The 56040-nt window shown below is 62.7% G+C and carries 52 protein-coding genes and 1 pseudogene (1 of these 53 only partly in view); 23 read left to right on the forward strand and 30 right to left on the reverse strand.

The window, feature by feature from the left end:
* Positions 1 to 333 (reverse strand): annotated as a pseudogene (locus tag Q363_RS09640) (transposase); the annotation flags it as partial.
* A gap of 259 nt (positions 334 to 592) precedes the next feature.
* On the opposite strand from Q363_RS09640, the gene Q363_RS09645 reads away from it, so the two are divergent.
* Positions 593 to 1111: a hypothetical protein gene (locus Q363_RS09645; RefSeq protein ID WP_051978603.1), complete on the forward strand. Its 519-nt coding sequence runs from the start codon at positions 593 to 595 to the stop codon at positions 1109 to 1111.
* Between the two features lie 234 nt (positions 1112 to 1345).
* On the opposite strand, the gene Q363_RS09650 is transcribed toward Q363_RS09645, so the two are convergent.
* The gene (locus tag Q363_RS09650) at positions 1346 to 1651 is read right to left on the reverse strand and encodes a PRC-barrel domain-containing protein (protein ID WP_035349609.1); all 306 of its coding nucleotides are present in this window, start codon (positions 1649 to 1651) and stop codon (positions 1346 to 1348) included.
* Between the two features lie 340 nt (positions 1652 to 1991).
* Positions 1992 to 2849 carry a hypothetical protein gene (locus Q363_RS09655; RefSeq protein ID WP_157466702.1) on the reverse strand — a complete coding sequence of 286 codons (858 nt, stop codon included), beginning with the start codon at positions 2847 to 2849 and terminating at the stop codon, positions 1992 to 1994.
* Between the two features lie 467 nt (positions 2850 to 3316).
* Here Q363_RS09655 and Q363_RS09660 point away from each other — a divergent pair, with 467 nt between their 5' ends.
* Entirely contained in the window at positions 3317 to 3760 is a 444-nt protein-coding gene (locus tag Q363_RS09660; protein WP_035349611.1) for a hypothetical protein, read from the forward strand.
* Positions 3761 to 3939: 179 nt separating this feature from the next.
* Here the strand turns inward: Q363_RS09660 and Q363_RS09665 are convergent, their stop codons facing one another.
* Positions 3940 to 4773 carry a porin family protein gene (locus Q363_RS09665; protein WP_157466704.1) on the reverse strand — a complete coding sequence of 278 codons (834 nt, stop codon included), beginning with the start codon at positions 4771 to 4773 and terminating at the stop codon, positions 3940 to 3942.
* A gap of 230 nt (positions 4774 to 5003) precedes the next feature.
* Positions 5004 to 5606: a hypothetical protein gene (locus Q363_RS09670; RefSeq protein ID WP_211256155.1), complete on the reverse strand. Its 603-nt coding sequence runs from the start codon at positions 5604 to 5606 to the stop codon at positions 5004 to 5006.
* A 172-nt stretch (positions 5607 to 5778) separates the two neighbouring features.
* Between Q363_RS09670 and Q363_RS09675 the strand changes: the two genes are divergently transcribed.
* The 4 genes from Q363_RS09675 to Q363_RS43920 all read left to right on the forward strand — a co-directional run bounded on the left by Q363_RS09675 (position 5779) and on the right by Q363_RS43920 (position 8558).
* A complete protein-coding gene (locus Q363_RS09675) occupies positions 5779 to 6534 on the forward strand; it encodes a polysaccharide deacetylase family protein (protein WP_051978604.1) in 756 nt (251 codons plus the stop codon).
* A gap of 93 nt (positions 6535 to 6627) precedes the next feature.
* Entirely contained in the window at positions 6628 to 6990 is a 363-nt protein-coding gene (locus tag Q363_RS09680; RefSeq protein WP_245632139.1) for a hypothetical protein, read from the forward strand.
* A gap of 172 nt (positions 6991 to 7162) precedes the next feature.
* A complete protein-coding gene (locus Q363_RS09685) occupies positions 7163 to 7642 on the forward strand; it encodes a hypothetical protein (RefSeq protein ID WP_035349689.1) in 480 nt (159 codons plus the stop codon).
* Positions 7643 to 7883: 241 nt separating this feature from the next.
* Positions 7884 to 8558: a PEP-CTERM sorting domain-containing protein gene (locus tag Q363_RS43920; RefSeq protein ID WP_035349614.1), complete on the forward strand. Its 675-nt coding sequence runs from the start codon at positions 7884 to 7886 to the stop codon at positions 8556 to 8558.
* Between the two features lie 63 nt (positions 8559 to 8621).
* Here Q363_RS43920 and Q363_RS09695 read toward each other — a convergent pair whose 3' ends face one another.
* The gene (locus Q363_RS09695; RefSeq protein WP_169746953.1) at positions 8622 to 10808 is read right to left on the reverse strand and encodes a beta-glucosidase; all 2187 of its coding nucleotides are present in this window, start codon (positions 10806 to 10808) and stop codon (positions 8622 to 8624) included.
* A gap of 367 nt (positions 10809 to 11175) precedes the next feature.
* Between Q363_RS09695 and Q363_RS09700 the strand changes: the two genes are divergently transcribed.
* Positions 11176 to 13659, forward strand: coding sequence for an ABC transporter permease (locus Q363_RS09700; RefSeq protein ID WP_035349616.1), 2484 nt, complete (start codon positions 11176 to 11178; stop codon positions 13657 to 13659).
* A gap of 3 nt (positions 13660 to 13662) precedes the next feature.
* Here Q363_RS09700 and hemL read toward each other — a convergent pair whose 3' ends face one another.
* Complete coding sequence (gene hemL / locus Q363_RS09705) at positions 13663 to 14952, reverse strand: glutamate-1-semialdehyde 2,1-aminomutase (protein ID WP_035349617.1); 1290 nt, start codon at positions 14950 to 14952, stop codon at positions 13663 to 13665.
* A gap of 133 nt (positions 14953 to 15085) precedes the next feature.
* Here hemL and Q363_RS09710 point away from each other — a divergent pair, with 133 nt between their 5' ends.
* The 6 genes from Q363_RS09710 (at position 15086) to purN (ending at position 21681) form a co-directional block, all read left to right on the forward strand.
* Entirely contained in the window at positions 15086 to 15535 is a 450-nt protein-coding gene (locus Q363_RS09710) for a thiol-disulfide oxidoreductase DCC family protein (RefSeq protein ID WP_051978606.1), read from the forward strand.
* A 157-nt stretch (positions 15536 to 15692) separates the two neighbouring features.
* A complete protein-coding gene (purM, locus tag Q363_RS09715) occupies positions 15693 to 16775 on the forward strand; it encodes a phosphoribosylformylglycinamidine cyclo-ligase (protein ID WP_035349691.1) in 1083 nt (360 codons plus the stop codon).
* A gap of 281 nt (positions 16776 to 17056) precedes the next feature.
* A complete protein-coding gene (locus Q363_RS09720; RefSeq protein WP_035349618.1) occupies positions 17057 to 17674 on the forward strand; it encodes a RidA family protein in 618 nt (205 codons plus the stop codon).
* Positions 17675 to 17705: 31 nt separating this feature from the next.
* Positions 17706 to 19079 (forward strand): aminotransferase class V-fold PLP-dependent enzyme, encoded by a 1374-nt coding sequence (locus tag Q363_RS09725; protein WP_035349619.1) that lies wholly within the window; start codon positions 17706 to 17708, stop codon positions 19077 to 19079.
* A gap of 242 nt (positions 19080 to 19321) precedes the next feature.
* Positions 19322 to 21031: an HAD family hydrolase gene (locus Q363_RS09730; protein WP_035349620.1), complete on the forward strand. Its 1710-nt coding sequence runs from the start codon at positions 19322 to 19324 to the stop codon at positions 21029 to 21031.
* A 38-nt stretch (positions 21032 to 21069) separates the two neighbouring features.
* Positions 21070 to 21681 (forward strand): phosphoribosylglycinamide formyltransferase, encoded by a 612-nt coding sequence (gene purN, locus Q363_RS09735; RefSeq protein ID WP_035349692.1) that lies wholly within the window; start codon positions 21070 to 21072, stop codon positions 21679 to 21681.
* A 118-nt stretch (positions 21682 to 21799) separates the two neighbouring features.
* Here purN and Q363_RS09740 read toward each other — a convergent pair whose 3' ends face one another.
* The 3 genes from Q363_RS09740 to Q363_RS09750 form a co-directional block, all read right to left on the reverse strand.
* A complete protein-coding gene (locus Q363_RS09740) occupies positions 21800 to 23002 on the reverse strand; it encodes a S1C family serine protease (protein ID WP_035349621.1) in 1203 nt (400 codons plus the stop codon).
* A 126-nt stretch (positions 23003 to 23128) separates the two neighbouring features.
* Entirely contained in the window at positions 23129 to 23857 is a 729-nt protein-coding gene (coaE, locus tag Q363_RS09745) for a dephospho-CoA kinase (protein ID WP_035349622.1), read from the reverse strand.
* A 2-nt stretch (positions 23858 to 23859) separates the two neighbouring features.
* Positions 23860 to 24798: a bifunctional 5,10-methylenetetrahydrofolate dehydrogenase/5,10-methenyltetrahydrofolate cyclohydrolase gene (locus Q363_RS09750; RefSeq protein ID WP_035349623.1), complete on the reverse strand. Its 939-nt coding sequence runs from the start codon at positions 24796 to 24798 to the stop codon at positions 23860 to 23862.
* Positions 24799 to 25040: 242 nt separating this feature from the next.
* Here Q363_RS09750 and Q363_RS09755 point away from each other — a divergent pair, with 242 nt between their 5' ends.
* The 3 genes from Q363_RS09755 (at position 25041) to Q363_RS09765 (ending at position 29080) form a co-directional block, all read left to right on the forward strand.
* Positions 25041 to 25289, forward strand: coding sequence for a hypothetical protein (locus tag Q363_RS09755; RefSeq protein WP_035349624.1), 249 nt, complete (start codon positions 25041 to 25043; stop codon positions 25287 to 25289).
* Between the two features lie 61 nt (positions 25290 to 25350).
* Positions 25351 to 28206: a phosphoenolpyruvate carboxylase gene (ppc, locus tag Q363_RS09760; RefSeq protein WP_035349625.1), complete on the forward strand. Its 2856-nt coding sequence runs from the start codon at positions 25351 to 25353 to the stop codon at positions 28204 to 28206.
* A 133-nt stretch (positions 28207 to 28339) separates the two neighbouring features.
* Positions 28340 to 29080, forward strand: coding sequence for an energy transducer TonB (locus tag Q363_RS09765; protein WP_035349626.1), 741 nt, complete (start codon positions 28340 to 28342; stop codon positions 29078 to 29080).
* Here Q363_RS09765 and Q363_RS09770 read toward each other — a convergent pair.
* From Q363_RS09770 to Q363_RS09795, 6 genes are all read right to left on the reverse strand, one after another.
* Positions 29074 to 29736, reverse strand: a complete 663-nt coding sequence (locus tag Q363_RS09770; protein WP_051978607.1) for a DUF2306 domain-containing protein — start codon at positions 29734 to 29736, stop codon at positions 29074 to 29076. The genes Q363_RS09765 and Q363_RS09770 overlap by 7 nt on opposite strands.
* Before the next feature lie 107 nt (positions 29737 to 29843).
* Positions 29844 to 30590 (reverse strand): hypothetical protein, encoded by a 747-nt coding sequence (locus Q363_RS09775; RefSeq protein ID WP_035349627.1) that lies wholly within the window; start codon positions 30588 to 30590, stop codon positions 29844 to 29846.
* Positions 30591 to 30928: 338 nt separating this feature from the next.
* Complete coding sequence (locus tag Q363_RS09780; protein ID WP_245632140.1) at positions 30929 to 31639, reverse strand: carbohydrate-binding protein; 711 nt, start codon at positions 31637 to 31639, stop codon at positions 30929 to 30931.
* A 42-nt stretch (positions 31640 to 31681) separates the two neighbouring features.
* A complete protein-coding gene (locus Q363_RS09785) occupies positions 31682 to 32950 on the reverse strand; it encodes a carboxypeptidase-like regulatory domain-containing protein (protein ID WP_035349628.1) in 1269 nt (422 codons plus the stop codon).
* 297 nt (positions 32951 to 33247) lie between these two features.
* A complete protein-coding gene (locus Q363_RS09790; RefSeq protein ID WP_035349629.1) occupies positions 33248 to 34576 on the reverse strand; it encodes an MFS transporter in 1329 nt (442 codons plus the stop codon).
* 200 nt (positions 34577 to 34776) lie between these two features.
* Complete coding sequence (locus Q363_RS09795; RefSeq protein ID WP_035349630.1) at positions 34777 to 35235, reverse strand: peroxiredoxin; 459 nt, start codon at positions 35233 to 35235, stop codon at positions 34777 to 34779.
* A gap of 107 nt (positions 35236 to 35342) precedes the next feature.
* Between Q363_RS09795 and Q363_RS09800 the strand changes: the two genes are divergently transcribed.
* A complete protein-coding gene (locus tag Q363_RS09800) occupies positions 35343 to 36458 on the forward strand; it encodes an MSCRAMM family protein (RefSeq protein WP_157466708.1) in 1116 nt (371 codons plus the stop codon).
* A gap of 167 nt (positions 36459 to 36625) precedes the next feature.
* Here Q363_RS09800 and Q363_RS09805 read toward each other — a convergent pair whose 3' ends face one another.
* The 3 genes from Q363_RS09805 to Q363_RS09815 all read right to left on the reverse strand — a co-directional run bounded on the left by Q363_RS09805 (position 36626) and on the right by Q363_RS09815 (position 39538).
* Positions 36626 to 37636, reverse strand: coding sequence for an energy transducer TonB (locus tag Q363_RS09805; RefSeq protein WP_035349632.1), 1011 nt, complete (start codon positions 37634 to 37636; stop codon positions 36626 to 36628).
* Positions 37637 to 37666: 30 nt separating this feature from the next.
* A complete protein-coding gene (gene fabD, locus Q363_RS09810; RefSeq protein ID WP_035349633.1) occupies positions 37667 to 38656 on the reverse strand; it encodes an ACP S-malonyltransferase in 990 nt (329 codons plus the stop codon).
* Between the two features lie 63 nt (positions 38657 to 38719).
* Positions 38720 to 39538, reverse strand: coding sequence for a class I SAM-dependent methyltransferase (locus Q363_RS09815; RefSeq protein WP_051978608.1), 819 nt, complete (start codon positions 39536 to 39538; stop codon positions 38720 to 38722).
* Positions 39539 to 39817: 279 nt separating this feature from the next.
* Here Q363_RS09815 and Q363_RS09820 point away from each other — a divergent pair, with 279 nt between their 5' ends.
* From Q363_RS09820 to Q363_RS09830, 3 genes are all read left to right on the forward strand, one after another.
* Complete coding sequence (locus tag Q363_RS09820; RefSeq protein ID WP_084080192.1) at positions 39818 to 40357, forward strand: DUF1579 family protein; 540 nt, start codon at positions 39818 to 39820, stop codon at positions 40355 to 40357.
* Between the two features lie 90 nt (positions 40358 to 40447).
* Complete coding sequence (locus Q363_RS09825; RefSeq protein WP_035349635.1) at positions 40448 to 41509, forward strand: NAD(P)-dependent alcohol dehydrogenase; 1062 nt, start codon at positions 40448 to 40450, stop codon at positions 41507 to 41509.
* Positions 41510 to 41613: 104 nt separating this feature from the next.
* Positions 41614 to 42621 carry an AraC family transcriptional regulator gene (locus Q363_RS09830; protein WP_035349636.1) on the forward strand — a complete coding sequence of 336 codons (1008 nt, stop codon included), beginning with the start codon at positions 41614 to 41616 and terminating at the stop codon, positions 42619 to 42621.
* 303 nt (positions 42622 to 42924) lie between these two features.
* Here Q363_RS09830 and Q363_RS09835 read toward each other — a convergent pair whose 3' ends face one another.
* Positions 42925 to 44865 carry a ligand-binding sensor domain-containing diguanylate cyclase gene (locus Q363_RS09835; RefSeq protein ID WP_157466710.1) on the reverse strand — a complete coding sequence of 647 codons (1941 nt, stop codon included), beginning with the start codon at positions 44863 to 44865 and terminating at the stop codon, positions 42925 to 42927.
* 11 nt (positions 44866 to 44876) lie between these two features.
* On the opposite strand from Q363_RS09835, the gene Q363_RS09845 reads away from it, so the two are divergent.
* Both Q363_RS09845 and Q363_RS09850 read left to right on the forward strand, forming a co-directional pair.
* Complete coding sequence (locus Q363_RS09845) at positions 44877 to 45569, forward strand: hypothetical protein (RefSeq protein ID WP_035349638.1); 693 nt, start codon at positions 44877 to 44879, stop codon at positions 45567 to 45569.
* 2 nt (positions 45570 to 45571) lie between these two features.
* Positions 45572 to 45883, forward strand: coding sequence for a hypothetical protein (locus tag Q363_RS09850; RefSeq protein WP_035349639.1), 312 nt, complete (start codon positions 45572 to 45574; stop codon positions 45881 to 45883).
* A gap of 200 nt (positions 45884 to 46083) precedes the next feature.
* Here Q363_RS09850 and Q363_RS35960 read toward each other — a convergent pair whose 3' ends face one another.
* The 3 genes from Q363_RS35960 to Q363_RS09865 all read right to left on the reverse strand — a co-directional run bounded on the left by Q363_RS35960 (position 46084) and on the right by Q363_RS09865 (position 48104).
* Positions 46084 to 46944, reverse strand: coding sequence for an FkbM family methyltransferase (locus Q363_RS35960; RefSeq protein WP_051978610.1), 861 nt, complete (start codon positions 46942 to 46944; stop codon positions 46084 to 46086).
* 146 nt (positions 46945 to 47090) lie between these two features.
* Entirely contained in the window at positions 47091 to 47339 is a 249-nt protein-coding gene (locus tag Q363_RS09860; RefSeq protein ID WP_051978611.1) for a hypothetical protein, read from the reverse strand.
* Positions 47340 to 47444: 105 nt separating this feature from the next.
* Positions 47445 to 48104 (reverse strand): DUF4230 domain-containing protein, encoded by a 660-nt coding sequence (locus Q363_RS09865; RefSeq protein WP_035349640.1) that lies wholly within the window; start codon positions 48102 to 48104, stop codon positions 47445 to 47447.
* Between the two features lie 313 nt (positions 48105 to 48417).
* Here Q363_RS09865 and Q363_RS09870 point away from each other — a divergent pair, with 313 nt between their 5' ends.
* Entirely contained in the window at positions 48418 to 48867 is a 450-nt protein-coding gene (locus Q363_RS09870; protein WP_035349641.1) for a CBS domain-containing protein, read from the forward strand.
* 57 nt (positions 48868 to 48924) lie between these two features.
* Here the strand turns inward: Q363_RS09870 and Q363_RS09875 are convergent, their stop codons facing one another.
* The 7 genes in view from Q363_RS09875 to nuoH are tightly spaced (at most 13 nt apart) and all read right to left on the reverse strand, a layout consistent with a single transcriptional unit that may run on beyond the window.
* Entirely contained in the window at positions 48925 to 50376 is a 1452-nt protein-coding gene (locus Q363_RS09875; RefSeq protein WP_035349642.1) for an NADH-quinone oxidoreductase subunit N, read from the reverse strand.
* A 3-nt stretch (positions 50377 to 50379) separates the two neighbouring features.
* Complete coding sequence (nuoM, locus tag Q363_RS09880) at positions 50380 to 51861, reverse strand: NADH-quinone oxidoreductase subunit M (RefSeq protein ID WP_035349643.1); 1482 nt, start codon at positions 51859 to 51861, stop codon at positions 50380 to 50382.
* A gap of 9 nt (positions 51862 to 51870) precedes the next feature.
* Positions 51871 to 53745 (reverse strand): NADH-quinone oxidoreductase subunit L, encoded by a 1875-nt coding sequence (nuoL, locus tag Q363_RS09885; protein WP_035349644.1) that lies wholly within the window; start codon positions 53743 to 53745, stop codon positions 51871 to 51873.
* 1 nt (position 53746) lies between these two features.
* Positions 53747 to 53992, reverse strand: coding sequence for an NADH-quinone oxidoreductase subunit NuoK (nuoK, locus tag Q363_RS09890; protein WP_245632141.1), 246 nt, complete (start codon positions 53990 to 53992; stop codon positions 53747 to 53749).
* Positions 53970 to 54563, reverse strand: coding sequence for an NADH-quinone oxidoreductase subunit J (gene nuoJ, locus Q363_RS09895; RefSeq protein WP_035349646.1), 594 nt, complete (start codon positions 54561 to 54563; stop codon positions 53970 to 53972). The genes nuoK and nuoJ overlap by 23 nt, the downstream gene beginning before the upstream one ends.
* A gap of 8 nt (positions 54564 to 54571) precedes the next feature.
* On the reverse strand, positions 54572 to 55087 hold the full coding sequence (gene nuoI / locus Q363_RS09900) for an NADH-quinone oxidoreductase subunit NuoI (protein WP_035349647.1): 516 nt from the start codon (positions 55085 to 55087) through the stop codon (positions 54572 to 54574).
* A 13-nt stretch (positions 55088 to 55100) separates the two neighbouring features.
* Positions 55101 to 56040: the 3' portion of an NADH-quinone oxidoreductase subunit NuoH gene (gene nuoH, locus Q363_RS09905; protein WP_035349648.1), read on the reverse strand. It continues 14 nt past the right edge of the window; only the last 940 of its 954 coding nucleotides appear in the window; the start codon falls outside the window, past its right edge; it ends in the stop codon at positions 55101 to 55103.

Here is a 56040-nt window from a genome sequence, read left to right on the forward strand (position 1 = left end):
CAACACGTTACGCGGCGCTCGCATCTCCAGCGCCGTCATCCATGCACCCATCGCGATGCGGTCTCGCTTCGATCGCAACACCACAGCACGAGCACCATGGATCAAGATCTTGCGGAGGTAGAGGTTGCCGCGTTTGCTAATTCCATATAGCTTCGCCTTGCCGCCTGTCGAGTGCTGCTTGGGCACCAGGCCCATCCAAGCCGCGAACTCGCGTCCCTTGCGGAAGGCTCCGCCGTTGCCAATCGAAGCCACGATCGCCGTCGCCACTAACGGTCCGATGCCTGGGATCTGACGCAGCCTGACGCAAGCGGCATCGCTCGAAGCAATCCGCTCACCACTCGGGAGAGGAGCCACAAGTGACGCCAGGTTGGGACCGTTGCGGAGACGGATAGGCTCTCATCCAAGCGCAGAATTGGCCAGCATGTAAGCTAGGTGGACGCACTTGGCGAGAGATTGTGGGCGTTCAGCTTTCTGGCTGTTCAGCGTCGAAGGGCTCTTAGGAGGAGACATGACGTTAAAGCAGATGACTAAGCTTTGCAGCGCGGTACTGGCGGCCGGACTTTTTTCGTTTTGTCTCGCTCGAGCGCAACCAATGCAAGCCGCGTCCCCGAATGTGCCGCCTCCGGTGAAGGCGGAGCGCGATGGAGCGCATGACTTCGACTTCCTGATCGGAGACTGGAAGGCGCACGTACGGCGGCTCCCTGATCGACTCAATGGCTCGAACGCCTGGGTCGATTACGATGGCATATCGAACCACAAGAAAATTCTGGATAGCAATGCCAACTTCGAGGAGTTCGAAGTTGACAACCCCGTGAAGCACCTTCACATCAAGGCGCAGACATTAAGGGTCTACAACCCGCAATCGCACCAGTGGAGCATCTATTTGCTCGACGTCGACAAAGGTGTGCTCAGCCTTCCGCCAGTCGTCGGTCAGTTCACCGGGAATCGGGGAGAGTTTTTTGACCAGGAGGACTATAAAGGACGGGCGATTCTCGTTCGCTACGTCTGGCTGAATATTTCGCCGCGATCGGCGCGGATGGAGCAGTCGTTCTCGCCCGACGGGGGCAAGACCTGGGAAGTGAACTGGATTTGCGAGCTTTCGAGAGATTAAACGGGGTTGCTGACCTCCGCGTTTTCGGCAACTCGGGGGATTACCCGTGAAAGCCGCTCTATGAGCGCATCATCGCCGAGTCAGTCACCGAACACTGCGGTCGGAATTTTGGACTCTGAAGTTCTGGGAGGGTGACCGGCTACACGGACCTTACTCGCTGCGGCCTGAGTTCGGGTCGGTTTCCGTGACACCCCCAAAGCGGTAAGGGAAGGGTCGCGGACCATTTTTGAGGAGTTAAGACTTTTCCTCGTTCCGTTCGGCGGCGTCCGGAAGAGTCTGCCGCAGTTCCGGTGTCGGAACAGATAGGAGGACAGCATCCCCTACCGACTGGACCATTCGGACAGGTAAATCGAGTGTGGCAGCGCGGAGTAGGCCCCGGGCAGCACCGAGTTGCTCGGCGACCGACTTACTCAATTTGATCTGCAGCGCGACGATAATCCATGTGGAGGTGTCGATAAACAGAGCAGCCACTTCGCCGATCGTCTGTCCGTCAGCCGCAATTACTGTTCGTCCTCGGAGGTGTTCATCGGAAACCTGCATCGTCGAACCGCCTATATGAGCAATGAATGCCTAAACTCACCGCGCCTGGGCAATGCGCAGAGTGTACACCTCTCCTTGCTATGGCATGCAGTTTTGCGGTAGCCCGCTGCCGCAAGAACGTCCTTGGGGGCTCGGGCACTTCGGGAACAGTGCCGAGTCAAGCAAGAGGCACGCAAGCCCTGACACGGGCAGGGCCGTTGCCTATCTCAGCCGACGAACTCGCCGCTCGGGGGCTCAGTTGACGCGAAATCGCCACACCACCCTTCGAGAAACCCGATTGCGGCTCAGAAACGAAGGCATTTTGCAACAGAACTCGGCGAGACAGGCCTTTTTGGGGGCATTACGGGATCATGAAGTGAACGCCTGGTGCCGTCAGGAAGATAATCACTATGAACACGGCTGCAAAGAAAAGAGCGGTAGGACTGGTGGGAACGACTTCTTCCGGTGCTGATTCTTTGCGAAGCCTGCGAGCGACCGGCGTGACAAAGAGAAGGATGGCCTGCCCCATCAGGCTTGCGGGCAGCACGGAGATGAGCATTAGATATCTTCCGTTTGGGATCCGAAGGCCCGCAAGACAGAAGATGAACGTTGCCGAAGCGTATGGGACCAGAGCGATTCGGGTGAGGCTCTCGGGGAACGTGCTAAAGAGCGCAGCAAAGAAGCGCACAACACCAGTGCAGATCAGTGTGCCGAAGACGACCTCAAGAACACGAAGGAATGTCTGATGGGGCCAGAATGCTATCACTTCTTTCCAGTCGCCCACGCCCGCGAGCCCCGAGTAAATGATGTAGCAGCAACCATGGAAGATGCCCACCGCGACTACCAGCCAAAGAAAAATACGGAGTGTAATGTCTGCCCGCTCACGCAGCGTAAGAATAAGCAATGGATATAGCAAGATGCCGAGGAGAATCGTGGAGAGTGACCCGGCTGCATTGATGAAGCGATAACCCGAGGTTCCCGGAGCGATGGCAGCGAGCGTGTCAGATGAATCGATCGACGTTGAGGTCAAGACGAAATGGTGCGCGCCGAGCATATAAAACGCTACACCATGCCCAAGGACCTCGTGACACATCGTCACCACGTAGTAGGCCAGAAACCCAATCGCTGCAAGGGTTGGGATGCTATGTCTATCAAGTGTTGGGACGCTATGTCTATACGGATGCGCATGCTTGCCAGCCGCGGGAGTGACGGTAGCCATTTGAGGTGCCCTTAGAAAAATCAGATTGTAGTTAAGAACACCGCACATCGAGAGTTATTCCCGGCGCAGACCATTGTGTTGGCTGTTGATTGATGGATACCCCAGGGGCTAAAGAGGGTGCTGAAAAGTTGTGGCTCTCGGCGAAAGACCTGACCTCAGCGGCTAAAGCCGCGTTCAAAACAAGGCAGTTAAGGGCACGGCTGAAGCCGTGCCCTTAAGCAAGACGGGATTTTTCAGCACCCTCTAAAGCCCCCTTTCTTTTGGGGCGATGAGAGAGGGCCAAGCCTGAAGGCTTGGCGTACCCAGAGGCGGTCGCGCTTGCGCGCGAATCCCACTTGCCGCGATGGGCCGCGTCATGTATGGGGCACCCGGCATGCTCTATGACATCGCCTTGTTGCGGTCTTTACGGCAGCCTACGGAATCAATTAGACTCCGCGGAATTCAATTTCAAGGAGGTCAATGGTGCTATGAAGCAAACTATCCGGTTCGCTGTTGCAGTACTCTGTCTCTCTTTGTTGTCAGTCGCCACTGCAGTGCCACAAGACCAATACACCGAAGGGGGAGTCACTCGGGTCACGTTGATCCGAATATTGCCCGGACATTTCAACGCGTTCATGGAGGACCTGAAAGCTAATGTCAAACCGATCTGGGAGGCGGAAAAGAAGGCCGGGTTGATTGAAAACTACAGCATCTTCCTGAACACTACGAGAGCCAATCCAGAAGACTGGGACATTGGGTTCAGCCTCAGCTATAAGAACTTCGCGGCCCTCGACGGCCTCGCACAAAAAGTTCTTGATCTCCGGATGCAGCAGTATGGCGACAAGAGCAAGGAGCAGCAGGTGATCGACAAGCGTGTGCAAAATGCACGAGTAATCGCCAGTATCCTGACACGCGACATTACCTTGAAGTAGCTGGCCAGGTCCTGGCGGCGTTTCCATTCTCAGGGATGCGTCACCATTTTTCTGTGAATTGCATTACTCCGCACGCGGTAACGCACACCGATGTAGACAAGCCGAAAATGTCGTCCCATGAATACGTGTCCACGGTATCTGTTCAGGGGGCAAATCCCTCGGGGGCAGGCTGGTGTGGGTTATTTGACGTTGAAGGTGACGCCCAGCAGCAGTCCACTTGAGGCGATGTCATAGACAAAAGTGGAACTGGGGCGGTAATTCACATCCAGATAGCGCCAGCCCGCCTGAATGGCGATCTTCGGCTTGATGCGGTAGCCGAGCAGGGCCGCGAACTGGTAGTCCAGATCCGCTCCCCCGCCGCCCGCATCGCCCAGGATCGTGATCTCAGCCTTGGGTGAGAGCGGCATGGTGAACCTGGCTCCCGCGACTACGTCGGCCCAGTCTGCCGACACGGAGCGGTCGCCTAGCAGGCCGGATGGCTGGAAGCTGAAGTTGTTCCCCAGATGAAAGTAGCGGAAGCCGACCAGAGCGTCGGCCTTCAGCTTTTCGTTATCGACAAGCCGGTAGCCGACCTTGGGGGTCAGCATGGTCTGGTTCACTTTCACCTTGATCGAGGTGATGATGTTGGGATCTGGGCTTAACGGAAGCCCCCTGTCGTCGGAGAGCTTCATCCACATGAAATCGAGAGGCAACAGGATGCGGTTTTTGCGAGCCTCAACGGCAGCCATCAGGCCGATGTTGAGATAGTCAAAAATATCGCCGAAACTGGCGTGGACGCTGGTGGTGTAGCCGCGCCCGCCGATGGTACCGTGCATGCCGGCAAACCAAAGATAGGGGGCGATTACGACGTGCCATTTATCGTCGTCTGCGGAAGCTGCGTTTGGGGGAGGAGGAGTGCTTGCTGTCTGGTCCGGGGAGACCAGATTTACTGGCTGCTGAGCACTTGAGTGAACGCATAGAACAGCCAGCGAAGTGGCGAAGGTCAGAAGGCACACGGCACCGCATGATTTCATTGTGTCTCCCTGCGTCCCGGTCTTATTTCCGTTCTGCGTCAACCAGGAGCTGCATTGCAAGGGGCCCGGAGCAATGAAACGTACTCGATTGCAGGTGAGGAATGATCTCATGCGCGGCGGCCGGTGTCACTTGGGGGGGCGAGACATCGGGTGGCATGGTTGAGATGATTGGCGAACAGGATTTTGGCGTGCGGACGAGCCAAAGGTATTTGTGCTGCCTGGTGTTAAAGTCATTGGATTTTCGCGATGGGCTGCACCGGGCTGCCGGGGTCGAGTGTCGTAAGCCTGGTGCCGGCCGGCAGCTTCTCAGGGGACTGAGGGAGTACCGCTCCGCCTGTCAGGCTGCCTTTGTATCTGTTGGGGCTAAGCTGGTACAGATCGGTGCGGGGACACCCATCCTTCGCAGAGGTTCCGAGTACCATACGGCCTGCGGGAGAAGTTCCGGCGATGTGCAGCGTCGCGGCACAGGCACGGCTGAGGCGGCGTGTGAAGTGCCGATCGAGGGAGACATCCTTCGATATTGCGCCTGAGGTCATGTCGTACTCCATCGCTTCGATCCAGCCGGGGTGGGACCCTTCGAGGATGAAGACGAACACATGGTGGCCATCCGGAGAGAATCCGTCGATGCGGAATGCGATCGGCCGGCCCCAATCGTCATCGCTGGTGAAGTAGTTGTCAGGCGGGATGGCCGAACCATCCGGACGCGAGATCTCCAGGATGTAATCGGCTGCGCAGAGGTGGCTCTCCTTGCTGTGGTCATCTTCGCTGTGCATTTTGAGGATGGCGGTAAAGCCTGCGCTGCTGCGAAGAGGGATGGTCTGGGCGTCTGGCACACCGCATGTCAGACCGCCAGGACCAGATGACTGTACCGCAGATGGTTGCAGGAAGAGCATCAGGAGGAGGCTTAACGGGAGCATGATGGCCCCGAGAATACCTCGATTCTCAATTCGATTTTCAATAAAGATGTCCTGCGTTCGTCTTTGAGCGAGATCGTCGGCGGGTGAGATGATTGGGGTAGAGGCTGTTGGGTACGTGGAGACGAGTGCAGAGCTGGCGGCGGGTGTAGCGACTGGGCTGGCGGCGGTGGCGGTTGGGGGCACGCTGACGTGGGCGGCGCTGTCTGCGGGATCGCAGATGTTTGGCAGGACGCTGGTGGCTCCGAAGAGGCCGGATGAGATCTGTTTGACGTATGACGATGGGCCGAATCCGGCGGTGACTCCGCTGCTGCTGGAGGCTTTGGCGCGGGCGGAGGTAAGGGCGACGTTCTTTCTTATCGGCGGGTTTGTGCGGCAGTGTCCGGAGATGGTGCGGGAGATTCGCGCGGCGGGACACCTGGTGGGGAATCACACGATGACGCATCCGTGGCTGGCGTGGCAGACGGAGCGGAGGATTCGCGAGGAGATTGCGGGAGCGAGCGCAGCGATCGAGGATGTGTTGGGGGAGCGGGTGCGGTACTTTCGCGCTCCGCATGGTGCGCGGCGGCCGGTGGTGCTGCGAGTGGTGCGCGAGATGGGGATGGTTCCGGTGCAGTGGAACGCGATGGGGTACGACTGGCGGCCGGTGGGGGCGGCGGAGATTGCGGGGAGTGTGGAGAAGGGGGTCGCGCGGAACCGGCGGGCGGGGCTGGGGTCGAATATTCTGCTGCACGACGGGGGGCACACGGGGCTGGGGGCGGCTCGGATGGAGACGGTGCGGGCGACGCAGATGCTGGTGGAGAGGTGCGCGGGGGCGAGGTTTGTGGGGGTGGATGCGTGGGGGTGAGGATCGAACAGGCGGTTCGGGCGTAACGGGGGCGACCGGGACTCCGGCGGTATATAGTTGTGGGTCTGGCCGGTAGGGCTGTGGAGGTGTGCGATGACGGGTATAGTTCGTGGATCGCTTGTTTTGCTGGCGAGTGCGCTGTTAGCCCCTGTATACGCCTCGGAGCCGTCGACCGTTACGGTGTCGGGTTGGGTGATCGATTCGGCGTGCGCTTACAAGAAGGGGCTGGAGAAGCCGATTGGGGTGGCGTGTGCGAAGGAGTGCGCAAAGAATGGATCTCCGCTGGTGATTCTGCGGGAGGATGGGACGATCTTTTTGCCGATCGACGGCAAGACGCCTTCGGCTTCGCAGAACCCGAAGCTGCTGCCCTATGCGGGCGAGCGGGTGACGGTTACGGGGAAGGCGTATGAGCGGAACGGGTCGCACGCTCTTGTGATCGAGAAGGTCTCCCGGTAGAGTTTTTTTGTTCTGAGGTTCATGGCGGCTGAGTTGACATGGGTCTATGGGGCTGGCTAGGCTTCTTTGCGTCGGCGATAGCGGCGGGCCAAACTTCTATCCTGAGGCTGACGAATTCCGAAGGGCCCCCGCGGTGCGCGTCTCTTGCGGGTGGCTGGAGAGGACGTCCCTTATGAGCAGGAAGGCGGATTACAGCGCGGAGGAGTGGGACCTCCTGCGTGCGGCGCCGATGATGGCAGGGATGCTTGTTGTGGCTGCAAGCCCAAGCGGGCCGTTGGGGATGATGCAGGAGTCGGCGGCGATGGGGCGGATGATTCTGGAGGCCGCGGGTTCAGGGAAGACTCGGCTGTTGAAGGAGTTGGCGGAGGACATGAAGACGTCGATGTCGATTCCGAAGGCGCCTCCCGGGGCCTCGCCGAAGGCGGTGCAGGATGCGGCGACGGAGATTCTGCGGCGGACGTCGGAGCTGCTGGAGAAGAAGGCCACTCCGGAGGAGGCGGCGGAGCTGAAGCCTTGGCTGGGGACGATTGCGCAGCAGACGGCGGAGGCGGCGAAGGAGGGCGGATTCCTGGGGTTTGGAGGGACGCTGGTCTCGGAGGAAGAGAAGGCCGCGATTGCGAGGGTCAACTCGACGCTGGGGCTGGCTGCGTGAGGTGATGAGTCGGGCTGGTGCACGCTTGCTGCGTGTTTGGTGAAGCAATGTGGCAAATTGCCGCACATTGCCTGCATTTCCTTGCAACGTTGAAGAGATCTTCGCAGGTTCGGGGCGTCGCGGATTTGCGGTAAGGGGCTGAGGCTCAGGGCGATGGGCGTCTATGTCTAGTTCCGTTGAATTGGAGGAGAAATTGCACGTTTCGTAACACTCACCGGTGGTTGCAAGAGGAGGGAGAGCCATGGTCAGACTTGGAAGGAACGTGTTCGTTCTGGGTGTTGCTGCCCTGCTTTGTTTGCCGTTTGCGAAGGGGGATACGCTGCTTCCCGGAAGTGTGATTCCGGCGTCGCAGGTTCCTCTTCCGGAGGGGCCTCCGGGACAGCCGTTTCTGCATGAGGTCGGTTTTTACAACGGTGTGGTGAGCGGTGGCGGGTTCAGCGCAAATTATGCGACTTATGTTTTCTCCGATCCGGCGAATGTCTACTGCGCAGGGTGCCTCGACTTCATGTTCGGGCTGGGTGGAATCACCTCCGGTCAGATCGATGCGTTTACGGTGGGGGGCTTTGGGGGATTGGACACGGATGCGGGATACGGTTTCGGGTTTGGGTACGGCGGCACCCCTCCGACGACGATCGGGCGTGACGCGACGGGAGACTTGATCACGTTTTACTTTGCGAATCCGGTGATCATCGATCCGGTGTATGGCAGCCAGCGTCCGGCGTTCATGCTGGTCCAGACGAACGCCACGGAGTTCGTTCGGGCGACGGCCGAGGGCGGAACGCTGGAGGGGCTGACGACGCTGGAGCCGGTCGTGCCGCCGCCGTCCGGGGTGATTCCTGAGCCGTCGACTCTGGCTCTTCTGGGGACGGGGCTTGCGAGTGTTGCGGGTGCGATCAGGAGGAGACTCGCGCGGTAGGGAGATTTCTGCACGAGTCTGTGCCAACGCCCACTCGAGCGAGTGGGCGTTCGTCTTTTATGGCTATTGGAGGTTGAGGGTGCCTTGTAAAGGTGTGTCGGCGGAGGAGGGACCGGCGGTGATTTTGTAGGTGCCGGGGAGGAGTTGGAAGGCTTCTTTTTGCTCGTCGAAGATGGAGAGGACGTCGGGGTTGAGGGGGATGGTGAGGGTTTTGGATTCGCCGGGGGCGAGGGTGACGCTCTCGAAGCCAGCGAGGCGTTTGAAGGTCTCGCCGGATTGCTGGGGGAGCGTGGCGTAGACCTGGGCGATCTCGGTGCCGGGACGCTTGCCGGTGTTCGTCACGGTGAAGGTGACGCTGCGGGCCGCGCTGTTGGTCTTGAGGTTGGAGTAGGCGTAGGCGGTGTAGGAGAGGCCGTAGCCGAAGGGGAAGAGCGGCTGCTTGTTCTCGGACTCGTACCACTTGTAGCCGACCTTTGCGCCCTCGTCGTAGGTGACGGAGTAGCGGGAGGCGGGGCGGGCGCGGTCGTTGACGGCTCCGGAGCCAGCGCCGCGGTCTTCCTTCGCGAGCGGCGGGATGGTGGGGTGGGGGAGGTCCTGCTCGGAGCGCGGGAAGGTCATGGCGAGTTTGCCGGAGGGGTTGACGGCTCCAGTGAGGACGTTGGCGAGGGCGATGTGGCCGCGGGAGCCGGCGTACCAGGCCTCGACCACTCCGGCGACGTTGGGGAGCCAGGGCATGGTGACGGCGGTGCCGGTCTCGAGGACGACGATGGTGCGGGGGTTGGCGGCGGCGACGGCGGCGATGAGCGCGTCCTGGTTGTCGGGGAGTGAGAGGCTGGGGAGGTCCATGCCCTCGGCGGTCCACTGGTGGGCGAAGACGATGGCGACGTCGGCGGATTTGGCGAAGGCGGCTGCGGCGGCGGGGTCGGTGCCGGAGTTGAAGTCGATCTTTGCGTTGGGGAGCGCGGCTTTGAGGGCCTTGAGGGGTGAGGTGGGGAACCAGATGTGATCCTGCCAGTGGGTCCCGCGGTGGCCTTCGGGGGCGATGACGTTGCCGCCGGGAGGATCGACCTGCGCGGAGCCACCGCCGGAGATCATGCCGACGTCGGCGTGTGCGCCGATGAGGGCGATGGTGTGGAGCTTCGTGCCGTCGAGCGGGAGGATGGAGTTGTCGTTCTTGAGCAGGACGATGCTCTGTTCTTCGATGTGCTGGGCGATGTCGAGGTGACCTTCGATGTCGACGACGGATTTTTCGATGGGGTGATCGACGACTCCTGAGAGGAACATGGAGCGGAGGATGCGGCGGGCGTGGTCGTCGATCTCAGAGGCGGGAACGCGGTTGGCTTCGACGGCCTCTTTGAGTTTGGGGCCGAAGAAGTCGGCCAGAGGCTGCTCGTTGTCGAGGCCGGCGGCGGAGGCTTTTTCGGTGGAGTGGGTTCCGCCCCAGTCGGAGAGGACGAAGCCAGGGAAGTGCCACTGTTTGCGGAGGACGTCGGTGAGGAGGTATTTGTTCTCGCAGGCGTAGTCGGAGTTGATGCGGTTGTAGGAGCACATGACGGCGGCGGGATTGCCGATCTGGATTCCGATGTGGAAGGCGAGGAGGTCGGACTCCTGCATGGCGCGGTGGGAGATCTTGACGTCGACGATGTTGCGTCCGGTCTCCTGGTCGTTGAGGGCGTAGTGCTTGATGTCGCCGATGACGTGCTGTGCCTGCTCGCACTTGATGCGGTTGCCTACGAGGGTTCCGGCGAGGAGCGGGTCTTCGCCGAGGTATTCGAAGGTGCGTCCGTTGCGGGGCTCGCGGGTGAGGTTGGTTCCGCCGCCGAGGGTCATGTTGTAGCCCTGGGCGCGAAGCTCGCGGCCGATGAGGGTGCCGTACTGGCAGGCGGCCTCGGCGCTCCAGCTGGAGGCGGAGCCGAGCGCCGAGGTGAGGGCGGTGGAGTAGCGGCCGTTTGCTCCGGAGTCGCGGACGCCGTAGGAGGCGTCGGACATGTAGATGTTGGGAATGCCGAGGCGGGGGATGCCGGCGGTCATTCCGGCGCCGCCGTTGGAGAGGTAAGTCAGGGGCATCTGCCACTGGGAGGCGTGGGCCATGCCGTTGCCGTGGAGGAGGCCGATCTTCTCGTCGAGGGTGAGCTGCTTGAGGACGAGCTCGGCGCGCTGGTCGGGGGAGAGGGAGGTGTTCATCCAGGGGCGGGGGCCAGGCGCGGCGGGGGTCTGGGCGTGCATGGGCAGGGTTGGTGCGAAGAGCATTGCTGCGCCTAATGCGAGTGAAAGGCGCCAGTTGGACGAACGCATCTGCATTGATTTCCCTCTGGGTTGAACTGTGTGGTCAGGCAAGAGAGGCTGATCGACGGTCACCCTTGAAGCGATTTTTGATGAGAATTTCTGTTGAGCGTATTCACTATAGTGGTTTAGTCAAACGTTTGTCTAAGATTATTTGGGCCTTGCCGGCCTGGGTTCGGAGAGCGCGCGAGATGTCCATTCCCGGACACGGTGTTGCGAATCTGAACAGTCATAGGTGGGTTATTGAGAGCAAGTATATGATTGCATGGCGTTTGGGCGAGGCGGTTAGGGAAGCCTGCATGCAGTTTCGTGAACTGTTTCTTTGGAGATGCCGATGCGTTCCCTGCTTCAGGACTTGCAATATGGACTTCGCCAGCTTCGCAATACGCCTGTGTTTGCGCTGACCACGATTCTTACGCTGGCGCTGGGAATTGGAATCAATGCGGCGATGTTCTCGGTCGTTGACCAGGTTCTGCTGCGGGCCATGCCGTTTCCGCGCGCGAACGAAGTGGTGCAGATGGCGGTGCGGACGGAGAGTGGCAGCTTTGCGCCGACTTCGCTGCCAGATATACGGGACTGGAAGGCGCGGAGTCATTCGTTCGAGCAGATCGCGTACTTCACGGAACAGGTGCCGACGCTAGGCGGAACGGACAATCCAAAGCTGATTCCGCAGATCGTTTCGAGCGCGAACCTGTTTGAGTTGCTGGAGTCGCGGCCGCTGATGGGCAGGACGTTTGTACCGGCCGACAGCGAGGCCGGCCACACGGCGGTGGTGGTGCTGACGGCGGCTCTGTGGCGCGAGTTTTATCACGGCGACCGCGAGATCGTCGGCCGGACGGTTTCGGTGAACGGAGTTCCGCATACGGTGATCGGGGTGATGTCGGATGGCTTTGCGTTTCCGGCGAACACGGGCGATAGCGCGATCTGGACTCCGCTGCCGGTTGAAGACAAGGCTATGCAGGAGCGTGGCTCGGCTGTGCTGAGTGTGATTGGGAGACTGCGGCCGGGCGTGACGATCGAGGATGCGCGGCGGGAGATGAACTCGATTCATGAGCAGCTGCGGCACGAGTATCCGAAGGAAGAGAGCGTGAATCCGGTACAGGTGCAGAGCTATGCCGAAGTGGTGACGGGCTCGGTGCGACCGGCGATTCTTGCGCTGGATGGTGCGGTGTTTGCGGTGTGGTTGATTGCGTGCGCGAACGTGGCGGGACTGCTGCTGGCGCGAGGAAATAATCGTCGACGCGAGATTTCCGTGAGGGCTGCTCTCGGAGCGCAGCGGGGAAGGTTGGTCCAGCAGTTCCTTACGGAGAGCTTTTTGCTGAGCGTGGCTGGCGGAGCGCTAGGGCTGTTGCTTGCGGCCTTCTCGCTGTCGTTGCTGAAGAGGTACCTGGCGACTGCGATCATCTTCGGCGACCAGATTCATATCGATTACAAAGTGTGCCTGTATCTGTTCCTTGCGTCGTGCGTGTCGGCGGTGGTGTTTGGGTTGCTGCCGGCGCTGCATGCGTCGAAGGTCTCTCCGCAGGAGGGTTTGCGCGATGGCGCGGCGGCGACGGGAGTGAGTAAGCAGCAGACGCGTTGGAGGGACGGGCTGGTGGTGGGGGAGATTGCGCTGACGCTGACGCTGCTGGTGGCGGCTTCGCTGATGGTGCGGACGCTCATCTCGCTGCGGCACACGCGGGTGGGATTTGTGGCGAGCGAGGTGACGACGGGAGAGATTTATCTGCCGAACCACGCTGCGGGGTTGTTCTTCACGACGGCATCTCCGGAGAAGCGGGCGTCGATGATCCAGACGTTCTATGAGCCGCTGCTGGAGAAGGTAAGGGCGCTGCCGGGTGTGCAGTCGGCGGGGCTGACGACGGTGCGTCCGCTGCAGGGCGGGTGGGACTTCAACATGACGGTGGAGCTGAACCATCATCCGAAGTTCGAGCGCTCGGTGCATGCGGATGCGCAGGCGCGGGCGACGACGGGGGAGTACTTCGGCACAATGGGGATTCGGTTGCTGCAGGGCCGGTTGTTTGCGGCGACAGATTCGGCGAACGCGCCGCCGACAGCGATTGTGAATCGCACGTTTGTGAAGCGGTTTCTGCCGAACGAGGATCCGATCGGGCAGCAGGTGCGGATGAATGATGCGGGCGAGAGGCAGTGGTCGACGATTGTGGGAGTGGTGGACGACAGCCCGCAGAAGAGCCTGGGACAGGCGCCGCTGCCGGAGATTCACTACAACCTGGCGCAGTTGTTGCCGCAGGACGAGCTGTATCCGATCCTCGGAAACTTTTACATGAACGTGGCGGTACGGTCGCCGTTGCCGTCGGAGGTAGTGACGCGTGATCTGCGGCGGATTGTGCATGACATGCAGCCTGACGCCGTGCTGAACCACGTGGAGAGTATGCAGCAGGTGGTGGATGACTCGCTGGGGAACCAGGTTCTGGCGGCACGACTGCTAGGGCTGTTTGCGCTGGCGGGACTGGTGATTGCAGTGGCAGGAATTTATGGGTTGCTGGCGTACTCGGTGAGCCAGCGGACGCGAGAGCTTGGTGTAAGGCTGGCGTTGGGGGCGCAGCGCGAATCGATTGTGTGGCTGGTGCTGCGGCATGCGCTGGTTCTGCTGGCCGTGGGGTTTGGGCTGGGGATGCTGCTGATGGGTGCTTCGGGAAGGCTGCTGACGGCGTGGCTGGGCTACCGGTTCAACGGGTACGACGTTGTGGCTGCGTTGGCCGTGGCGGCGCTGCTGGCGATTTGCGGAGTGGCGGCGAGCTATCTGCCGGCGCGCAGGGCTTCGCGGATCGAGCCGGTGGTGGCGTTGCGGACGGAGTAGTCCTTAGCTGAGCGCGGTGCGTGCGGCGTTGAGGAGGAAGGCCACGTCTTCGGGGGCGTGGGCAGTGGAGACGAAGGCGGCTTCGAACTGGCTGGGCGGGAGCCAGACCCCGTGTTCGAGCATGGCGCGGTGGAAACGGCCGAAGGCGGCGGTGTCGGAGGTGGCGGCGGAGGCGAAGTCGGTGACGGGGTTCACGGTGAAGAACCAGGTGAACATGGAGCCGACCTGGTTGGTGGTGAGGGGGATGTTGCGCTCGCAGGCGATGCTAGCTACGCTGTTTGCGATGTCAGCGGTGGTGCGGTCGAGCTGCGGGTAGATGGTCTGCTCGTTGTCGATGAGGTGCTGAAGGGTGGCGATGCCGGCGGCCATGGCGAGGGGGTTTCCGCTGAGGGTTCCGGCCTGGTAGACGGGGCCGAGGGGGGCCAGGTGATTCATGATGTCGGCGCGTCCGCCGAAGGCTCCGCAGGGGAGGCCGCCGCCGATGATCTTGCCGAGGGTGGTGAGGTCGGGCTGGATGTTGTAGAGGCGCTGGGCTCCGCCAAGGGTGACGCGGAAGCCGGTCATGACCTCGTCGAGGATGAGGAGGGCGCCGTGCTGGCGGGTGATCTCGCGGAGGCCTTCGAGGTAGCCGGGCGCGGGGGGGATAGTTCCGGCGTTGCCGACGATGGGCTCGACGATGACGCAGCCGATCTCGTCGGGGCGGGCGGCGAAGGCGGCGCGGACGGCCTCGAGGTCGTTGAAGGGGAGGGCGAGGGTGTGCATCGCGGTCTCGGGAGGGACACCTGCGGAGCCGGGGATCCCGAGGGTTACGACTCCGGAGCCTGCTTTGACGAGCATGGCGTCGGAGTGGCCGTGGTAGCAGCCCTCGAACTTGATGACGAAGTTGCGGTTGGTGAATCCGCGGGCGAGGCGGATGGCGGACATGCAGGCCTCGGTGCCTGAGGAGACGAAGCGGAGCTTTTCGACGGAGGGGAAGCACTGGTGGACGAGGGAGGCCAGCTGGGCTTCGGCGGCGGTGGAGGCTCCGAAGGAGGCAGAGCGGCCTGCGGCTTGGCGGATGGCCTCGACGGCGGGGGGGAAGGCGTGGCCGAGGATCATGGGGCCCCAGGAGCCGAAGAGGTCGAGGTAGCGGTTGCCGTCCTCATCGTAGAGGTAGGCGCCTTCGGCGTGGGTGAGGAAGGGCGGCTCACCGCCGACGGAGCGGAAGGCGCGGACGGGGGAGTTGACTCCGCCGGGGAAGAGGGACTCGGCGCGTTGCTGGAGGAGGTGGGATCGGCTGTGGGAGAGAGGCATCTGGTTAAGTATAGAAGTGTGGTGAGCATGGGTTGGCGAAGGGTATCGGTTGAGAAGCAGTCCCTCCGCTGCGCAGCGCGATGAAGCTGCGCTGCTTCAGTCGGGATGACCATTGTGGGGCAAAGGAGCGGTGATGACGGAGGCGGAGCGCGCGAGGATTGCGGGGCAGCCGGTGGTGTTGTATGACGGCGTGTGTGCGCTCTGCAATGGGGTGGTTCGGTTTTGTTTGAAGAGGGATGCGGTGGGGATGTTTCGGTTTGCTCCGTTGCAGAGTGCGGTGGCGCGGGAGCTTGCGGGCTCGAACGAGGGAGTGGACGGCGTGGTGCTGGTGATGGATGCGCTGGGGCCGGCGCAGAGGGTCTGGCGGCGGTCGGATGCGGTGGCGGAGGCGCTGGTGCTGCTGGGCGGCGGGTGGACCGTGCTGGGGCAGGCGCTGCGGTGGGTTCCGCGTGGGTTGCGCGAGTGGGGGTATGGGTTGGTGGCGCGGGTGAGGTACAGGGTGTTTGGGCGATATGCGGTCTGTCCGGTTCCGAGCGCGGCGGAGAGGCAGCGGTTTGTTGGCTTTGAGGATGCAAAGAGTTAGGGCGGTGCGCGGAGGCTGCCGTTCACTCGGGATTCCACGCGCGGGGCGGGGGTGTGCTGCTAGACTGGAAACCTCTGTGTTTTTGCACAATTCCCCCCTGGAGAGAACCTTGCCGGAGAATCCCCCCACTTCAACGCCTGCGACCACGACCGAAGAGATGCGAAAGCAGCAGAGTGGGGGGGCGAACGCGCGCCCGGCAACAGCGAAGGGCAAGCAGATCAGCTACGCCGATGCGGGCGTGGACATCTCGGCGGCGGATAAGTCAAAGCACCGCATCAAGATGCTGGCGCGGAAGACGTTCAACAAGCAGGTGCTGAGCGAGATTGGCGGCTTCGGCGGGCTGTTTGCGCTGGATCTTGCGAAGTATCCGAACCCGGTGCTGGTGTCGTCGGCCGATGGTGTGGGGACGAAGCTGAAGGTGGCGTTCGACCTGGGGATTCACCACACGGTGGGGCAGGACCTGGTGAACCACTGCGTGAACGATATTGCGGTGCAGGGCGCTTCGCCGCTGTTCTTTCTGGACTACCTGGCGACGGGGAAGCTGGACAACTCGGTGGTGGAGACGGTGGTGCAGGGGATCTCGGATGCGTGCAGGGCGAACGGCTGCGCGCTGATCGGCGGAGAGACGGCGCAGATGCCGGGGTTCTATGCCGATGGTGAGTATGATCTCGCGGGGACGATTATTGGCGCGGTGAGCCGGGAGAAGATCATCACGGGCGATGGGATCGAGGTGGGCGATGTGCTGATCGGGCTGCTTTCGAACGGTCTGCACACGAATGGGTACTCGCTGGCGCGGAAGCTGCTGTTCGAGGTGGCGAAGTACGGGCCGGAGCAGTACGTGAACGAGCTGAAGGACAAGACAGGCGCGGCGCTGATGCGGGTGCACCGGAGTTATCTGGCGATCATCAAGAAGCTGACGGCGGGCGAGGTGGTGAGCGGGATGGCGCACATCACGGGCGGAGGGATTACGGAGAATCTGCCGCGGATTATTCCGAAGGGCATGGGCGCGCAGGTGGATCTGGCGTCGTGGCAGGTTCCGCCGCTGTTTGAGCACCTGCAGAAGCTGGGGAACGTGGAGCAGGATGAGATGCTCAGGACGTTCAATATGGGGATCGGGCTGATTGCGGTGGTTCCGGCGGAGAAGGTGAAGAAGGCGAAGGCGATCCTGAACCGGGCGAACGAGCGGTTTCATATCATGGGGCGGATTGTTCGCGGGGAGCGGAAGGTCAGTTACAACTAGGCTGTTTGTGTCGCGGTACGGGCGCGGTGACCTCGGGAGAGCCGCTGGGCCTGACGAGCGAAATGCGGGGGTTCTTCGGTCAACCCACCCGTTGGGCGGGTCTCCCTCAGAATGACATTGTTGTGGCAAGACGCGGCAGTGTGTGGGCTACGTCATTTGTCTGTGGTCAAGGGGCTGGCGGACCCCTATTATTCTTCACACTTTCAGAATTCTGCCGGCTGCGCGAGATGAGCTTTTGAGCGCGCGATGAGGCCCAGCTGTTTCCGCGAAGGGAGATGGGAATGGAGATCAGCTCCAGACGTCGTTTCTTTGGCAGGGTGGCTTCGACGGCCGCGGTGTTTGCGGGTGGATCGAAGATGTTCGGACAGCAGGCTCCTGCTTCGCCTCAAGTGCCTGCTGCGCCTCCTGCTCCTGGGGCGGGGGAGAGGCCGCGGCGGTTCGGCAACCGGATTCATAACGGCATCTTCTACTTCTCGGGGACGGGATCGAATGACGGCTATCCGAAGGAAGATCATGTGCTGGTGACGGACCCGTTTGAGAGGCATGTGACGCGGTCGCTGGATGCGCTGAAGCGGTCGCTGGAGCGCGCGGGATCGAACATGGACAGTATTCTGAACATGCAGGTGTTCATCTGCCTTCCGCATGCGGATACCATTCCGATGCCGACGGGGAAGGCGCGGTTCGACGCGCACAAGGCGCAGTATGAGGCGCTGAACAAGATCTATGCGACGTACTTCTCGCAGGGGAAGAGTCCTTCGCGGTCGTGCATGGCGGTGGAGTGGATTCCCGGAGACTCGCTGGTTGAGTTTGTTGGAAGCGCGCTGGTGGTGAATCCGCAGCCAGAGGCTCCGGCGGCGCCGACTGGACCGGCAGCGCCAAAAAGTGCTGCGGGAGTTTAGATTTTAGGAAGAACGGAAAGGGAATCTGGATATGGATCTGAAGTCACGCTGGAATCGACGGTCGTTTTTGTCCACGTTGGGAGCTGCGACGGGCAGCTTTTTTGCTCCGAAGGCCGCTATGGCCGAGAAGAAGCTGAAGGACGAGAAGCCGGGCATCGACGGGCATGCGATCGTGCCGATCAAGAAGGGTCTGGGCTCGACGGGCGATGTGTACGCCGAGCTGGGCGTGACTCCGCTGGTGAACATTGTGGGCACGGTGACGGTGATCGGCGGCTCGGTGATGAAGCCTGAGGTGATGGAGCTGATGCGTCAGGGCAACCAGCACTTCGTTCTGATCAACGAGCTGGAAGTTGCCGCGGGACGGTACATCGAGAAGCTGTGCAAGACGCCTCCGGGCTATACGGGGCTGGTAACGGGCGGCGTGGCGGCGGGAATTGTGGTCGCGTATGCGGGCATGCTGACGGAGGACCTGGAGCCGCGGCTGAAGGCGTGTCCGGACCTGACGGGCTTCCCGAAGACCGAGGTGATCATTCAGAAGGCGCATCGCAACAACTTCGATCACCAGGTTCGTCAGACGGGCGTGACTCTGGTGGAGGTTGAGACGAAGGAGCAGATGATCAACGCCATCAACCCGAAGACGCTGGCGATGCACTACATCAATATCCAGTCGGACCGCGGGCAGGTGAGCGGGCCGGAGATGATCGAGATTGCGAAGAAGGCGAACATCTACACGTTCAATGACGCGTCGGCGGACGTTCCGCCGAAGGAGCGGCTGTGGGAGTACCCGGCGCAGGGCTGGGACTTTGTTGCCTTCTCGGGCGGCAAGGACATCTGCGGGCCGCAGGCGTCGGGCATCCTGATCGGCAAGGAGCAGCTGATCCGGTGGGCGCAGATGAACATGAGCCCGCAGGAGGATCGCATCGGCCGCTCGAGCAAAGTGGGCAAGGAGACGATCTTTGCGCTGCTGAAGGCGCTGGAGCTATTTGTCGAGCAGGATTACGACGAGGTGCTGAAGAGCTACGATGCGCGCGCTGAGGTGATCTCGAAGGCGATTGCGAAGTTCGGCGTCACGGCGCTGCCGCGCGAGTTCAATCCGAATGCGCTGGGCAACGTGACGCCACACTACAGCTGGCAGATCGACCAGACGAAGTCGAATGTCACGGCGCAGGACGTGATGAAGCAGCTGGCGGAGACCAAGCCGGTGGGGATCGGCAGTCTGAACGCCGATTCCGGTGGCATGCGCGGACGCAACCCGAATCCTCCTGCGAATCCGCCGCAGGAGCACCGGCACCGCAATCAGGATCCGACGAAGTTCGGATTTGCGATGTGGCAGCTGAAGGAGGGCGAGGACAAGTACATCGCCGACCGGCTGGTGGAGATCTTCAGCGCGGCGAAGAAGGCGTAACGAAGGGTCGATCACGAAGGAAAACCCCGGCGAACGATGCCGGGGTTTTTTCTTTCAGGGTTCAGGTTCAGGAGCCGTTACAACTTCAGCTTCAGGTGATCTTTTGTTCGTCGTTGCCACGAGCGCGAAGGAATGCATCCAAGACGGATAGAACGTTTGGGGTGTGAGAGGCGGACGACGCTGTTGGGGATGATTCTGTCGCGGAACGCTTCTGAGCGGCCCGTTCACAAAAAGGCTTCGGTATGAACTTCCTTGCGGTCGCGTGCGACTACGATGGAACGCTTGCCCATGACGGCGTGGTGCGCGACAGCACGATTGCTGCGCTCGAAAAGGTGCGCGGCTCGGGTAGGAAGCTGCTGCTGGTGACGGGGCGGCAGCTGGAGGAGTTGCTCGGGATCTTTCCGCGGCCTGCGTTGTTCGAGCAGATTGTGGCGGAGAATGGCGCGGTGCTGTATTGTCCGCGGACGCGTGAGTCGCGACTGCTGACGGAGCCAGTTCCGCAGGGTCTGCCCGAGACGCTGCGTGCGCGCGGTGTGGACAACATCGGTTTGGGGAGATCGGTGGTGGCGACGTGGCGCCCGCATGAGTGCGTTGTGCTGGAGGCGCTGCGCGACATGGGACTGGACCGGCAGATCATCTTCAACAAGAACGCCGTGATGGTGCTGCCTACGGGAGTCAACAAGGCGAGCGGCCTGGCGGTTGCGCTGGGGGAGATGAAGCTCTCTCACCATAATGTGGTTGCGGTGGGAGATGCAGAGAATGACCTGCCCATGCTGATGGAGTGCGAGTGCGGGGTGGCGGTGGCGAACGCGCTAGAGTCAGTGAAGCGAAAGGCCGACATCGTTACCAGAGGAGACCACGGCGCGGGGGTCGAGGAGTTGATTGCTGAACTGTTGAAGGATGATCTTGCGGGCAAGCTTGCTCCTCTGAGGCGTCGTGGCCTGCTGCTTGGGACGACGAGAGCCGAGCCGAAACGCACGGTGCTGTTGCCGAGCCTGGGGGAGTCGGTGATAGTGGCGGGGACGTCAGGCAGCGGGAAATCGACTGCGATTACGGGAGTTCTGGAGCGGATGGTAGAGGCGGGATATCAGTTCTGCCTCTTCGATCCGGAGGGGGATTACGAGGGGTTTGAGCCTGCGGTGAATCTGGGCAACCCGCACTATGTGCCGCGAGCGGAGGAGGTGCTGGCGTTGCTGGAGCGGATGCATAGCGCTGTTGTGAACCTGCTGGGGGTAGCGATCGACGACAGGCCGGCGTATGTCTCGGAGGTGCTGCGCAAGCTCGAGGACCTGCGTGTGGCGAAGGGGCGTCCGCATTGGCTGGTGCTGGATGAGACGCACCATCTCTTTCCTGCTGAGGTTGCGGCGGAGAGCTCGCTTCTGCCTGCTCCGCCGAAGACGTCTCTGATGATTACGGTGCATCCGCAGCATGTGAGGAAGGAGACGCTGGCGACGGTTGATGTCGTGATGGCCGTGGGCAAGGAGCCGCATGAGACGATACGGGAGTTCTGTCGGGCGCTGGGAATCGACGCACCGAAGATGGAGGCGGTGAAGCTGGAGCGGTGGGAGTTTCTCGTGTGGTTTCGCAACGGAGCCGAGGGCCCATTCGTGGTGCAGGTGGCGCCGGGCAAGACGGAGCACAAGCGCCACATACGGAAGTACGCAGACGGCGACTTGGGCGTGGGGAGCTTCGTCTTTCGCGGGCCGGAGGGCAAGCTGAACCTGGTGGCCAACAACCTGCATACCTTCATCCGCATGGCAGAGGGAGTGGATGAGGGGACGTGGAACCATCATTTGCGGGCTGGGCATGTTTCGGAGTGGTTCCGATGGATTGTGAAGAACAAGGAGCTTGCCGACGAGGTTCGTGATGTGGAGAGCGAGGACCGTCCGGCGGAGGAGACGAAGAGGCGTGTGATTGAGGCGATCCAGTCGAGATACACGCTCTCGGAGTAGCACTGAATCTGCTGATTAGAATGAAGCAAGGAGACAGCGTGCACAGACTAGGGATTCTTCTCTCCGGTAGAGGTTCGAACTTTCTGGCGATTCATCGCGCGATCGTCGATGGATGGTTGCGCGACGTGGAGATTGCGGTGGTGATCTCGAACAAGCCGGAGGCCGAGGGGTTTGCGGCGGCCAGGGAGCTGGGGCTGACGGGGCTGGCGATTCCGCAGGAGGGCAAGGGGCCGGAGGCGCGCGAGGCGCATGACACGAAGATGATCGCGGCGCTCAAGGACTACGAGGTGGACCTGGTGTGCCTTGCGGGGTACATGCGGATCGTTACGCCGGCGTTCGTGGAGGCGTTTCCGAATCGAATTCTGAATGTGCATCCGTCGCTGCTGCCGGCGTTTCCGGGGCTGGATGCGCAGCGCCAGGCGCTCGAGTACGGGATGCAGGTGACGGGCTGCACGGTGCACTTCGTGGATGAGGCGGTGGACCACGGGGTGATCATCCTGCAGAAGACGGTGCAGGTGCTGGAGGAGGACACGGCGGAGTCGCTGGCGGCGCGGATCTTGAAGCAGGAGCACATTGCGTATCCGGAGGCGATTGCGCGGGTGTTGAGCGGGGAGTATGGAGTGGTGGGGCGGCGGTATCTGCGGGTTTAGGATGTCCGGAAGCAGCGCTGGCGACGCGAACGAAATGCAGGTCCTTCGACTCCGCTGCGCTCCGTTCAGGATGACAACTCTAACGCATTTATCACGCATGCAAAGAGAACCGGTTCGGCTAGGTGGTCTGGCCGGCGCCTTGTTGTTGGCGTGCGTCGCCGAGGGTGACCTTGACGTCCATGCGTTTGCGTCCGCGGAAGATGGTGACGGTGACGGTGTCTCCGGCGCGGTGGGAGTTCATGGCGGCGGCGAGGTCCTGCGGGCTGGTGATCTCCTCGCCGTCCATGGCGACGATGAGGTCTCCGCCGAGCATGACGGGCATGTTGCCCTGGTAGGCGCGCTGGGTTCCGCCGCGGAGACCGGCCTTTTCGGCGGCTCCGCCGGGGAGGACGCGATCGATGAGGACGCCGTAGTCGGCGGGGAGGCCGATCTGCTCGGCGACGTCAGGACCGATGGGCAGGGTGACGATGTCGAGTGTGGGTCGGCGGATATAACCGTACTTGGCGTAGTCGTCGAGGATGGCGCGTGCGGTGTTGATGGGGATGGCGAAGCCGATGCCGGAGCTCTGGTCGGCGCCGTTGGAGGCGATCATGGTGGTGATGCCGATGACCTCGCCGCGGGAGTTGAGGAGCGGTCCGCCGGAGTTGCCGGGGTTGACGGCGGCGTCGGTCTGAATGGCATCCTCGATGGGGGTGCCGTTGGGGCCGCGGATGGAGCGGATGGCGGAGATGATGCCTCGCGTCATGGTGCCATTGAGGCCGAAGGGGTTGCCGATGGCGTAGACGCGCTGGCCGACGACGAGGCTGCGCGAGTCGGAGAGCGTGACGGGAGTGAGGTTGGGGGCTTCGATTTTGATGAGGGCGAGGTCGTGGTTCTTGTCGAGGGCGAGGACGCGGGCCTTGTACTTGTGCTTGTCGGAGAGCATGACCTCAAGCCGCTGCGCGTTGCCGATGACGTGGTTGTTGGTGAGGATGAGGCCCTCTTTGGTGAGGACGAATCCGGAGCCCTGGCCCTGCTGGGGGACGGGGCCATAGAAGAAGTCGAAGGCCACCTCGGTGGAGGTGATGTTGACGACGGAGGGAAGGGCCTTCTTGTAGGCGGCGATGTTCTGCTGCTCTTCGGTGTCGAAGGCGGGCGCGGCGGAGGCGTTGGTGAGCTGGAAGCTGCCTGCAGGGCCGGCGACGGTGGAGGTGGTGGTGGCGTCGCCGTTGGCGGGGGCATGGAGCCAGGGGAAGAGCTTTCCCGTGGACGCGGAGTGCGTCGTCAGGTAGTAGAAGCCGGAGAGCAGAAGCAGAACAAGGAGAACGGGGCGCAGTTTCATAGTGTGTACCCGGGAGTTCCTTCCATCGCGGCCGTTGGCGCGGCCGGCCCTGTGTTTATTGTAATTGGGCGTTAGCCGGGCGATGGTCCGCTTTTTGCAACAAGTTGTACGGGTTGCTGTTACGAGTCAGGAGAGGTCGGAGTTGCGCGAGGCGAACTGGAGGATCGGCCAGAGCTCGTCGATCTGCTCTTCCAGTTCCTCGATCGATCCGTTGTTGTCGAGCACGAAGTCGCTCAGTTGCATCTTCTCCTCGTCGGGGATCTGCTGGGCGAGGCGGAGGCGGGCTTCGGTGGCGAGCTCAGCACGGCGCTCGGAGGTGAGGGAGGAGCCGTTGGTGGCGCGTTCGACGTAGCGTGCGATCTTGACCTCGTCGGAGGCGGTGACGAGGATGATGCAGTCGAAGCGGGAGCGCCAGGGCTTGGGCGGCGGCGCGCCGGGCTGCTGCGATGGCGTTGAGCCGGTCTCTGTTTCGGTGTCCTTTGTTTCGCCGTGTTTTGTTTCAAAGATCAGGGCGGATTCGACGATAGCGACGGCGGCGAAGTCCTTCCGGAAGAGCTCGTCGGCGAGCGCGGCCTGGCGCTCGATGACGGCGGGGTGCACGATGGCGTTGAGCTCTTCGACGCGGCCCTTGTTGAAGGCGATGCGGGCTAGCGCGGAGCGATCGAGCTGGCCGTCAGGAAGCACGACACTGGGGCCGAAGTGCTGGACGATGTCGTTGTAGACCGGTTCGCCGGGCTGCATCATCTCGCGGGCGAGCTCGTCGGCGGAGAGGACGTAGGCGCCATGCTCGGCGAAGAGGCGCGCGGCGGTGGATTTGCCACTGCCGAGGCCGCCTGTGAGGCCGACGCGGAGCATGGTTATCGGCTCTCCGTGCCGATGCCGCGGCGAAGCTTCGCGGCTTTGACGGTGTTGTGCATCAGCATGGCGATGGTGAGGGCGCCGACGCCTCCGGGGACGGGCGTGTAGGCTGCCGAGAGGTCGAAGGCCGCAGGATCGATGTCGCCGACAATGATGGAGCCGCGCTTGGCGAGGGTGGCGGCGCGCTCGGCGTCGCCGGGGAAGAAGCGCTGAACGTCGGCGGGATCGGTGAGGCGGTTGATGCCAACGTCGATGAGCGTGGCGCCGGGCTTGACCATGTTGGCGCTGACGTAGCCGGGGCGACCGATGGCGGCGACGAGGATGTCGGCCTGGCGCGTGACGGAGGGAAGATCGCGCGTCTTGCTGTGGCAGACGGTGACGGTGGCGGACTCGTTGAGCAGCATCAGCGCGGCGGGCTTGCCGACGATGTCGGAGCGGCCGACGACGACGGCGTTCTGGCCGGCGACAGGAAGGCCGCTGCGCTTGAGGATCTCGATGATGCCGGCGGGGGTGCAGGGCTGGAGGCCGGGCTGACCGCTCTGCAGGCGGCCGGCATTGACAGGGTGGAAGCCGTCGACGTCCTTGTCGGGTGAGACGGCCTCGAGCAGGCGCTTGGTGTCGACGTGTTTGGGGAGCGGTAGCTGGATGAGGATGCCGTCGATGTCGTCGCGCGCGTTGAGCTTGGCGACGGTGGCGAGCATCTCGTCCGTGGTGACGGACTCGGGCGGAGTGATCATCTCGCTGAAGATGCCGAGCTCGCCGCAGGTCTTGACCTTGCTGCGAACGTAGATCTGCGAGGCGGGAACCTCGCCGACGAGGATGACGGCGAGGCCGGGGCGGATACCGCGTGCGGTGAGGTCGGCGACCTCGCGGGCGACCTCGGCCTTGATCTCGGAGGCGATGACGACTCCGTCGAGTACGTGGGGAAGAGTTTTCATGCTGGAACCATGGTATCGCGGGTGCCAGGAGCGGCGCTGCTGCGGCGTTGTGCCTCCAAATGTAATGACGCTGTCAAAGTTAGACAGAATTTTGACGATCCTGCGAAGGAACCTTTCACAATACCTTCTGCGTACCAACAGCAGGCGGCGCGATGTATCCTGCGATGCGGTGAGTGCGTCTAATAAGTAATTGAGTCGCGCGGCAGGTCTGGGTGCTGAGAGGGGCGCGGAGAGGAGAGGCGATGGAGACAGTAAGGCCAACCGGAGTCGAGAAGTTCTCAGAGGCGGAGCTTGCGAGCCTGCGTGAGGAGCTGCTGCACTCGAGCCTGGACTCATGGCAAGCCGCTGACGTCATCAGCCACTACCTGACGGTGCGCGGCTATGGAGTCTCGAACAAGGCGGCACGCACGACGGCGTCGCGGCTTGAGGTGGAGGGATACTCCGTCGAGCGCATGCAGGAGGAGTTCGAGAAGCTGGCGCAGGTGATGTAGTTCCTGCTGAAGTTTGCTCAGCGCAGGAAGTGATTGCGCTTCGCGGTGCATAATCAGAGACATGCCGTCGCTCTGGACTCCTACGACCTGGCCGCAGCGCCTCCAGGAACTTCTTGCTTCTCTCGGTGAACTGAAGGAGGCTCCGCTGCGCCGCGATGTGCGGTCGCTTGGGATGCTGCTGGGCGATGTGCTGAAGGAGCAGTCGGGCGAGGAGTTGTACAGCGCGGTGGAGGGGCTTCGCCGCACGGCGATTGCGCGTCGCGAGGCGGACGCCGCGGGCGATACGGCGACTGCGGCGGCGCATCTCGAGCAGTCGTTGGGCAGCGTGCATCAACAAGCTGATGACCTGACGCGTGCCTATCAGCTGGCGCGGGCGTTCAGCTTTTACTTTGAGCTGATCAACCTGGCGGAGACGAATCATCGCAAGCGGCGGCGGCGCTCGAGCCAGTTGAACGACGCTCCACCGCAGCGCGGCGATCTGCGGGGAACGCTGCGGCGCATGCGCGAGGCGGGCTTCGACGCGAAGCAGGTTGCGGAGCTGCTGGCGGAGATCGTGATAACGCCGGTGTTCACGGCGCACCCGACGGAGGTGGCGCGGCGTTCGGTGATGTTCAAGCGGCGGCGCATCTCGGACCTGTTGGAGAAGCTGGATCGCATTGCGGTTCCGGAAGTGGAGCTGGAATCGCTGGAGCATGAGGTGACCGGCGAGATTACGGCGCTGTGGCAGACCGACGACGTGCGCAGCGCGCGGCCTACGGTGCGCGACGAGATTCGCATGGCGCTCGATTACTACGAGGCGTCGCTTTTCGACACGCTGCCGGTGCTGTATGCGGAGGTGGCGGCAGCGCTCGAGGCGGAGTATCCGGGCGGCCATGCCGCGATGGCGGAGCTGCCGCAGTTGGTGCGCTTCGGGTCGTGGATCGGAGGCGATCGCGACGGCAATCCGTTTGTGACCGCGGAGACGACGCGCGATGCGCTGGCGATGGCGCAGGGGCTGCTGGTGGGCCACTATCGCCGGCGGCTGCAGTATGTGTTTGAGCAGCTGGGCAGCTCGACCCAGCAGGTTCCGGTGTCGCAGGAGCTCAAGGCGTTGCTGGATCGGTATCTCGCGCAGCTGCGGACGGCGGGGCAGACGGCGCTTGAGGAGCGCTTTCACTTCGAGTATCTGCGGCTGCTGATTGCGTGCATCATGATGCGGCTGGGCGCGACACCGCAGAGCTCGGTGCCGCTGCCTCCGAATCCTGCGCTGGCTCCGTATACGCGCGCTGCGGATCTGATTGCTGATCTGACGATGCTGCGGGGCAGCCTGATGGAGAACCGTGGCGAACGGCTGGCGGAGATGCTGATCGATCCGCTGCTGATCGAGGTGCGGACGTATGGGCTTCATCTGCAGACGCTGGATATTCGGCAGCATGCGCGGGTTCATGCGGCGGCTGTTGGGGAGATTGCCGGATGCGCGGAGCAGAGCGCGGACTCCGGATCGCTGCGGCTGCCTGCGGCGCTCTCGGCGCAGACTGCCGAGGTGCTGGATACGTTCCGGGCGATCGCAGAGCTGAAGAGGAAGTTTCCGGCGGAGGCGATTCAGCAGTACGTCATCAGCGGAGCGACGAGCGCGGAGGATGTGCTGAACGTGCTGTGGCTGGCGCGGCTGGGCGGCGTGTGCGTGGAGGCCAATGGCGATGACCCGGGACTGCAGCCGGTGCCGCTGTTCGAGTCGATCGAGGACTTGCAGAACGCTCCGGGCATCATGCGCAGGCTGTGGTCGAGCGAGGCGTATCAGCCGCTGCTGACGTCGTGGGGACATCGGCAGGAGATCATGCTGGGCTACTCAGACTCGAATAAAGACGGCGGCATGATTACGAGCACGTGGGAGATATGGACGGCGCATCGCGAGCTGCATCGCGTGGCGCGGGAGTGCGGCGTGACCCTGCGGCTCTTCCACGGCCGCGGCGGCACGGTGGGGCGCGGCGGCGGGCCGACGCATCGCGCTATCTTCGCGCAGCCGGTGGATAGCTTCTCGGGTGAGCTGCGGCTGACGGAGCAGGGCGAGGTGCTGAACTGGAAGTACTCGGACGTGGTGCTGGCGGAGCGGAATCTGGAGCTGATGATCGCGGCGTCGCTCGATGCGCTGGCGCGTCCCGATGCAGTGCTGCAGAAGGGGTGCGGTGGAACAGAGACGGGCGCGCCGCACCTGACGGGCGAGATCACGCCTGCATGGGAGGCCGCGATGGAGCGGCTCTCGGCGACGTCGTATGAGTTCTATCGGCGGCACATTATCGACGACCCGGAGACGTTTACGTACTTCGAGCAGGCGACTCCGGTGGCGGAGCTGGAGCATGCGCGCATCGGCTCGCGTCCGGCGAAGAGGACGGGCAAGAAGTCGATGGCGGACCTGCGGGCGATCCCGTGGGTCTTCGGATGGATGCAGTCGCGGCAGCTTGTGCCGGCGTGGTTCGGCGTGGGCCATGCCATCGAGGAGTTCGTGAAGGACAATCCAGACGGGCTGAAGCAGTTGCAGACGATGGCGAAGGAGTTTCCGCTCTTCGTCGACATCATTCGCAATGTGGAGATGGCGCTGGCGAAGTCGGACTTCGGAATCGCGAAGTTGTACGCGTCGCTGGTCGAGGACGAAGGGTTGCGCGAGCGTGTGTACTCGACGCTGAAGTATGAGTTCGATCTGACACAGAGGATGCTGCTTGCGGTGACGGGTCAGCAGAGGCTTTTGCAGACGAATCCGGTGCTGGAGCGCTCGATCCGGCTGCGCAATCCTTATGTCGATCCGATGAGCCTGATCCAGGTGGAGCTGATACGGCGTAAGCGTGCTGCGGGGAAGGGCGAGCCGGAGTCGGCGGAGCTGAGCCGGGCGATCTCGGCGACGATCAACGGCATCAGTGCGGGGCTGCGGAATACGGGCTGATCTTCCTGAACTTTGTTCTCGATTTCTGGAAACGTACGTTAGTCTCATCACCATGCGCGCACGTTCTGTTGCAGTCTTGTTTTCCTTATTTCTTTGCCTTAGGTCAGCGACCTCACAGACCACGGAAGCAGAGTTGAAGAACAGGCTGGTGGGTAAGCCGCTCTATCTTCGTGGCTTCTGGCGAGAGGATTCGCTGCATTTCGACTCCTACGGTCAGTTGATCGGGAAGTCTGGGCTTCTTTCGTTTACGCTCTGCGGCGCTGAAGTTGATAAAGTGCGTTTGGAACGCGATGGCCTTATTCTCGAAGGCAAGCGCGTCGGCGTGGAGTTCAAGGGCAAGGTTGCGAAGCGCGTTGTGCTGCAGGTTGGTGATCGACCGCCCTTCAGCGACGAGATGATGCACATAAAGATCGATCCGCCGGCGGATGGTGATTTCAGCCGTGCTGTCGACACGATTTTTGCGGACGATCTTCCCGACCTCGCTCCGGTGCTTCCGCAATATTGGCAGCGATTTGCTCGAGAGAATCTCTCATCAAATTCTCCCGCCTCTGCAACGCCCGTTTCATCATCGTCGGGAACGCAACCGCTCAGGAAAATTGGTGGCGGTATCAAGCCACCCACAATCGCGAAATCCAAGGAGCCGCAGTTCAGCCAGGCAGCGAGGAACCTGCGGTATTCGGGCAAAGTCCTGGTCAACCTTTGGGTAGGTGAAGACGGTAAACCGAGTCACCTTGCCGTGATCAGGCCAGCTGGATTGGGTTTGGACGAACAAGCGCTCTACGCGGTGCAGCAATATGTTTTCAATCCCGCCAAAGAGAACGACAAACCGGTGCTCGTTGAACTCAATATCGAAGTCGCCTTTGATGTCTACTGAAGTGCGTCACCGCGCTGCGCGGGAAGTGGATGGCGTCGCAGGTACCACTCGCCGGCGAGGTAGGTGGTGCCGAAGCCGATCCAGAAGGCGATGCCGAAGAACTGGTGCGGCTCGAGGTGGGTGAGGCGGGCGGTGGCGAAGAAGACTCCCATGACAGGGCGTGTGGTTGCGATGCCGAGGAGCACGGCGATGGCTCGGAGCATCCACTCGCGGTAGTGTGGGTTGTGTTTGAGGAAGAGCTGGAAGGCTCTTGCGAAGGAAAACAGAAACAGGCTGTCGAAGACCAGGATGGCGGAGAGTTCGGTTGCCCCGCCGACGGGGTTCGCTACGAGCGGGATGGCGGTGATGCCGACGACGAAGCCGAGGGCGAAGAGCGCCCAGGTGAGGCGGCGGTGAGCTGGCGGGTTGCTGCGCATTCGGGCGGAGAACCAGACGGGCAGCAGGAGGACGAGGGCCAGCGCCGGGATGATGTGGGCGAGGGTGAGGCCTTTGCGGGCGGCGAAGGTGGCGTCCAGATCGGCGAGCTGGCCGGCGCGCGCGGAGGCGCTGACCATCAGGAGAGCGACGATGCGGCGCAGTGCGGCGGCTGCCGCGATGAAGCAGAGGATGTAGAGGACGGGGCGGGTCCAGCTGGGGTGTTCGGTGTTGGTTGCCATCGCGAATCTCCCTGGGAGCCTCCGGTTCGAGCTTCGCTCGAAGGAACCCATGTCTCAGACGCGAGACATGGGGCACCCGATTCGTGGCCGCCCCATTGAGGCGGCCGTCAGAAGCCCTGGTCGGGGCGGAAGGCGGTCGCCTTGTTCTTGACGAAGGTTACGGCGATGGGCTTGCCTAAGTTCGCGTAGACGACGAGGCGGTTGCCGTAGTCGTTGGAGAGGCTTTTGGAGACCTGACCGAGGGCCATCTGGGTCTGGCGCTCGCTCATGCCGAGGATGACCTGGTGGTCGTCGATGGCCTTCCATATCTCGGGACCCCAGTGCTTGTAGAGGTCGTGCGGGTCGTCGTAGAAGAAGATTTCGTCCAGATAGAACGTGTACTGGCCGTCGTCCTGGTGGTAGCCGACGGGGACGCCGTAGAGCTTGTCGGGCGTCTGGGAGCCGGGGAGGGTGAAGAGCATGAGGACCTGGCGGTCGCCGGCGGGGACGCGGTGGGCGGCGGCGGCGGGGGCGACCTGCTCGGTGAAGCCTTTGACTTCGAGCTTCTGGGCTCCGAGGAGGGTTCCGGAGGTTTTGGAGTAGTCGACGTGCCTGGCTTGAGCGGGGTAGTAGTCCATCTGGCCGCCAGCGGAGACCCAGAGGGGCTGGCCGACGAGCTCCTTGGTGTCAGCCATCTTGTCCTGGCGCTTCTTTTTGAGGAAGACGAGGTCGTCGTCGGAGATCTTCTCGCGGACGGGCTGGGCGATGGGGGCCTCGGGGGCGTGGCGCTCGCGGTAGATCATTCCGACTCGAACACCGATGACAGTGAGGAACACGAGGGTACCGCCGAGGGCTGCCTTTTTACTGTTTTCCATGTCACTCCGTTGGGCTGGATTGTGGTCGCATCGACCCTAAATGATAGAGAGCAGTGGATTCAACCGGTATCTGCCCCTCCCCTGCTTTTTGCGCAAAGTATTCAAAATAGGTTATTTAGGTTGGTACTTGGCAGGAGAGTCTTGCAGGGGGAGAGGATGTCTTGCAAAGTATTGAAGTAAATAGGTTTGCTCGGAGATTTCTCGATTTCCCATCTATTTCTATTGTATCGAATGGAGGGTAATTAATCGGCAAATGTAAGTTATTGATCTGGTTTGGTTTGGTGGGTCTCGGGGCTTGACAAGGGTTTTTGTGGGGAGATCGCGATTTTTAGGTGGGCTTATGGTGTGACGGGTTTGAAGTTGAGGGTAGCGAGGTTCATCTGGCCTCCGGTGACGACGTGGATGGTGAGTAAGGAGCGGCCGGCCGGGAGTTGGAGTTTCACCAGGTTGGGGGCGAGGTTCCAATGGTGCCACTGGCGCCAGGCTACGGGGTCGGCCGCGTTGTAGGTGGTGGGGATCTTTAGCTCGCCGGACGCGGGGTGGCCGTTGACGTCGATGGAGATGGAGCCGCCGCGGTTGGAGGTGTAGAGGAGGTCGGCGGTGTAGGTTCCGGCGTGGTGGACGTCGACCGAGATGTTGAACCACTCGCCGGGTTCGGTCCAGCCTACGTAGAGTTGATTGGCGGGTGGGAGGACGATGGTCCAGGGGTTGTCGTCGGTGCGGTCGGGGGAGTTGTTGAACTTGGTGTAGGAGATGTCGACGGCCTCGTGCATGCGGAACTCGTGGAGGTAGGAGCCGTCGGCGGGGTTGAGCTCGCCGGAGCCGTGATTGACGGGGTCGGTGTCGTGGTAGGCGACGCCTTCTCCGCCTTTGTCGTAGAAGGCGCACTCGACCACGCCGGGGATGGTTTGGGGGACACGTTGCTTGTCGTCCAGGTAGGGCGCGCCCTTGTAGGTCTTTGGAATGTTGGATTGGGGAACGCTCGACTGGGCGAAGACGGTGGCGCAGAGGGATGCAGCGACAAGGACTGCAGGGATGATTTTTTGCACGTTGAGGGCCTCGTGTTGAACGGTAGAAGGTCCGCGGGCCGCTTAGTTTGAGGCGGCGGGCGAGCTGGATTGTTTTGCAGGGACGGTGGCGGTGATGCCGGTCATATCGCCGCGCAGGATGAGGGGCATGTCGACGTTGCCGTAAGTTTCGAGGACTCGTTCCTTTTCGCGGGCAGGGAAGCCTGGGGGTGGGGGCATCATGCCGGGCTGAGGCGCGTCGGGCTCCCAGGTTACGTCGCGGGCGTTGGTGACGCGGAGGGTGTAGTCGCCTTCGGGGACGAACTCGAAGTGGAAGAGGCCGTCTTCGCGGTCGATGTTGGAGTGGGCGAGGGATTTTTTGTCAGGGCCGTAGATGAGCTCTAAGTTGGCGGCGTTGACGAAGTGTCCGCTGGGGCCGGCGGCGACACGACCGGTGAGGTTGCGCAGCTTGCTGATGGGGAGGGTCATGTTCTGGCCTGTCCGCTCGTCGTCGCCGCGGAGGGTGAAGCTGGTGGCCTGGTCGATGTGGGGCGTACCGTCGCCGTAGAAGGAGAGGAAGAACTTTATGTTTCGCATGACCATTTCATTCTTGTGACCGGCGGCGTCGCCTGTTACGGCGGTTCTCTCGTTCTCAAGGCTGAGATCGGCGCGCAGAAGGTAGACGTCCGGCAGCAGGGAGGCGATGCGGAAGTAGCCACGATCGTTGGTGGTGGAGCCGGTGCGGCGTGGTCCGGCGCCGGGACCGCTGAGAGGCACCCATTTGCCGCTCTCGTCCTTGTGGAGGAGGGTGACGTTGACGTTGCTGGCCGGGGTCTCGTCGTCGTAGGAGATGGTTCCGCTGACGGCGGCTCCGCGCTGGAGTTGGACGTCGGCGTGGGCGGTGGAGTCCTGTTCGACGTTGACCTTGGGAAGGGCCTGCTCGATGAGGTTGCGGATCTGGTCGGTGGGCTCGTCGAGCTGCTTCTTTGTGAATATGGTGACGGGGTTGATATAGCCGTCCTTGCGAACGATGACGTAGTAGGTGCCGGGCGCGACGTGGGTGAGGGTGTAGCCGCCGTCGAGGGTGGTGTCGACGGCGGTGGTGATGGAGGTGGTGGGGGCTGCAGGCTTGGAGGGCCCCGCGTTGAGGCCGGCTTTGTCGAGTTTGGTTTTGGCGGGGTCGGTGACGGGCATGAGGGAGACGCTGGCGAAGCGGGCGGGACGGCCGGTGTCGCCGCAGAAGACGCGGCCGGTGACGATGCCGTTGGGCTCGGGTGCAGGAGTAGTGGGGACGGTCTGCTCAGGGCAGGCGCCGGCGAGGACGAGCATCCAGAGTGCGAGTGTGGCGCGCAAGTCTTGTTCCTTGTCGGAGGAGCTTCAGAGAAATTGGACGCTAGAGGTTGAGGTCCGTCAATCGATTTGTTTCCGCGAGCATCGTGGTCGCTTCGTCCTTCGGACTTCGCTCCGGCCTTCGGCAGAGCGGAAGCGCCTTTCGGCGCGGCGTTTGATGCCCGGGCTGAAGCCCGCGCCTACCTTAGAGGCAAAGGCAAAGGCAAAGTCAAAGCAAGAGCAAAAGCAAAGCAAGAGCAAAAGCAAAGCAAGAGCAAAAGCAAAGCAAGAGCAAAGCAAGAGCAAAAGCGATGGGAGGAATCAGTCGATGGGTTCGGCGGTGGCTAGCTCGCGTTCGGCATTTTGGAGGGATTCGGTGGTGAGGGCGTCGGCGCGGCGGAGCTGGGGGAAGAGGGTAGCGGCGGCGGTGGTGACGGCGAGGGAGCCGATGCCTCCGATGACGACGGCTCGGACGGCTCCCCACCAATGGGCGGTGAGGCCGGATTCGAACTCGCCGAACTCGTTGGAGGCTCCGACGAAGAGCCAGTTGACGGCGGAGACGCGGCCGCGCATCTCGGGCGGGGTGGCGAGCTGGAGGATGGAGGAGCGGACGACGACGGAGACCATGTCGCTGGCTCCGGTGACGAGGAGGGCGGCCAGCGAGAGGTAGAGGTTGCGGGAGAGGCCAAAGACGATGGTTGCGGCTCCGAAAATGGCGACGCAGGTGAGCATGGTGGCTCCGGCGCGCCGCTTGATGGGGCGGGTGACGAGGAGGAGCGAGATGATGAGGGCTCCGACGGAGGGCATGGCGCGGAGGAGGCCGAGGCCGCGGGGGCCGGCGTGGAGGATGTCGGTGGCGAAGATGGGGAGCAGGGCGGTGGCTCCGCCGAGCATGACGGCGAAGAGGTCGAGGGAGATGGAGCCGAGGAGGATGCGGGTGCGGAAGACGTACTCCAGGCCGGCGAGGACGGTGCGGGCGGAGAAGGCGGTGGCTTTGCGCTCGACGGGTGCGGGACGGATCATGCTGACGAGGAGGATGAAGCAGGAGAGCATCGCGAGGGTGAGGAGATAGACGATGGGTGCTCCCTGCCAGGGGGCGAGGATGCCGGTGAGGGGGAGGGTGAAGAGGAGGCCTCCGATGGCGGGGCCGGACATGTTGGCGATCTGGTAGATGGTGGCTCCCCAGGTGACGGCGTTGACGAAGTGGTCTTTGGGGACGAGGGAGGGGAGGAGGGCGCTGGCGGCGGGTCCTGAGAAGGCTCGGCCGAGGCCGATGCCGACGAGCACGGCGTAGATGGGCCAGACTCGGCCGTTGGCGAAGGTCCAGGGGGTGAGGGAAAGCCAGAGGAGGGCGGCGGTGCAGACGGCCTGGAGGGTGTAGCAGGCGAGGATGATGCGGCGGCGGTCGTAGCGGTCGGCGGCGTGGCCGGCGGCGAGCATGCAGAGGAGGCCGGGGAGGAAGAGGGCGAGGCCGGTGAGTCCTAGCTTGAGGGCGGAGTGGGTGATCTGGTAGACCTGCCAGGCTACGGCGACCGACTGGGCTTCGGCTCCGACGATGACCATGAGGCGGGCGGACTGGTAGAGGCGGAAGTTGCGGGAACGGAAGGCGTCGCCCGCTCGGGAGGGGGTTCGACTGGCGGGGTCAGCCATGTAGTTATGGTTGCATACTTTGGGGGGCTTACGGGGCTTCACGAAGGGAAGGCTACCCCAGGGGCTGAAGCCCCTGTTCGTATTGGAGGGCTGAGAGGGCCAAGCCTGAAGGCTTGGCGTCCCTAGAGGCAAAGGCGGATCGCGCTTTTGCGCGATTGGCCCACATCTCAGAATCGAGATGTGGGCCAATCGAGTTCTTGCTACTTTTTCTTGAGGAGGGCGAGGACCTCTTCGGCGTGGCCTTCGGGTTTCACTTCCTCGAAGGTGTGGATGAGGCGCTGGTCGGGACCGATGAGGTAGGTGGTGCGCTTGACGCCTTTGACGAGCTTGCCGTACATGTTCTTGGGCTTGATGAGGTCGTAGCGGTTGATGAGGGTCATCTCGTCGTCGGCGAGTAGGTCGTAGGGGAGGTCGAACTTGTCTCTGAATTTTTTCTGCGCGGCTACGGTGTCGCGGGAGATGCCGAGGACGACGATGCCTTCTTTTTTGAATTTGGTGAAGGCGTCGCGGAAGCCGCAGGACTCAATGGTGCAGCCGGGGGTGTCGGCGCGGGGGTAGAAGAAGAGGACTACGGGCGAGCCCTTGAAGTCGGAGAGGGAGATGTCTTTGTTGTCCTGGTTTTTCAGGGTGAAGTCTTCTACGATGTCGCCGGTTTGCATGGGGGTGTGTCCTCCTGCGAACGTTGCAAGTGTGGTCCGTTCGTCGCCATTGTCTAAAATACCAGCATTCGAAAGCTGTACTTTTGTGCGAGTGGGTGGAGAGACCGTTGCGTCTGCTATCTTTGCTGGCCGTTTTCCTCGTGCTGGAGAGCTCCGGGTGGGCGCAGGCTCCGGGAGCGGTGACCGGGCATCTGTACTGCGAGGACACGCATACGCCATGCCGGTTCGTTTCCGTGACGATCCAGGCTGTGCCTTCGAAGACCGCCGGCAAGCCGCCGGCGCGCGACAAGAGCCAGAGCTACTCCGCGATGACGGATATGGAGGGAGCCTACCAGATCAACGACGTCGCGCCGGGAGAGTACTACATTCTCGCGCATGTGGCAGGCTACATCACGCCGTATGACATCGTGGTGAACGAGTCGAAGGAGACGCCGGCGGCGGATTCGCCGATGCTGGAGTACGCGCTCAACAAGGTGACGGTGGATGAGGGGCAAACGGTGGTGTCGAACCTGACGATGAGCCGGGGCGCGGCGATCGAAGGCGTGGTTCGGTATGAGGATGGTGCGCCGGCGATCAACGTCACGGTGCATCTGCTGCGAAGGATTTCAGAAGGAAGGTGGAAGGAGTACCTGAACAGCTCAGGCAACGGGCCGCTGGCACCGCTGGGATTGGGTGACCGATTTACCGATGATAGAGGCAGATTTTATTTTCCTGGTCTGCCTCCCGGGGTTTACACGGTGGAGGCCAGTTTGCGGGAGTACGCACTTCTGCCGAGAGGTATTACAGGAAAGCAGTCGCTTGATGTGAGGGTTACGAAGGGCGATGCGCTGAAGGTCTATTTCGGCAATAAGTGCTGGGAGCGCGAGGCGGTGCCGATGGAGCTGCGTGACGGTGAGGTTCGCTCCGGGGCGGATATCGAGATCCCGTCGAGCAAGCTGCATGCGCTTCGGGGAACGGTGACGGCACGGACGGATGGCAGTTTGATCCGGCATGGGAGAGTGAGACTCCTGGATCCGAACGACAAGGTGGTCCTACGGGAGACGGAGACTGGGGAGGACGGGATGTTTGTCTTCCACTACGTCGTGGGAGGTAGTTATCTGATCGAGATCACGGCTACGGCACAGAAGGGAGCGACGACATACGAGCCGATGACCTCGCCGCTGATGGTGGAGCGGGATGAGAGTGGGCTTACGTATGCCGTGTCAGCATCTCGTGAACACTGACACGAGATGCTATTGAGCACTGGCTCCGATCGTCGCGAAAGTTCTTGGACTAGGTCGCCGGGGTTCATGTGGTTTCCTTGCGGTGTTTGAACTGCAGTTTATCGCTGACACCAAGTTCACGAAAAATCGGACTTTTCCGGACTCGAATCATCGATGATTTTGCCTCGCTATGGATGAGGCGAAGGGCAGTTCAGCATGAAGCCAATCTTAGCTTGCTCGTGACGGACATCCGAGGATGGAGGAAACTGCCACTTAGAAATTGCCTCGGTGACGGAATTCCTAAACATTTCGGGTCCGCTGTTGTAAGAGACTTTCTCCACTTTTCCAGTAGGCGAGAGGTCAAATGAAACGTTGACCTCTCCCTCAACGTGAGCTGCTCTGGCGATCGGAGGGTATTGCGGCACCTCTGCGGAGACTGGAGGAACAGGTGTCGCACTGAGTAGATGAACTGGTGGCAAGCGGGAAGCCTCCTGAGATTCGCGATAGAGTTCAGACAGCTTTTTGTTGGAATCGAAAAGGCCGTCGTACTCGCCGTTCTTGAGTGCTGTAAGCATTGCTGCGTCTAAGGCGATGGACGATTCTGGCTTAGGAGCGCCGAGTGAAAATGCTGGTTTGTCCATAACGCCTGGACTCAATTTGTCGTCAAGCTGACTGAGCACCGCCATAGTCCATGAGGTGTTGGGAGGTGTATTTGGCGAGCGATCAAACAGATCTTTATCAAGGATGGCCATACGAATCCGTCGCTCGGCACCCTTGCAGCTCACGTTCAGTGTAACGTTCACTCCACTGAAGACTAAGCAGTGCTTGCAACGTTTTCGTTCTTGTCGGAGAGCCTTCTCCGGAATCCCGCATGGATTTTTCCCAAGCAGAAGTTCTTTTAGCGATTTATGTATGGTTGTCGCTTCAGTTTCAACAGACGGCGGCTGAACGCATGCATTCCCCGCAGGAGTAACAATCATCCGTTTGACTTCGGTGTCAGCTCCCTGGTCTTCGAGCGACAAAACCTCGTAGAAATCGAATGGCGGCCCAAAATCGAAGAAAGTGAGCCGTGCAAATAGGAGCTGTTTGGGGAAATCGGCTTGATTTCCCTGAGCCATACCTAGGCCAGAAGTCAGAAAAACGATAAAGACAAAAGCAACTACCTTTTGCATCATCGTCGAGGTATATGCAAGGAACAAGCCCTGCTATCTAAACCCGAAAGCAACGCCTCAGTTAAGTAATGCAAGAGTTTTTTCGAGCGACGCTGAGTCCTCGACGTTGAGGGTGGGGATGGTGGAGTCTTTGCCGAGGATCTGGCGGTTGAGGCCGGAGAGGACTTTGCCGGGGCCTACTTCGATGAAGTGGGTGGGGCTTTGGGCGGCGAGTAGCTGGATGCACTCGACCCAGCGGACGGAGCCAGTGACCTGGCGGATGAGGCAGTCGCGGGCGTCTTCGGAGCGGGTGACGAGGCGGGCGTCTACGTTGGCGGCGATGGGGCGGGCGGGGTTGGTGAAGGCGAGGACGGCGAGGTCCTTGGCGAGGGCGTCCTGCGCGGGCTGCATGAGGGCGCAGTGGAAGGGGGCGCTCACGGGGAGCATGACGGTGCGTTTTGCTCCGGCCTGTTTGCAGAGGTCGGCGGCGAGGTGGACGGCGCCCTCGGAGCCGGAGATGACGGTCTGGTCGGGGGAGTTGAGGTTGGCGGGGGAGACGACGGCGCATTTGGGGTCGAAGAACTTGGCGTCGGAGGTGGTGGGGAGCGGGGTGAGCAGGTCGCAGGCCTGGCCGCAGATCTCGGCGATGAGATTGGCGGGGAGGCCGAGGATGGCGGCCATGGCTCCCTTACCGGCGGGGACGGCCTGCTGCATGTAGCGGCCGCGGTCGCGGACGGTGCGGACGGCATCGGCGAAGTTGAGGGTTCCGGCGGCGACGTAGGCGGAGTACTCGCCGAGGGAGTGGCCGGCGGCGAAGGCGGGGAAGATGCCTTTTTCAGCGAGCACGCGGGAGGCGGCGACGGAGACGGTGAGGATGGCGGGCTGGGTGTGCTCGGTCAGCTTGAGCTGGTCCTCGGGACCCTCGAAGATGAGTTTGGAGAGGGGGAAGCCGAGGGCGGCGTCGGCCTCGAAGAAGATGAGGCGGGCGACGGGGTGGTTGTCGTAGAGGTCGCGGCCCATGCCTACGGTCTGCGAGCCCTGGCCGGGGAAGAGGAAGACTGGTTTCATGTCGCTGACTATCGTAAATGAAATGGGAGAGCGGGCCGGGCGGTGGGGGCTCAGGGCTAGGGGCTAGGGGCGCTGTCCTCGCGCCGACCAGAGGATGGGCGAGGGCATCATGAAGGCGGGATCATCGAGAGCTGCGAGGTCCTGCTCGAACTGCTGCGCGGTGATGTAGCCGAAGTGAATCATGTCTTCGCCGAGCTGCTGGTAGTTTGCGCGGAGGATTGCGACGCCGGGAGATCCGGCGGACCAGACGGATGTCATGCCCTCTGCGGCGACGTGGACGAGGCCGAGCGCACGCAGATGGGCGAAGAGGCGGCGGCCGAAGCGGTGATCGACGCCGCGCTGCTCCATGACGCGAAGCATGCCGTCGAAGGTGCTGGAGCGAACCTCTCCGGGAAACGAGGCTGGGTCGGGAGCGAGGGAGATGTCGATCTCTTCGTCGATGAGCCAGCCGCCGGGACGGAGAGCGGTGGCCATGCGGGCGAGCGCGGCGGCGCGGTCGGGGATGTGGGTGAGGACGAGACGGGCGTGCACGAGATCGAAGGCGGCCTCGGGCAGGGGGTCGGTGACGATGTTGTGGCGCAGCACCTGAGTGTTCGGGAGATCGAGGGATTCAAGGAAGCGGGGGTCGATATCAGTGATGAGGAGACGGCCGGAGGGGGCGATGCGGGCGGCGAGCCAGGATGCGACGGAGCCGCCGCCTGCGCCTACTTCAAGACAGTGCCAGCCGGGCGCGACGCCGACGTCTTCGAGGTGACGGATGGTTGCCGGGTCGAAGGCTTCGGCGAGGGCCTGGAAGCGTGAGGATGCCTCTTTGGCGGCGTTGTCGAGAGCGTAGGACAAGTCTGCGAGGGGTTGGTTGCTACGTTCCGGAGAGTGTTCCATACGTCCCTCCCGATCATGAAGACTCATGGCCTGTAAGGACAAACCACAGATCCTTCGACTGCGTTGACGCTACGCGTCAAACTCCGCTCAGGATGACACATCTTGGTAACACGCAGATTGTTGTCAGACCGTAGAGCTGAGGCCAGGGGGTGGCGTGTTTGTACATCCGGTGACTTGGGCTTGCGCTGCACCTCGCTCTGATTGACGCTGTTGTTTTGACGGGCCTATGATGCCAGTCCTCGGCCACAGGGACCCGTTTTTTTAGAGTGAGGTGCGGATATGAGACGACTATTCGTCCGTGTGGTGCTGTCGGCAGTTCTGGCCGGCTTCACGGCTTCGGCGCTGGCCCAGGAGACGCCGAAGCCTGCTCTGGAACTGAAGAAACTTGACTCCTTCGTTGGGAGCTGGAAGGTGGAGGGAGAGATGAAACCGGGTCCGATGGGACCGGGAGGCAAGATCTCGGGAAGCGACACGTGGGGATGGATGGCGGGCAACTTCTTCCTGGTGAACCACTCGAAGTTTGAGGCTGCAGGGATGGGCGCGGGGTCGGCTACGGCCTTCATGGGCTACGACACGGACAAGAAGGTGTACACGTATGACGAGTTCAACAGCATGGGTGAGACCGTCCACTCGACGGGCACGGTTGAGGGTGATACATGGACATGGCTTGGCGACACGAAGATGGGCCCGCAGAGGATGAAGGGACGTTTCACGGTGGTGATCCAGTCGCCGACGTCGCATAGCTTCAAGTTCGAGGTGTCGCAGGATGGAAGCACGTGGAGCACGGTGATGGAGGGGAAGGCGACGAAGGTAAAGTGAGGAAAGGGCTTAGTTCTGTGGCGTGTTTTGCATATGGATTGGCGTGTTTTGACTATCAGGCAGCTCCACCGGAGGTCTAGAGTAGAGCCCATGCCGAACGCGAAAGCTTACTCCGCTGCCAGTCCTACATCGCCGCTTGCTTCTTCTACGATCGCGCGGCGCGATCCAACCCCCGAGGATGTGCAGATCGAGATTCTGTACTGCGGCATCTGTCATTCGGACCTGCATCAGGTGCGGAACGAGTGGAAGGAGGTGTTTGCGACGGTGTATCCCTGCGTGCCGGGTCACGAGATTGTGGGCCGGGTAACGAAGGTGGGCTCGAAGGTGACGAAGTTCAAGGTGGGCGACCTTGCGGCTGTGGGCTGCCTGGTGGACTCCGACGGCACCTGTCCGGATTGCAAGGAGGGCCTGGAGCAGTTCTGCCCGAACTTCACGCTGACGTACAACGCTCCGGACAAGCATCTGGGTGGCGTGACGTATGGGGGCTACTCGGAGAGCATTGTCGTTCGCGAGAAGTTTGTGCTGAAGGTTCCGGGCAACCTGAACCTGGCGGGCGTGGCTCCGCTGCTCTGCGCGGGGATTACGACGTACTCGCCGCTCAGGCACTGGGGAGTGGGGCCGGGCAAGAAGGTGGGGATCGTCGGACTGGGCGGATTGGGGCACATGGGCGTGAAGCTTGCCCATGCGATGGGAGCGCACGTGGTGGTGTTTACGACTTCGCCGAACAAGAAGGACGATGCGCTGCGGCTGTGTGCGAATGAGGTCGTGATTTCGAAGAACGCGGATGAGATGAAGAAGCATATCGGAAGCTTCGACTTCATCCTGGATGCGGTTTCGGCGGACCACGACATCAATGCGTATCTGCAGCTGCTGAAGCGCGATGGCAACCTGACGCTGGTGGGGGCTCCGGAGAAGCCGGTGCAGGTGGCGGCGTTCAACCTGCTGTTCGGGCGCAAGAGCCTTTCGGGCTCGCCGATCGGCGGGCTGAAGGAGACGCAGGAGATGCTGGACTTCTGTGGTGAGAAGGGGATCACGTCGGACATCGAGCTGATTCCGATCCAGAAGGTGAACGAGGCGTATGAGCGGCTGCTGAAGAGCGACGTGAAGTACCGGTTCGTGATCGACATGGCCAGCCTGAAGGCCGAGGCGTAAGAAAGGTCGAGACCTCGGCGGCAGGAGCCGCATCTGGATAGATGGGACTTGCGGCACGGCTTCGGGCCGTGCCGCAAGAGTTTTGTATGGGGATGTCACGAGCGATGAGTAAGCACTTCCGGGTTCCGAATCGGATTATTGCGAAGCTGAAGGAGTCCGGGGTTCGCGTGCCGGAGGTGCTGCGGCGTGCCGGTCTGCCGGCAGGGCTGTTCGACCAGACGAAGGTGCTGGTGACGACCGAGGAGCTGTTTGCGCTGTGGCGGGGGATCGGCGAGGTGAGCCGGGATCCGGCGATCGGCCTGTTGTTGGGCACGGAGAGCAGGCCGGAGAAGTACGATCCGGTGGGGCTGGCGGCGCTCTCGGCGGAGAGCTTCGGCGAGGCGGTGCGGCAGGTGGGACGGTATAAGGAGACGACGTGTCCGGAGGAGATTCTGACGGAGACGAGCGACGGGGAGTGGAGCATACAGTTCCGATGGCTGCTGGCGGAGGAGCCGGAGCCGGAGATTCTGGTGGATTTCTGCTTTGCGTGGGTGCTTTCGCTGGCGCGGCATGGCACGGGGGAGCGGATCTCGCCGGTGCGGGTGGAGGTGGTGCAGCGGCGGGCAAACGCGAAGGTGCTGGAGAGGCACTTTGGCTGCGAGGTGGTGATGGGGGCGAGCCGGAATGCGCTGGTGTTTCGCGCGGAGGACGTGGAGCGGAGGTTTGTGACGCGCAATGCGGATCTGCTGGCGATGCTGGCTCCGCAGCTGGATGAGGAGCTGAAGCGGCAGAGGGGGCAGGAGAGCTTTCCGGAGCAGGTGCGGGCGGCGATTCAGCGCAGGCTGACGGGGCGAAGGCCGAAGATGCTGGAGGTGGCTCGCGAGCTAAGGATGAGCGCGCGGACGTTGCAGCGGCGGCTGCAGGAGAGCGGGAGGAGCTTTCAGCAGATGCTGGAGGAGGCTCGGCATGAGCTGGCGCGGCACTATCTGGCGTACTCGCCGCTGGAGCTGAACGAGACGGCTTATCTGTTGGGGTATGAAGACTCGAGCTCGTTTGTGAGGGCGTTTCGCGGGTGGGAGGGGGTTCCTCCGGCGCATTGGCGGGAGGCTCGGCGGGAGCGGATGGCTTCGTAAGTCGAGCAGGGTCTTCGTTCTCAATTAAGAGAGGCGTGCCCCAGGGGCTGAAAGCCTCCCTTTTTTTGCCTGCATGAGCGGGCCAAGCCTGAAGGCTTGGCGTACCCCGAGGCGGTTCGAGCTTCGCTCGAATGAACCCACATCTCAAAATCGAGATGTGGGGCACCCGGCCGCGATTTGGCGCGGCCGCAAAATGCGGGTCCTTCGACTCCGCTGCGCTTCGCTCACGATGACAGATTTTGTTCAGCCCCGCTGCGCTTCGCTCGGGATGACAGATTTTTTTGCGGGTCGAGGGGATGCAGATCAGTCGCCGGCGATTGTATGTGAATCTTTGCAGGGGGCTTCGTAGAAGACGATGCGGTCGCGGCCCTGGGCTTTGGCCTGGTAGAGGGCTTCGTCGGCGCGGCGGACGAGGTCTTCGACGTCGGCGATGGTGGGGTTGAGCCATGCGGCACCGAAGCTGGAGGTGAGGCGGACGGTGCGGTCTTCGAGGAGGAAGGGTTTGGTGGAGATGGCTCGGAGGAGCTGCTCGAGACGGTTGTGGGGGTCCTGCTCGGGGAGGCCGGGGAGGACGATGAGGAACTCTTCGCCGCCGTAGCGGCCGAGGAAGTCGTAGGGGCGGATGTTGTCGAGCATGCGGGTGGCGGCTTCGCGGAGGATGGCGTCGCCGGCGAGGTGGCCGTAGGTGTCGTTGATCTGCTTGAAGTGGTCGATGTCGGCGAGGACGAGGGCGAGTGGTTTGCCTTCGCGGTGGGCGCGGTCCATCTCGCGGATGAGGATGTCGAGGATGGCGGGCCGGTTCCAGAGGCCGGTGAGGGCGTCGCGCGTGGCCTGCCGGCGGAGGGCCTCGCGGGCGGCGACGAGCTCGGCCTTTTCGGCCTCGAGTTCGCGGGTTCGCTGGGCAACGAGTTGACGCAGCAGGCGCTGCCGGCGGATGAGGCGGCGCTCGCGCCAGTTCCAGAGGAGGATGGAGCCGAGGAAGGAGAGGATTGCGAGCAGAAGGTAGAAGGGACGGGTGCGCCACCAGGGCGGGCGGATGGTGAAGGTGAAGGAGACAACGGGTGATTGCTTCTGCTGGTCGGGGTCTATGGCCTGGAGCTCGAAGCGGTAGTCGCCGGGGGGAACGGCGGAGTAGTGGAGGGAGCGGGAGGCGGTCTCGCCCCAGGAGGACTCCAGGCCGGTGAGGCGGTAGCGGTAGCGGATGGCGCCCTCGCGGTCGAGGTTGAGCGAGGTGAAGGAGAGGTCGAGCCCGTCGTCGTGCCAGCGCGTGAGGGTGGTGGACGTGAGGGAGAGGGCGCGGTCGCCGAGAGTGGCGGAGGTGATGCGGAGATCGAGGGGGGCGGTGGAGAAGAGCTGCTCGGGGTGGAGGAGGTGGACAGCTGCGCCGTTGACTCCGATCCAGACGGAGCCGTCGCGGTCGGCGAGGAAGGCGCCCTCGTCGGTGTCGTTGGAGAGGATGCCGTCGCGGCGGGTGAGCAGGCGCCAGTGTTTGCCGTCGTAGACGTTGATACCGACGTCGGTTCCAACCCAGAGCCAGCCGCGGGCGTCGAGGCGAACGATCTGCGCGTTGGTGGAGACGAGGTCGGGAGTGGTGACGGAGTCGAGGATGGTGGCGCGGTCGCCTTCGACACGGAGATGAAGCAGGGACTGGAGGCCGCCGCCGATCCAGAGGGTGTCGTCGGAGGCGGCGGCGATGTTGCGCATCTGGCCGCGGATGGCGGCGGGGTCGAGGGCGATCTCGGTGAAGCGATTGGTGGCGTTGGAGAGGCGGTAGAGGTGGTTGTCGGCGAGGAACCAGAGGTCGTGGCTGCGGGGGGATTCGGCGGCGTCGGCGAAGGCGTCGGACGAGATGATGGGGTCGGTGAGCTTTTCGATGGAGGGGGAGTCGGGGGTGCGGATGACGTCGAGGCCCTCGCGGGAGAGGATCCAGATGCGGTGCCGGGAGTCGGTGAAGGAGCGGGCGATGTCGGGGAGTTGGGCTCGGAAGGTGATGCGCTCGACGGCAGGGTCGGTGCGGTGCCGTGGAGGATAGGGGTGGCCTCGAAGGCTCGGGGGGCGGCGATGCGGCGGGTGGCTTCGTCGAGCTGCGAGACCTGGAACTGGTCGGCGATCCAGATGCGGTTGCGGGAGTCGCGGAAGATGGGCCAGACGACGTCGTCGCGGAGGCCCTCGTTGACAGTCCAGTTGGCGACCTGGTCGTAGCCGAGCCAGCGGTAGACGCCGTGGCCGCGGGTGGAGAACCAAGGGGTGCCGCGATGATCGAAGAGGATGGTGCTGACGTCCTTGAAGTCGATGCCGTTGGAGGCGTCGAAGACGAGCCAGGAGGAGCCCTCCCAGCGGGCGATGCCTCGGTTGGTCTGGGTGAGGATGCGGCCCTGGGGGTCTTCGGCGAAGGCGAGCAGGCCGGAGCCGCTGTAGGGGGTGAGGTCGTCCTGGGATGCGTCGGGGGAGTGGATGTTGCGGTCGCGGAAGGAGGAGTCGCCGCGCGCGAGGGTGCGGATGTTCTGTGCGCTGCGCGTCCAGAGGGTGCCGCGCGAGTCTTCGAAGAGGTGAATCCAGGGCTCGGCGGGGAGGTTCTGGCGGACGGAGAAGATCTCGACCTGCGATGGCTGGCGGAGTGGCTCGCGGATGCGGCAGATGGACTGGTCGCAACCGAGCAGAGGGAGGGGTCCGAGCTGGGGTTGGGGGAGACGAAGATGCTGTGGAGCTGGGCGAGTTCGGGGTGGGCGGCGAGCTGCGAGGCGCTGAAGAAGGGAGTGGCGGTCCATTCCAGCTGGCCGTTGCGGGTTCCGGTCTGGATGCCGGTTTGGCGGAGGAGCATGAGCGAGCCGCGCGCGAGGAAGAGGAGGTGGCCGGGGTCGAGCGAGGCGATGCGCTGGCCGACACCGAACTGCATGGGGTCCTGGCCGGTGGGAGCGGCGGTGAAGCCGGTTCCGTTGAAGAAGTAGAGGTGATCGTTGGTAACGACCCAGATGCGGCCGCAGGCGTCCTGGTAGAGCTGGAGGACGAGCGATTCGCCGAGTCCGTCCTGGGGTCCGAAACGGTGGAAGGCGGAGCCGTCGTAGCGGAAGAGGCCGTTTTCGGTGGCGAGCCAGAGGAGACCGGCGTTGTCTTCGACGAGGGAGAAGACGTCGAGGTTGCGGAGGCCTTCGTCCTGGCCGTAGTGCTGGAAGGTGAACTGCTGGGCGGGGACGGAGGCGGATGCAACGGTGAGTGCGAGCAGGGAGGCTGCGAGGTTCGTGAGGAGGCGCCTGCCGGGTGAGGACAGGGACGGCGACCAACTTCCTGGCTTGCGTACAGGCTGGCTGCTCAACGGAGATCACCCGCACATTGCCTCGATGACACGAACTCCGCGACGGACGGCGAGGTCCGGCGGCATGGCTTGGAGGCTTTGGTGTTTCTTTAAGTTAGACGAAGCGTGCGGGGTTGCGGGTAGGGGGCTAACTCATCGTGAGCCAAAGGTTAACCCGGGAGGTACGCGTTTCCCGAGGGGGCGTGGCAGGCGATGGAGGCGATGTTTTCGTGGTTGACGACGAGCTCGCGGCCTGCGGCGGCGTGGAAGCGGAAGAAGCCGAGTGAGGTGAGCTGGCCCGGGAGGAGCCAGTCGTGGGGCTCCATGATGATGAGGGGGAACTGATTGATGGTCGCGCAATCGCCGTCGAAGAGGTTCTTTTCGGCGCCCTCGATGTCGAGCTTGAGGAGGAAGGGGACGTAGGCGGTGGAGGGCTTGGCGGCGAGAAGCGTGGAGAGGGAGACCATGGAGAGCTCGGCCCCAGGGCCGGCGGGAATGGTGCGATAGGCGAGGCTGCCTTCGCCCGGGTCGGAGAGATAGGCGAAGCCGTCCTCGGCGGCGATTCCGGCCTGGCGCAGGTCTGCGTCGAGCCGGGCACAGTTCTGACGGAGAAGGTCGAAGTTGTCCGGCGCGGGTTCGATGGCGAGGATATGGGCGTCGGGATAACGTGTATTGAACCAGAGAACGCTGGCTCCGATGTTGGAGCCGCAGTCGACGATGAGCGGCTTGCGTCCGGAGGAGAGGATCCGCTGGTAGAGGTCGTTGAGGAAGGCTCCGTGGGCTCCGTTGGGGAGGTCGTACTGGCCGTCGACGAAGCACTGGCGGATGGCGGTGTAGTCGGCGAAGGTGCGGCGATGGAGGATGGCGACGGTCTTGCTGGCGCACGTGAGGCGGGAGAGCTGCAGATTAGGGGGAACGCCGGGATGCGCGATGCGGCGTACGAGGTGCACGGCGGGACGAATCGCCTGGCGCAGGCGGCGGCCAATGGGAGTGGAATTGAGGATTTCGACGGTCTCGGATTGAAGATTCATTGGATCTCCAGGGTTCAGTGAGTTGCCGTGCTTGAATTGTCAAACTTATACGGTGGAGCGATCGTGCGCAATTGGAAAGCAGGGGAGAGCTGCATCAGGCAGGAAACAGAAGGGATCAGCGATCAAGGAAGATCGGCCGAGGGCGTTCAGATGCCGAGGCCGAAGTCGACTCCCTGCTCATCGCCGGAGTGGGAGTAGAAGTCGTACGGGGTACGTCGATTGAACTTATACCGCTGGCGAAGCTCGCGGCCGATGAACAGGCCAAGGGCGACGGCTCCCAGGCCGGCCGAGACCCAGCCGACGGTCTTGAGCAGGGTCGATTCTTCCTCGCCCTCCGGAAAGGGAAGTGTGTTCAGGGCAGAGGTTGCGACATCTTCAGTGACATCGGACTTCATGCAAGGATGATAGCTCAGGTTGGGCACGGCTGGCTGATAACACGGCGGGGGGGAGGGGCGAAGACTTTCAGGGGATTACGGAAACGGGAATTAGAAGTGGAGGGGTTAGGTGACGTCAACCTTCTGGAAGCCAAGGCTATAGAGGAGGGTGGTGATGGTGGCGCGGGCGTTTTTGGCGGCGGCGTCGAGGATTCCGTCGCTGAGGGCGGTCTGCCGGAGCTGCTGCTCGGCCTTGGCACGGGTCTCGGACTCGAGGTTCTGGTCGACCGGGACGAGGATTCCGGTGGAGCGGGCGTAGACGCGGGTGTGCTGGTTGTCGAGCGCGGTGAGGAAGAGCTGGGAGGGGGGCAGGGTGACGCGGATTGAGCGCGCGCCGTCGCTGGTCTCGGTGATGCGGACGTCCTCGGGCTTAAGCAGGGAGAGATCGACTCCGGCGATGGCCTGTCCGTGGACGACGAGGAGGATGCGGTCGCCGGCGAGGAGGTCGGGAAGGACTTCGCTGGATCGGGAGCCCTCGACGATGGTGTCGAGCGAGTAGACGACGGTCTCAAGGCGGCTGAGGCGCTGGATGCGCTGGACGACGGCGGGGACGGAGGTGTCGTAGGTGGTGGTGCGTCCTACGATGCGATCGGCGAGGCGGGCCATGAATCCGGTCGTGGCGTGACGTAGGAAGACGGCCAGGGCCGCGGCTCCGAGGAGCAGGGCGAGCAGGAAGGCGAGGAAGGAGGCCGAGGACCTGCGGCGCGTGTTGTATTGCGTGATCATGGCTGGTTGGATGGTACTTCAGGCGACACCAAAGGATAAGGCCTTCGGGGCTGCGTCTCTCAGTGTTGCTGGTGGGATTCTGCGTGGAAAAAATGTGTGCGGGTGGTTAGCGGAAGAATTCGCTTTGAGCGTATGATGTGGGACCGAGTGACGGTCTGGTTCATAGGGTTGTGCGGGCAGACTGCCGGTTTCTGGGTCTCTGGCAGAGAGCGCCGCGCACAGAGCCGGCACGCAGCTACTGCGTGCGGCGCGCCTGCCTCGTCCTTCCTTCTGAATGCCACTCGATGGGCGCAGTTGCGTGCCAGGAGGTGCTATGCGAGTCTTCGATCCGGTGTTGTTCATTCTGCGCAAGAAGGGTACGGATGTCTGGTCTGTTCCCTCGAATGCGACCGTCTACGACGCAATGAAGATGATGGCGGACAAGGACGTGGGTTGTCTGGTCGTCATGGACGGCGAGGAGTTCAAGGGTCTGGTCTCGGAGCGGGACTACGCCAGGAAGGTGATCCTGCAGGGGCGCTCCTCGAAGGACACGCTGGCGAGCGAGATCATGTCGGAGCCGCTGATCACTATCCCGCCGGAGTGCACGGTGGATGAGGCGATGCGGCTGATCACGACGAACCGGATTCGCCATCTTCCGGTATTGTGCGAGGGAAAGTTGCATGGAGTGATCTCGATCGGAGACCTGGTGCAGTGGATCTCGTTTGCACAGGACCAGACGATCGAGCAGCTTGAACATTACATTGAAGGGAAGTATCCCTGTTAGAGCAGTGCGCTCTGCTACTGATGCGTTAGAGAGGGCTGTGCGATGCGTGTGCGTGGGTCAACCGAGGGTGCGGGTTGCGTGCACGAGGAGATTCCAGAGGGGCGCGGGGTAGATTCCGAGAAGAAAGACGAGGCCGGTGAGGACGGCGAGGGCTACGGTTCCCAGCAGAGGCAGGGGAAGTGAGTCGGAGTCTCCGATGGTGGCGTGCTCGGCCGGCTGCGCGACCATCGCGGTGACGACGCGCAGATAGTAGAAGAGTCCGATGGTGCTGCTGATGACGAGTGAGAAGAGAAGAAGCCACTGGGAGCGCGATGCGCCTGCGGTGAGGACGTAGAACTTGCCGAGGAAGCCTGCGGTGAGGGGGATTCCGGCGAGCGAGAGCAGCATGATGGTGAGGGCGGCGGCGAGCAGCGGTCTCTGCCAGAATAGGCCGCGGTAGCGGTCGAGCGAGGCGGCCTCCCAACGCGGGCCGGAGAGAAGCGTCATGGTGCCGAAGGCTCCGAGGATGGTGACGAGATACGCGGTGAGGTAGTAGGTCGCCGCCGGAACGCCGAGTCTGCCGCCGGCGATGAGCGCAACCAGAAAGTAGCCCATGTGCGCGATGGACGAGTAGGCGAGGATGCGTTTGACGTTGGCCTGGCGGAGGGCGAGGAGGTTGCCGGCGAACATGGAAGCGATGGCGATGATGGTAAGGACGAGGTAGGTGGCGCCGGTGATCTCACCGCTCTCGGTGTGAAGCCAGCGCAGCAGCAGAGCGAACGTGCCGCCCTTGGAGACGGTAGCGATAAAGGCGGTGACCGGCAGGGGCGCGCCCTCGTAGACGTCGGGCGTCCAGAGGTGGAAGGGAACGACGGCGAGTTTGAAGCCGATTCCTGTGAGCGAGAGCATCAGGCCTGCGAGGAGAAGGATGGAGTTCGCTTGTCCGCTGGGGTGCGTGATGGCGGTGAACTGGGAGAGGTCCATCGATCCTGATCCGGCGTAGATGAGAGCGAGGCCGAAGAGAAGGATGGAGGAAGAGGACGCGGCGAGGACGAGGTATTTGATGCCGGCCTCGATGGAGATTCGTTCGCTGCGGATGTAGGCGATGAGGGCGTAGAGCGCGACGCTGAGCAGCTCGAGGCCGAGGAAGAATGAGGCGAAGGTTCGGCTGGCGGCGAGCACCATGGCTCCGGTGGTTGCGAGGAGGGCGAGGAGGTAGAACTCTTCGCGATGCTCCTGTCGTCGGTTGAGGTAGTCGTAGGCGAAGAGGAGGACGAAGGCGGCGGCGACGAGGAGGATCGCCATGTAGAGGTAGGAGTAGAGATCGAGGATGAGGAAGCGAGTGAGCTGCTGGGGCTCGGCGGACAAGGACGCGAAGGGCAGGCTGAGGAGTGCTGCAAGAAGTCCGGCGAGGGAGATGGCGGCGGCTGCCGCGTGGTTGCGGCGGACAGCGATCGCGAGCATGAGGAGAACTGCGGTCGCTGAGATGATCAGCAGCGGCGAAGATGCGAGAAGCGCGGCGGAGCTCATCGTTTACCTCCGTGCCTGCTGGGGCAGTTCGATCTGCTGTGCGGCGGCGAGGCCGGGGCGGACGGTGCGCAGGAGTGGCTGTGGATAGAGGCCGATCCAGACGAGAAGGAGCATCATGAGCCCGAGGGCGGCCCACTCGCGCGGGCGCATGTCGGGCAGCTTCCAGTGATGCTGGTTGGGTCCCTGGAAGGCGTTCTGCGCGAATCGCAAGCCGTAGAGAGTGGCGAAGACGAGGCCGAGGGTTGCGACTACGGCGAGAGGGACGCTGACGCGATAAGTGCCGAGGAGGACGAGGAACTCGCCGACGAAGTCTCCGAGGCCGGGAAGGCCGAGCGAGGCCATGGCGAAGACGAGGCCTGCGCCGCTGAGTGCGGGCATGGTCTCCCACAGGCCGCCCATCTGGGAGATCTCGCGGGTGTGGAGGCGTTCCTGAAGCAGGCCGGCGAGGATGAAGAGCGCGCCGGTGCTGATTCCGTGGCTGATCATCTGGACGACGGCTCCTTCGAGGGCGATCTGGTTTTGGGCGAAGATGCCGAGGAGCACGAAGCCCATGTGGCTGACGCTGGTGTAGGCGACGAGGCGCTTGAGGTCGGTCTGGCCGACGGCGAGCACGGCGCCGTAGATGATTCCGATGACCCCGATGGTCATCATGAGCGGAGCAAGCTCGTGCGATGGGCCGGGGAAGAGCGGCAGGACGAAGCGAATCATCCCATAGGCTCCGGTCTTGAGGAGCAGACCAGCGAGGACGACGCTGCCTGCGGTGGGGGCTTCGGTGTGGGCGTCGGGGAGCCATGTGTGGAAGGGGAACGCGGGCAGCTTGACCGCGAAGGCGATGAGGAACCCGAGCATCAGCCGGCGCGCAGTGCGGGGCGAGAGGCTGGTTTGCATCAGCTGTTGGTAGTCGAAGGTGAAGATGCCGGTGGACTGGTAGTGGAGGATGGCGAGCGTGACGATGGCGATGAGCATGAGCAGGCCGCTCAGCTGTGTGAAGAGGAAGAATTTTGTCGAGGCGTAGATGCGGCGCTCGTGTCCCCAGATGGCGATTAGGAGGTACATGGGCACGAGCATCAGCTCCCAGAAGAGGTAGAAGACGAAGAGATCGACGGCGAGGAAGACTCCGGTGATGCCGGCGAGCACCCAGAGCAGGTTGAAGTGGAAGAAGCCGACGCGCTCGCGGACCTCGGTCCATGAGGCGAGGACGGCCATGATGCCGAGGAAGTAGGTGAGGAGCAGGAGGGCGAGGCTGAGACCGTCGACGGCGAGATGGAGATGGATGCCGAACTGGGGTATCCATGGGTAGTTGCATTCGACGAGCCAGCGCGCGGGCGCGGCGGAGGGAGCCATCCAGATGCCGAGGCAGATGGCGAGGTCGATAAGCGTGCTGATCACGGCGATCCAGCGCGCCACGACGACGCTGCGGCGCGCGGCGATCCATGAGGCTATGCCGCCGACGATCAGGACCAGGACGAGGCTTGGAAGGATCATGCAAGCACCTCAGCGAGCGAACAATGCGATTGCGAGAACTGCGGCCGTGCCCATGGCAAGGCCGGTTGCGTACCAGCGAAGGCTGCCGGTCTGCGTGAGACGCAGGGTGCGGTAGCCGAGGACGGTGATCTGCGCGATACCGTTGATGGGGATGTCCGCGGGGTCCTTGGCGATCTTGTGGGTGAGCCAGCGGAACGGGCGGACGAAGAGCTTGTCGTAGAGCCAATCGAAGCCCCAGCCCGCGAGCCACAGTCGCTCGATGAAGTTCTGGGCGGGCATGCGGGCGCGTTGTGGGCCGAAGAGCAGATAGGCGAAGGTGAGTCCGAGGGCAAAGACGAGGCTGGCGGAGAGCGCGGTGATGGTCTCGGTGATGGGGCCGATGTGGACCTCTTCGAGCGGCGGAAGGACGCTCGCGAGGAAGTTGGAGAGCGCAGGCACTCCACCGAAGTGAGGAGGCGTGTCCACGTATCCTCCGATGAGCGAGAGGACGCAGAGCACGATGAGCGAGAGGCGCACGGCGAGGCCGCTGTGTTGTTTGACGTGCAACTGCTGCGGGCCAAAAAACGCGAGCAAAATCATGCGGAAGGTGTAGAGCGAGGTCAGCATGGCTCCGGTCATGCCGGCGATCCAGAACCATGCGTTGCCGTTGGGGCCGGCCCAGGACTGCCAGAGGATGAGGTCTTTGCTGAAGAAGCCGGCGGTGAGGAGCGGAAGGCCCGCCAGCGCGGAGCCGCCGATGATGAAGGACCAGAAGGCGAGCGGCAGTTCGGAGCGGAGGCCGCCCATGCGATAGAGGTCCTGCTCGTGAACGGCGTGGATGACGACGCCGGCGGCGAGGAAGAGGAGAGCCTTGAAGAAGGCGTGGGTCATGAGATGGAACATGGCGGCGGACCAGGCGCCGAGTCCGAGAGCGAGGAACATGTAACCGATCTGGCTGATGGTGGAGTAGGCGAGGACGCGCTTCATGTCGTGCTGAGCGAGCGCGCTGAAGGACGCCATCAGCATCGTCGCGGTGCCGATGATGGCGACGGCGAACTGCACGGAGGGCGCGAGAGCGAAGAGGGTGTGGGTACGGGCGATGAGATAGACGCCCGCGGTGACCATGGTGGCGGCGTGGATCAGCGCGCTGGTGGGCGTGGGCCCGGCCATGGCGTCGGGTAGCCATGTCTGAAGCGGAAGCTGTGCGGATTTGCCGACGGCTCCACCGAGCAGCAGTGCCGCTGCTGCTACAGCGATGCCGCTTGCTGGAGGCCACTGCACGACAGCGCGATGCATCAGCGTTTGGATGTCGAGCGTGCCGAGGTGCGTGAAGAGGAGGAAGAGTCCGAGAGCGAAGGCGGTGTCGCCACAGCGGGTGACGATGAAGGCCTTGTTGGCGGCGCGCACGTTCTGCGGCTCGCGGTACCAGAAGCCGATGAGGAGGAAGCTGCAGAGGCCGACGCCCTCCCAGCCGAGGTAGAGGAGGAGGAGATTGTTCGCCAGTACGAGGGTGAGCATGGAGGCGACGAAGAGATTCATGTAGGCGAAGAAGCGCGAGTAGCCTTCGTCGTCGCGCATGTACTCGACCGAGTAGAGGTGGATGAGGAAGCCGACGAAGCTGACGACGAGGAGCATGATGAGCGAGACGGAGTCGAGGTAGAAGGCGATCTCGGGGCGAAAGCCGCCGGTGTCCATCCATGTCCAAAGGTGCTGGGTGAAGGCATCGCCGGGAGGAGGGGAGGTGATGAAGTCTGCGGTGACGAGCAGCGTGATTGCGGCTGAGAGTCCGATGGAGCCGGCGCCGAGGAGCGCGACGGCGCGGCGCGAAAGACAGGAGCCGAAGAGTGCGAGCACGGCGGCGCTGGCGAAGGGGATGGCGACGATGAGCCACAGCAGCTGGAGCATGTTAGCCTCTCAACTCGCTGGCAGCGTCGACATCGAGGGCGAGCTGCCGTTTGTGGTAGAGGAGGACGAAGGCGAGGCCGACCGAGACCTCGGCGGCTGCCATGGAGAGGATGAAGAGGAACATGATCTGGCCGTCGGGCTGCGCCCATCGCGCGCCTGCTCCGATGAAGGCAAGGCCGCTGGCGTTGAGCATGATCTCGATGCTCATGAGGGTGAAGATGAGATTACGCCGCGTGAGAAGTCCCACGAGACCCAGCAGAAACAAGATCGCTGCGAGAATCAGTATGTGCTCGATCGGTACTGGTGGCATGTTGCGTCTCCTCTCTGGCGATTGCATGACGTCCAAGATGAAATGCTCCGACGAGGCCTGCCATCAACAGCAGTGAGGCTAGCTCGACTCCGATCCAGTAGTCGCCGAAGAGCGCGATGCCTACTTGCTTTGGGCCGACGGTGGTCATTGGCGTGGTGGATTGGGGAGTGAGCGCGGCGCAGAACGCAAGCTCTCCCAGCAGAACAAGGGCGAGCAGAGCGGGGCCGGCCCAGTTGCGCGGCTTGAGCCCCTCGCGTTCCACCTCCATGGCGTGTTCGGCGAGGTTGAGCATCATGACGACGAAGACGAAGAGAACCATGATGGCTCCGGCGTAGATCATGATCTCGAGCGCGGCGACGAAGGGCGCGCCTAGCGCGTAGAAGTCTGCCGCCACCGCGAGCAGCGAGACGATGAGATAGAGCAGAGCGTGCACTGCGTGGCGTTGCGTGATTGCAAGCAGCGTGGCGACGACGGCGAGAATCCCGGCGAGATAGAAGAGCAGGGTCATGGCACCTCTCAGGGCATCAGGCTGTGATTATCCACGGGAGGAAGCTCATTTTCGGACTGTCCTTTGTCCTTGCCTCCGATGGCGACGCCGGCGACGCGCCAGAAGTTGTAGTCGGGGTACTTTCCCGGGCCGTCGATCATCAGGTCGGATTTCTCGTAGACGAGATTCTGTCGCTTGTACTCGCCCATCTCGGTATCGGGAGTGAGTTGGATGGCGTAGGTGGGGCAGGCCTCTTCGCAGTAGCCGCAGAAGATGCAGCGGGAGAAGTTGATCCGGAAGAACTCCGGGTATCGTCTGCCGTGCTCGTCTTCGGTTGACTGGAGCGAGATGCAGTCGACGGGGCAGGCGACGGCGCAGAGATTGCAGGCGACGCAGCGCTCTCCACCGTCGGGGTCGCGTGTGAGAACGATGCGGCCGCGGTATCGAGGCGCGAGATAGGCTTTTTGTTCGGGATACTGAACCGTCACGCGCTTTGCGAACGCGTGGCGGAAGACCTCCCACATGGAACGCACGAGGCTGAGCACAGAGTGCCTCCCTTCATCTTCGCGCCAGTACGACGGCACCGGTCACGAGAAGGTTGACCAAGGCAAGGGGCAGCATCACCTTCCAGCCCCAGGACATGAGTTGATCGAAACGCGGCCGGGGAAGCGCCGCGCGAAACAGGATGAACATGCAGATGAAGAACATGGTTTTGGCTGCGAACCAGAGCGCTGGTGGCAGGACAGGGCCGAGCCAGCCGCCGAAGAAGAGCAGCGAGATCGCCGCCGAGATGAGGATGACGCCGATGTACTCGCCGACGAAGAACATGCCGAACTTCATGCCGGAGTACTCGGAGTGAAAGCCGGCGATCAGCTCGCTTTCGGCCTCGGCGAGATCGAAGGGCAGACGGCGCGTCTCCGCGACTCCGGCGATGAGAAAGAGGACGAAGCCGAGGAATTGAGGAACGACGAACCAGAGGCCTCGCTGTGCTTCGACGATGTCGGTGAGGCGGAAGGAGCCGGCCAGGATGACGGCGCCGAGCAGCGAGAGGCCCATGAAGACCTCGTAGCTCATCATCTGTGCCGCAGCGCGGATGCCGCCGAGCAGAGCGTACTTGTTGTTCGACGACCATCCGGCGAGCACGACGCTGTAGACGCCGAGCGACGACATCGCCAGCAGGAAGAGAATGCCGATGTTGAGGTCGGCGATGACGAAGCCTGGAGCGAAGGGGATGACGGCGAAGGAGATGAGCGCGGTCGCGACGACAATGGCGGGCGCGAGGACGAAGACAGCCTTGTCGGCGAAGGGAGGGATCCAGTCTTCTTTGGTGAAGAGCTTGATGGAGTCGGCGACGATCTGCCCGAGGCCGAAGGGGCCGACGCGGTTAGGGCCGTAGCGGTCCTGCCAGAGCGCGAGCAGACGCCGTTCGACCCAGATCAATCCGGCGGAGAGATTGAGCACCACGAACAGCACAACCGCGATGACGATGAGAGGAAAG

Source organism: Edaphobacter aggregans DSM 19364, from assembly GCF_000745965.1.
GTDB classification, from domain to species: Bacteria; Acidobacteriota; Terriglobia; order Terriglobales; family Acidobacteriaceae; genus Edaphobacter; species Edaphobacter aggregans.

Coding starts and splice junctions, on each gene's coding strand:
- Q363_RS09825 (WP_035349635.1), top strand. CDS start 40,448: ATGCCGAACGCGAAAGCTTACTCCGCTGCCAGTCCTACATCGCCGCTT.
- Q363_RS09820 (WP_084080192.1), top strand. CDS start 39,818: ATGAGACGACTATTCGTCCGTGTGGTGCTGTCGGCAGTTCTGGCCGGC.
- Q363_RS09770 (WP_051978607.1), bottom strand. CDS start 29,736: ATGGCAACCAACACCGAACACCCCAGCTGGACCCGCCCCGTCCTCTAC.
- Q363_RS09725 (WP_035349619.1), top strand. CDS start 17,706: ATGGATCTGAAGTCACGCTGGAATCGACGGTCGTTTTTGTCCACGTTG.
- Q363_RS09775 (WP_035349627.1), bottom strand. CDS start 30,590: ATGGAAAACAGTAAAAAGGCAGCCCTCGGCGGTACCCTCGTGTTCCTC.
- Q363_RS09680 (WP_245632139.1), top strand. CDS start 6,628: ATGACGGGTATAGTTCGTGGATCGCTTGTTTTGCTGGCGAGTGCGCTG.
- Q363_RS09790 (WP_035349629.1), bottom strand. CDS start 34,576: ATGGCTGACCCCGCCAGTCGAACCCCCTCCCGAGCGGGCGACGCCTTC.
- fabD (WP_035349633.1), bottom strand. CDS start 38,656: ATGAAACCAGTCTTCCTCTTCCCCGGCCAGGGCTCGCAGACCGTAGGC.
- Q363_RS09750 (WP_035349623.1), bottom strand. CDS start 24,798: ATGAAAACTCTTCCCCACGTACTCGACGGAGTCGTCATCGCCTCCGAG.
- purM (WP_035349691.1), top strand. CDS start 15,693: ATGCGAAAGCAGCAGAGTGGGGGGGCGAACGCGCGCCCGGCAACAGCG.
- Q363_RS09730 (WP_035349620.1), top strand. CDS start 19,322: ATGAACTTCCTTGCGGTCGCGTGCGACTACGATGGAACGCTTGCCCAT.
- Q363_RS43920 (WP_035349614.1), top strand. CDS start 7,884: ATGGTCAGACTTGGAAGGAACGTGTTCGTTCTGGGTGTTGCTGCCCTG.
- ppc (WP_035349625.1), top strand. CDS start 25,351: ATGCCGTCGCTCTGGACTCCTACGACCTGGCCGCAGCGCCTCCAGGAA.
- Q363_RS09700 (WP_035349616.1), top strand. CDS start 11,176: ATGCGTTCCCTGCTTCAGGACTTGCAATATGGACTTCGCCAGCTTCGC.
- coaE (WP_035349622.1), bottom strand. CDS start 23,857: ATGCTCCGCGTCGGCCTCACAGGCGGCCTCGGCAGTGGCAAATCCACC.
- Q363_RS09685 (WP_035349689.1), top strand. CDS start 7,163: ATGAGCAGGAAGGCGGATTACAGCGCGGAGGAGTGGGACCTCCTGCGT.
- Q363_RS09665 (WP_157466704.1), bottom strand. CDS start 4,773: ATGAAATCATGCGGTGCCGTGTGCCTTCTGACCTTCGCCACTTCGCTG.
- Q363_RS09755 (WP_035349624.1), top strand. CDS start 25,041: ATGGAGACAGTAAGGCCAACCGGAGTCGAGAAGTTCTCAGAGGCGGAG.
- Q363_RS09720 (WP_035349618.1), top strand. CDS start 17,057: ATGGAGATCAGCTCCAGACGTCGTTTCTTTGGCAGGGTGGCTTCGACG.
- nuoL (WP_035349644.1), bottom strand. CDS start 53,745: ATGCTCCAGCTGCTGTGGCTCATCGTCGCCATCCCCTTCGCCAGCGCC.
- hemL (WP_035349617.1), bottom strand. CDS start 14,952: ATGCCTCTCTCCCACAGCCGATCCCACCTCCTCCAGCAACGCGCCGAG.
- Q363_RS09710 (WP_051978606.1), top strand. CDS start 15,086: ATGACGGAGGCGGAGCGCGCGAGGATTGCGGGGCAGCCGGTGGTGTTG.
- Q363_RS09865 (WP_035349640.1), bottom strand. CDS start 48,104: ATGATCACGCAATACAACACGCGCCGCAGGTCCTCGGCCTCCTTCCTC.
- Q363_RS09845 (WP_035349638.1), top strand. CDS start 44,877: ATGATCGAAGAGGATGGTGCTGACGTCCTTGAAGTCGATGCCGTTGGA.
- Q363_RS09650 (WP_035349609.1), bottom strand. CDS start 1,651: ATGCAGGTTTCCGATGAACACCTCCGAGGACGAACAGTAATTGCGGCT.
- Q363_RS09655 (WP_157466702.1), bottom strand. CDS start 2,849: ATGGCTACCGTCACTCCCGCGGCTGGCAAGCATGCGCATCCGTATAGA.
- Q363_RS09875 (WP_035349642.1), bottom strand. CDS start 50,376: ATGAGCTCCGCCGCGCTTCTCGCATCTTCGCCGCTGCTGATCATCTCA.
- Q363_RS35960 (WP_051978610.1), bottom strand. CDS start 46,944: ATGAATCTTCAATCCGAGACCGTCGAAATCCTCAATTCCACTCCCATT.
- Q363_RS09860 (WP_051978611.1), bottom strand. CDS start 47,339: ATGAAGTCCGATGTCACTGAAGATGTCGCAACCTCTGCCCTGAACACA.
- nuoJ (WP_035349646.1), bottom strand. CDS start 54,563: ATGACCCTGCTCTTCTATCTCGCCGGGATTCTCGCCGTCGTCGCCACG.
- Q363_RS09815 (WP_051978608.1), bottom strand. CDS start 39,538: ATGGAACACTCTCCGGAACGTAGCAACCAACCCCTCGCAGACTTGTCC.
- Q363_RS09830 (WP_035349636.1), top strand. CDS start 41,614: ATGAGTAAGCACTTCCGGGTTCCGAATCGGATTATTGCGAAGCTGAAG.
- Q363_RS09740 (WP_035349621.1), bottom strand. CDS start 23,002: ATGAAACTGCGCCCCGTTCTCCTTGTTCTGCTTCTGCTCTCCGGCTTC.
- nuoM (WP_035349643.1), bottom strand. CDS start 51,861: ATGATCCTTCCAAGCCTCGTCCTGGTCCTGATCGTCGGCGGCATAGCC.
- Q363_RS09870 (WP_035349641.1), top strand. CDS start 48,418: ATGCGAGTCTTCGATCCGGTGTTGTTCATTCTGCGCAAGAAGGGTACG.
- Q363_RS09645 (WP_051978603.1), top strand. CDS start 593: ATGCAAGCCGCGTCCCCGAATGTGCCGCCTCCGGTGAAGGCGGAGCGC.
- Q363_RS09695 (WP_169746953.1), bottom strand. CDS start 10,808: ATGCTCTTCGCACCAACCCTGCCCATGCACGCCCAGACCCCCGCCGCG.
- Q363_RS09660 (WP_035349611.1), top strand. CDS start 3,317: ATGAAGCAAACTATCCGGTTCGCTGTTGCAGTACTCTGTCTCTCTTTG.
- Q363_RS09675 (WP_051978604.1), top strand. CDS start 5,779: ATGATTGGGGTAGAGGCTGTTGGGTACGTGGAGACGAGTGCAGAGCTG.
- Q363_RS09795 (WP_035349630.1), bottom strand. CDS start 35,235: ATGCAAACCGGCGACATCGTAGAAGACTTCACCCTGAAAAACCAGGAC.